At 59.2% G+C, this 57671-nt stretch carries 48 protein-coding genes and 1 riboswitch (1 of these 49 running past the window's edge); of the genes, 11 read left to right on the top strand and 37 right to left on the bottom strand.

Features of this window, described 5'->3' with window-relative positions:
* The 6 genes from uca to QLG07_RS15270 all read right to left on the bottom strand — a co-directional run.
* A protein-coding gene (gene uca, locus QLG07_RS15295) for an urea carboxylase (protein ID WP_282469579.1) crosses the window boundary here: on the bottom strand, positions 1-2286 show its 5' portion. The gene continues 1326 nt to the left of window position 1, outside the view; the window shows 2286 of its 3612 coding nt (coding positions 1-2286); the start codon lies at positions 2284-2286; the stop codon falls past the left edge of the window.
* A gap of 89 nt (positions 2287-2375) precedes the next feature.
* Positions 2376-3011, bottom strand: a complete 636-nt coding sequence (locus tag QLG07_RS15290; RefSeq protein ID WP_048917978.1) for an urea amidolyase associated protein UAAP2 — start codon at positions 3009-3011, stop codon at positions 2376-2378.
* A complete protein-coding gene (locus tag QLG07_RS15285) occupies positions 3011-3730 on the bottom strand; it encodes an urea amidolyase associated protein UAAP1 (protein ID WP_282469578.1) in 720 nt (239 codons plus the stop codon). The genes QLG07_RS15290 and QLG07_RS15285 overlap by 1 nt, the downstream gene beginning before the upstream one ends.
* Positions 3714-4532: an ABC transporter ATP-binding protein gene (locus tag QLG07_RS15280; protein WP_282469577.1), complete on the bottom strand. Its 819-nt coding sequence runs from the start codon at positions 4530-4532 to the stop codon at positions 3714-3716. Before QLG07_RS15280 ends, QLG07_RS15285 begins: the two co-directional genes overlap by 17 nt.
* Positions 4529-5344 (bottom strand): ABC transporter permease subunit, encoded by an 816-nt coding sequence (locus tag QLG07_RS15275; RefSeq protein ID WP_099753843.1) that lies wholly within the window; start codon positions 5342-5344, stop codon positions 4529-4531. The genes QLG07_RS15280 and QLG07_RS15275 overlap by 4 nt, the downstream gene beginning before the upstream one ends.
* A 23-nt stretch (positions 5345-5367) precedes the next feature.
* Positions 5368-6426, bottom strand: a complete 1059-nt coding sequence (locus QLG07_RS15270) for a putative urea ABC transporter substrate-binding protein (RefSeq protein ID WP_282469576.1) — start codon at positions 6424-6426, stop codon at positions 5368-5370.
* A gap of 53 nt (positions 6427-6479) precedes the next feature.
* Positions 6480-6579: riboswitch (guanidine-I (ykkC/yxkD leader) on the bottom strand.
* 360 nt (positions 6580-6939) lie between these two features.
* Between QLG07_RS15270 and QLG07_RS15265 the strand changes: the two genes are divergently transcribed.
* The 5 genes from QLG07_RS15265 to QLG07_RS15245 all read left to right on the top strand — a co-directional run bounded on the left by QLG07_RS15265 (position 6940) and on the right by QLG07_RS15245 (position 12946).
* Positions 6940-8220, top strand: a complete 1281-nt coding sequence (locus QLG07_RS15265) for an MFS transporter (RefSeq protein ID WP_282469575.1) — start codon at positions 6940-6942, stop codon at positions 8218-8220.
* Between the two features lie 161 nt (positions 8221-8381).
* Positions 8382-9629 (top strand): MFS transporter, encoded by a 1248-nt coding sequence (locus tag QLG07_RS15260; protein ID WP_282469574.1) that lies wholly within the window; start codon positions 8382-8384, stop codon positions 9627-9629.
* A 25-nt stretch (positions 9630-9654) separates the two neighbouring features.
* Positions 9655-10725, top strand: a complete 1071-nt coding sequence (locus tag QLG07_RS15255; RefSeq protein ID WP_282469573.1) for a sugar phosphate isomerase/epimerase — start codon at positions 9655-9657, stop codon at positions 10723-10725.
* Entirely contained in the window at positions 10718-11869 is a 1152-nt protein-coding gene (locus tag QLG07_RS15250; protein WP_282469572.1) for a Gfo/Idh/MocA family oxidoreductase, read from the top strand. The genes QLG07_RS15255 and QLG07_RS15250 overlap by 8 nt, the downstream gene beginning before the upstream one ends.
* A 99-nt stretch (positions 11870-11968) precedes the next feature.
* Entirely contained in the window at positions 11969-12946 is a 978-nt protein-coding gene (locus tag QLG07_RS15245; protein ID WP_282469571.1) for a LacI family DNA-binding transcriptional regulator, read from the top strand.
* Positions 12947-12985: 39 nt separating this feature from the next.
* Here QLG07_RS15245 and QLG07_RS15240 read toward each other — a convergent pair whose 3' ends face one another.
* The 10 genes from QLG07_RS15240 to QLG07_RS15195 form a co-directional block, all read right to left on the bottom strand.
* Entirely contained in the window at positions 12986-13846 is an 861-nt protein-coding gene (locus QLG07_RS15240) for a sugar phosphate isomerase/epimerase (RefSeq protein ID WP_187498450.1), read from the bottom strand.
* Between the two features lie 369 nt (positions 13847-14215).
* The gene (locus tag QLG07_RS15235) at positions 14216-15403 is read right to left on the bottom strand and encodes a PLP-dependent aminotransferase family protein (RefSeq protein WP_282469570.1); all 1188 of its coding nucleotides are present in this window, start codon (positions 15401-15403) and stop codon (positions 14216-14218) included.
* Positions 15404-15501: 98 nt separating this feature from the next.
* Positions 15502-16809, bottom strand: a complete 1308-nt coding sequence (locus QLG07_RS15230) for a cytosine permease (protein ID WP_062818537.1) — start codon at positions 16807-16809, stop codon at positions 15502-15504.
* 9 nt (positions 16810-16818) lie between these two features.
* Complete coding sequence (locus tag QLG07_RS15225; protein ID WP_282469569.1) at positions 16819-18264, bottom strand: amidase family protein; 1446 nt, start codon at positions 18262-18264, stop codon at positions 16819-16821.
* Positions 18265-18661: 397 nt separating this feature from the next.
* The gene (locus QLG07_RS15220; protein ID WP_282469568.1) at positions 18662-19891 is read right to left on the bottom strand and encodes an MFS transporter; all 1230 of its coding nucleotides are present in this window, start codon (positions 19889-19891) and stop codon (positions 18662-18664) included.
* A 111-nt stretch (positions 19892-20002) separates the two neighbouring features.
* Positions 20003-21319, bottom strand: coding sequence for a sorbosone dehydrogenase family protein (locus QLG07_RS15215; protein ID WP_048917988.1), 1317 nt, complete (start codon positions 21317-21319; stop codon positions 20003-20005).
* A 10-nt stretch (positions 21320-21329) separates the two neighbouring features.
* Positions 21330-21758, bottom strand: coding sequence for a DUF2231 domain-containing protein (locus QLG07_RS15210; RefSeq protein ID WP_282469567.1), 429 nt, complete (start codon positions 21756-21758; stop codon positions 21330-21332).
* Between the two features lie 103 nt (positions 21759-21861).
* Complete coding sequence (locus tag QLG07_RS15205; RefSeq protein ID WP_099753837.1) at positions 21862-23181, bottom strand: CitMHS family transporter; 1320 nt, start codon at positions 23179-23181, stop codon at positions 21862-21864.
* Positions 23182-23517: 336 nt separating this feature from the next.
* Positions 23518-25377: a methyl-accepting chemotaxis protein gene (locus QLG07_RS15200; protein ID WP_282469629.1), complete on the bottom strand. Its 1860-nt coding sequence runs from the start codon at positions 25375-25377 to the stop codon at positions 23518-23520.
* 430 nt (positions 25378-25807) lie between these two features.
* Positions 25808-26383, bottom strand: a complete 576-nt coding sequence (locus QLG07_RS15195; RefSeq protein WP_048917997.1) for a flavin reductase family protein — start codon at positions 26381-26383, stop codon at positions 25808-25810.
* Positions 26384-26449: 66 nt separating this feature from the next.
* On the opposite strand from QLG07_RS15195, the gene QLG07_RS15190 reads away from it, so the two are divergent.
* A complete protein-coding gene (locus QLG07_RS15190) occupies positions 26450-26626 on the top strand; it encodes a hypothetical protein (RefSeq protein WP_166643178.1) in 177 nt (58 codons plus the stop codon).
* On the opposite strand, the gene QLG07_RS15185 is transcribed toward QLG07_RS15190, so the two are convergent.
* Entirely contained in the window at positions 26623-27261 is a 639-nt protein-coding gene (locus tag QLG07_RS15185; protein ID WP_191149444.1) for a cysteine hydrolase family protein, read from the bottom strand. The genes QLG07_RS15190 and QLG07_RS15185 overlap by 4 nt on opposite strands.
* A 65-nt stretch (positions 27262-27326) precedes the next feature.
* Positions 27327-28025: a cysteine hydrolase family protein gene (locus QLG07_RS15180; RefSeq protein WP_048917999.1), complete on the bottom strand. Its 699-nt coding sequence runs from the start codon at positions 28023-28025 to the stop codon at positions 27327-27329.
* A gap of 148 nt (positions 28026-28173) precedes the next feature.
* Here QLG07_RS15180 and QLG07_RS15175 point away from each other — a divergent pair, with 148 nt between their 5' ends.
* Positions 28174-29130, top strand: coding sequence for a helix-turn-helix domain-containing protein (locus QLG07_RS15175; protein WP_282469566.1), 957 nt, complete (start codon positions 28174-28176; stop codon positions 29128-29130).
* On the opposite strand, the gene QLG07_RS15170 is transcribed toward QLG07_RS15175, so the two are convergent.
* Positions 29127-30116 (bottom strand): aldo/keto reductase, encoded by a 990-nt coding sequence (locus QLG07_RS15170; RefSeq protein ID WP_187499502.1) that lies wholly within the window; start codon positions 30114-30116, stop codon positions 29127-29129. The two genes, QLG07_RS15175 and QLG07_RS15170, sit on opposite strands and share 4 nt — an antisense overlap.
* Before the next feature lie 243 nt (positions 30117-30359).
* Between QLG07_RS15170 and QLG07_RS15165 the strand changes: the two genes are divergently transcribed.
* Positions 30360-30752, top strand: coding sequence for a cupin domain-containing protein (locus QLG07_RS15165; protein WP_282469628.1), 393 nt, complete (start codon positions 30360-30362; stop codon positions 30750-30752).
* Between the two features lie 50 nt (positions 30753-30802).
* On the opposite strand, the gene QLG07_RS15160 is transcribed toward QLG07_RS15165, so the two are convergent.
* From QLG07_RS15160 to QLG07_RS15150, 3 genes are read right to left on the bottom strand one after another with little or no spacing between them, the layout of a single operon-like run.
* Positions 30803-33928, bottom strand: coding sequence for an efflux RND transporter permease subunit (locus tag QLG07_RS15160; protein WP_282469565.1), 3126 nt, complete (start codon positions 33926-33928; stop codon positions 30803-30805).
* A gap of 18 nt (positions 33929-33946) precedes the next feature.
* Positions 33947-35116: an efflux RND transporter periplasmic adaptor subunit gene (locus tag QLG07_RS15155; RefSeq protein ID WP_282469564.1), complete on the bottom strand. Its 1170-nt coding sequence runs from the start codon at positions 35114-35116 to the stop codon at positions 33947-33949.
* A 37-nt stretch (positions 35117-35153) separates the two neighbouring features.
* On the bottom strand, positions 35154-35492 hold the full coding sequence (locus QLG07_RS15150) for a helix-turn-helix domain-containing protein (protein WP_187499008.1): 339 nt from the start codon (positions 35490-35492) through the stop codon (positions 35154-35156).
* Positions 35493-35785: 293 nt separating this feature from the next.
* Here QLG07_RS15150 and QLG07_RS15145 point away from each other — a divergent pair, with 293 nt between their 5' ends.
* Complete coding sequence (locus QLG07_RS15145; RefSeq protein ID WP_187499009.1) at positions 35786-36685, top strand: LysR family transcriptional regulator; 900 nt, start codon at positions 35786-35788, stop codon at positions 36683-36685.
* A 323-nt stretch (positions 36686-37008) separates the two neighbouring features.
* Here QLG07_RS15145 and yghX read toward each other — a convergent pair whose 3' ends face one another.
* From yghX to QLG07_RS15120, 5 genes are all read right to left on the bottom strand, one after another.
* Positions 37009-37896: a YghX family hydrolase gene (gene yghX / locus QLG07_RS15140; protein WP_048918002.1), complete on the bottom strand. Its 888-nt coding sequence runs from the start codon at positions 37894-37896 to the stop codon at positions 37009-37011.
* Positions 37897-38016: 120 nt separating this feature from the next.
* Positions 38017-38961, bottom strand: coding sequence for an aliphatic sulfonate ABC transporter substrate-binding protein (locus tag QLG07_RS15135; protein WP_282469563.1), 945 nt, complete (start codon positions 38959-38961; stop codon positions 38017-38019).
* Positions 38958-39821 carry an ABC transporter substrate-binding protein gene (locus QLG07_RS15130; protein ID WP_282469562.1) on the bottom strand — a complete coding sequence of 288 codons (864 nt, stop codon included), beginning with the start codon at positions 39819-39821 and terminating at the stop codon, positions 38958-38960. The genes QLG07_RS15135 and QLG07_RS15130 overlap by 4 nt, the downstream gene beginning before the upstream one ends.
* Positions 39821-40966 (bottom strand): LLM class flavin-dependent oxidoreductase, encoded by a 1146-nt coding sequence (locus tag QLG07_RS15125; protein ID WP_282469561.1) that lies wholly within the window; start codon positions 40964-40966, stop codon positions 39821-39823. Before QLG07_RS15125 ends, QLG07_RS15130 begins: the two co-directional genes overlap by 1 nt.
* 156 nt (positions 40967-41122) lie before the next feature.
* Entirely contained in the window at positions 41123-41785 is a 663-nt protein-coding gene (locus QLG07_RS15120) for a DUF3313 domain-containing protein (protein WP_282469627.1), read from the bottom strand.
* A 105-nt stretch (positions 41786-41890) separates the two neighbouring features.
* Between QLG07_RS15120 and QLG07_RS15115 the strand changes: the two genes are divergently transcribed.
* Both QLG07_RS15115 and QLG07_RS15110 read left to right on the top strand, forming a co-directional pair.
* On the top strand, positions 41891-42505 hold the full coding sequence (locus tag QLG07_RS15115; protein ID WP_048918005.1) for a TetR/AcrR family transcriptional regulator: 615 nt from the start codon (positions 41891-41893) through the stop codon (positions 42503-42505).
* Between the two features lie 28 nt (positions 42506-42533).
* Positions 42534-42830 (top strand): SelT/SelW/SelH family protein, encoded by a 297-nt coding sequence (locus tag QLG07_RS15110; RefSeq protein WP_048918006.1) that lies wholly within the window; start codon positions 42534-42536, stop codon positions 42828-42830.
* Between the two features lie 290 nt (positions 42831-43120).
* On the opposite strand, the gene QLG07_RS15105 is transcribed toward QLG07_RS15110, so the two are convergent.
* From QLG07_RS15105 to QLG07_RS15060, 10 genes are all read right to left on the bottom strand, one after another.
* Positions 43121-44413, bottom strand: coding sequence for an MFS transporter (locus QLG07_RS15105; protein WP_048918007.1), 1293 nt, complete (start codon positions 44411-44413; stop codon positions 43121-43123).
* 270 nt (positions 44414-44683) lie between these two features.
* The gene (gene dgoD / locus QLG07_RS15100) at positions 44684-45832 is read right to left on the bottom strand and encodes a galactonate dehydratase (protein ID WP_048918008.1); all 1149 of its coding nucleotides are present in this window, start codon (positions 45830-45832) and stop codon (positions 44684-44686) included.
* Positions 45829-46446 (bottom strand): 2-dehydro-3-deoxy-6-phosphogalactonate aldolase, encoded by a 618-nt coding sequence (locus tag QLG07_RS15095; RefSeq protein ID WP_048918009.1) that lies wholly within the window; start codon positions 46444-46446, stop codon positions 45829-45831. Before QLG07_RS15095 ends, dgoD begins: the two co-directional genes overlap by 4 nt.
* Positions 46430-47311: a 2-dehydro-3-deoxygalactonokinase gene (locus tag QLG07_RS15090; protein ID WP_282469560.1), complete on the bottom strand. Its 882-nt coding sequence runs from the start codon at positions 47309-47311 to the stop codon at positions 46430-46432. The genes QLG07_RS15095 and QLG07_RS15090 overlap by 17 nt, the downstream gene beginning before the upstream one ends.
* Entirely contained in the window at positions 47308-48006 is a 699-nt protein-coding gene (locus QLG07_RS15085) for a FadR/GntR family transcriptional regulator (protein WP_048918011.1), read from the bottom strand. The genes QLG07_RS15090 and QLG07_RS15085 overlap by 4 nt, the downstream gene beginning before the upstream one ends.
* A 167-nt stretch (positions 48007-48173) precedes the next feature.
* Positions 48174-50567, bottom strand: coding sequence for a TonB-dependent receptor (locus QLG07_RS15080; protein ID WP_282469559.1), 2394 nt, complete (start codon positions 50565-50567; stop codon positions 48174-48176).
* A gap of 257 nt (positions 50568-50824) precedes the next feature.
* On the bottom strand, positions 50825-51304 hold the full coding sequence (locus QLG07_RS15075; protein ID WP_048916063.1) for a GNAT family N-acetyltransferase: 480 nt from the start codon (positions 51302-51304) through the stop codon (positions 50825-50827).
* Between the two features lie 72 nt (positions 51305-51376).
* Positions 51377-54607, bottom strand: coding sequence for a helicase-related protein (locus tag QLG07_RS15070; protein WP_282469558.1), 3231 nt, complete (start codon positions 54605-54607; stop codon positions 51377-51379).
* Positions 54604-56445 (bottom strand): phospholipase D family protein, encoded by a 1842-nt coding sequence (locus tag QLG07_RS15065; RefSeq protein WP_282469557.1) that lies wholly within the window; start codon positions 56443-56445, stop codon positions 54604-54606. The genes QLG07_RS15070 and QLG07_RS15065 overlap by 4 nt, the downstream gene beginning before the upstream one ends.
* The coding region (locus QLG07_RS15060) for a DUF6361 family protein (RefSeq protein ID WP_282469556.1) at positions 56442-57671 on the bottom strand (1230 nt) is incomplete at its 5' end. The genes QLG07_RS15060 and QLG07_RS15065, both read right to left, overlap by 4 nt.

Raw genomic sequence — 57671 nt, 5'->3', positions numbered from 1 at the left:
TGCGGCCAGCTGGCGGGCGGTCGCCACGTCCACCGCGACAAACTTCAGGCGATCGCCCGCTTTCAGCTGCCCGACCTGCCAGAGATCGGCCTCAATCACCGTCACCGGGCAGACAAATCCGCCAAGGCTCGGGCCGTCGCGCCCGAGGATCACCGGCATATCCCCGGTGAAATCCACCGCGCCGACCGCATACGGGTTATCGTGGATATTCGAGGGGTGCAGCCCGGCCTCGCCGCCGCTGTCGCGCACCCACTGCGGTTTTGGCCCAATCAGCCGCACCCCGGTGCGGCTGGAGTTGAAATGCACCTGCCACTCGGTGGCGAAAAACGTCTCAATGTAGCCGGCAGTGAAATACTCTGGCGCAGCGTGCGGGCCGTAGATAACCCGCAGCTCGCGCAGCGCTGGCAGATCGCTGCACAGCGCGTCAGGCAGTGCCTCCCCGGCGCGGGCATCGCGCAGTTCGCTCAGATGCAGCACGTCACCCGTACGCAGCGCGCGCCCCGCATGGCCGCCGAACTGCCCGAGGGTAAAGGTGCTTTTACTGCCGAGGTACTCCGGCACGGCGATCCCGCCGCGCAGGCAGAGATAGCTGCGCACGCCGCGGCCAGCGATGGTGCCGAAAGTTAAGGTGCTGCCCGCCGCGATCGCGAAGGTCTGATTCATCGCCAGCGGCTGGCCGTCAAGCGTGAGCGGGATCGCCGCCCCCGTCACCACCGCCACGCTGGCCGTATTGAAGCGCAGCGTCGGGCCGCTCATGGTGATCTCCAGCGCGGCCGCCGTCGGGTCGTTATCCAGCAGGCGGTTGCCCAGGCGTAAAGCGCGGTCGTCCATCGGGCCGGACGGCGGCACGCCCACCGCCCAGTAGCCAAGGCGGCCCGGGAAGTCCTGCACGGTGGTTTGCGTTCCGGCGCTCAGCACCTCAACGGTGGTGGCGCGGTAGTGCAGCTGCTCAAGGCAGCGCGTCCACGGCGAGCCGCTGGTGAACGGCTGCGACGCGAGGATCTGCTGCAGGTACTGGCGGTTAGTCTCAACGCCGTACAGGCGGGTTTCTCCCAGAGCCTGGCTGAGCGCTGCTGTCGCCTGTTCGCGGCTGGCGGCAAAGGCAATAACCTTCGCCAGCAGCGGGTCGAAGAATGGCGGGATCTCACAGCCGGACTCTACCCAGCGGTCAATGCGCAGACGTTTGCCGTCGGCGGGTGGGAAAAACACCTCGGTCAGCAGACCGGGCGACGGTTGAAACTGGCGGCCAGGGTCTTCGGCGTAAACGCGCGCCTGAATCGCATGGCCCTGCGGTGACAGTGTCACGCCAAGCTCTGACAGCGGCGGCAAATCCCCCGCCGCAAGGGCGATCATCCAGCGCACCAGATCCACGCCCCATACCTGTTCGGTGACGCCGTGCTCTACCTGAAGACGGGTATTAACCTCGAGGAAGTAAAACTGTTCGGCGGCGCTGTCGTAGACAAACTCAACGGTTCCGGCGCTGCGGTAGCTGACCGCCTTCGCCAGTTTGATGGCGGCGGCACAAAGCGCATCGGCCATGCCCTCTGGCAGATTGGCTGCCGGCGTCTCTTCAATCACCTTCTGGTTGCGGCGCTGCACCGAGCAGTCGCGCACGCCGAGCGCAATTACCTCGCCCTGGCCGTCACCAAAAATCTGCACCTCAAGGTGGCGGGCGCGCTCGATATACTTCTCGATAAACACGCCCGCATCACTGAAGTTGTTCTGCCCGAGGCGCTTAACCGCTTCAAACGCTTCGCTCAGTTCAGCAGCGCTGTAGCAGACGCGCATGCCGATGCCGCCCCCGCCTGCGGTGCTTTTCAGCATCACCGGATAGCCGACCTGTTCGGCGGCCATCAGCGCAGCGCCAACACTCTCCAGCAGCTCCGTTCCCTCCAGCAGCGGTACCTGATGCTGTTTCGCCAGCGCACGCGCGGTGTGCTTCAGGCCGAAGAGGCGCAGCTGCTGCGGCGTCGGGCCGATAAAGGCGATCCCGGCGGATTCACAGGCTTCGGCGAAGGCGGCGTTTTCGGAGAGAAAACCGTAGCCGGGATGGATAGCGTCTGCCGCGCTGGCGCGTGCCGCCGCAAGGATCTTCTCCACCACCAGATAAGTGTTGGCCGCCGGGCCATCGCCAAGGCTGACCGCTTCATCGGCCTCGCGGATGTGCAGGCTGCTGGCATCGGCTTCGGCAAACACCGCCACGCCGCTGACGTTCATTTCGCGCAGCGAGCGCAGGATCCGGCACGCAATCGCGCCACGGTTAGCAATCAGCAATTTTTTAAACATAGGTCAGACTCACACCAGGGCGGGCCGTCCCGCCAGTCTTCAGGCCGCCCGGGGTCGTCCCCGGGGGAAATCTCAGGATTTTCGGCGGCTCAGTTCCACACCAGCACTTCGGCGGCGGTCGGGTTCCAGCCGTTACACGGGTTGTTAAGCTGCGGACAGTTGGAGATCAGCACAATCACGTCGCATTCGGCGCGCAGCTCAACATATTTCCCGGCGGCAGAGATACCGTCTGCAAAGGTCAGCCCGCCCTCCGGCGTCACCGGCACGTTCATAAAGAAGTTGATGTTGGCGGCGATGTCACGCTTGTGCAGGCGGCCATCGTGGATGCAGGCGCAGAGGAAGTTATCGCGGCAGCTGTGCATGTAGCGCTTATCGGCGTGATAGCGCACGGTATTGCTCTCCTGGGCGCAGGCACCGCCAAGCGTGTCGTGTCGCCCGCAGGTGTCGGCAACAATGGTCAGCAGCGGGTTGCCAAGGTTGGAGTAAAGCACGCTGCCGCTGGTCAGGTAGGCGTTATTCTGGCGGCGCAGCGTGCGCTGGGCGTCATAGCGCTCGCGCGGGTTGGCAGCGCTGTAAAACAGCGTATCAACGGCCTGATTGCCCTCCAGATCGTGCAGGCGCACGGTCTGCCCCTTCTTCACTTCAAACAGATAGGGTTCACCCGCCGGAATGGTGTGGCGCAATACGGCATCGCTGGCCTGCTTAGCGCTGGTAATTAAAGTCATCAGACGGCTCCTGTCACGTTAAAGCGTTCAATATTCTGCAAGGCGCGCAGGTTCTCCGGGCGCGAGGTTTTACAGCCTTCCAGCATCTGTTCATCGTGGGCATCTCGCAGCGCCAGCTGCACCGGGCGCGGCGCATAGTGCGGGTTAGGGTCCATCGGATGCTGCAGCGCGGTGAGCACCACCAGCGTGTTCATCGGGGCGTACAGCTCAACCACGCTGCCCGGCGCGGAGTGGTTCTGATGAAACTGGAAGCTGCCCGCTTCATCAACGCTCACTTTACTGAACAGGTTAAGCACCATCAGCAGGTCTTCCAGCCGCAGGTCCCACTTGCCCAGCTCGACCAGCAGATTATCGCTGCCGTTGCGGTAGAAGCCGTTGCGCAGCTCCTGATAGCGGCCGTCGCCGTATTTCTCTGCCACTTCTGCCGCATTCAGCACGCCGCCAAAGCTGTCGTGCCAGCCGCAGGTATCGGTCACCATGGCCGCCAGCACGCGCCCCATATCTGAGTAGAGGCAGTGCCCGGCGGTCAGTCTGGCGGTGTGCTGCCCTTTCAGCGTATCCGGCAGGTTCAGGCGTTCACTTTTCTCATCGGCATTCAGCAGCATCAGGCTGACGTTGGCGCCGCCTTCAAGATCGGTAAGGCGCAGTAGCTGGCCCTTTTTTATCACCAGTGAGGTGTGGCCGCCGCCGGGTAAGGTCTCTTCATAGAGGTGCGTCATGGGAAATCTCCTGAGTGGATGGGTGGCCGAAAGCCGTTGGGTGCATCAGCACTTCAGCGGGCTGACGGCGCTGCCGCAGTCGGGTTTCGTTCAGCGGCAGGTCATAAGTAATGCGTGCGCCCCAGGCGTTGGGTTCGTGCGGGTCAATGCGCACTTTGTCGAACACCAGCAGGCGCGTGCCGAGGTTAAAGCCCTCCGACAGGTCATGCGTCACCATAAACACCGTCAGCGCGGTTTCCTGCCACAGCTCCAGCAGCAGGCTGTGCATATCCTTACGGATGCCGGGATCGAGTGCGCCAAAAGGCTCATCGAGCAGCAGAATGCGCGGCTGCATGATGAACGCCTGGGCGATCGCCAGCCGCTGCTGCATGCCGCCGGAGAGCTGCGCCGGATATTTCTTTAACGCCTGCCCCAGCCCCACGCGCTCCAGCATCGCGGCCGCCTGCTGGCGCGCCGCCTGTTTACGCCTGCCGAACAGCCGGCCACAGAAGCGCGCAGCGGGCAGTTCCAGCCCGATGGCAACGTTATCCAGCACGTTAAGGTGTGGAAAGACCGAATAGCGCTGAAACACCACGCCGCGGCTGGCGTCCGGTTCCGCAGGCAGGGATTCGCCCTGTAGCGTGATGCTGCCGCGGCTTGGCTTCTCCTGGCCCAGCAGCAGGCGCAGGAAGGTTGATTTACCGCAGCCGGAGGCACCGACCATGGTGCAGAACTCCCCTTCGTTGATGCTCAGGTTGAGGTTCTCCAGCACCACGTGGTTGCCATACTCCTGCCAGATGTTGTTAATGTTGATAAAGCTCATGATTTCTCTCCCTGGGCCCACGGGAAGCACCAGCGGTTAAGGCGGCGCAGGCCAAGGTCCATCAGCCAGGCCAGCAGCGTGATCCAAAACACATAAGGCAGGATCACATCCATCGCCATATAGCGGCGCACGAGGAAAATGCGGTAGCCCAGCCCGGCAGTCGAGGAGATCGCCTCCGCGGAGATCAGGAACAGCCACGCGGAACCCAGCAGCAGGCGCAGCGAGGTCAGCAGCCGGGTCAGCAGCTGTGGCAGCACCACGCGCAGCACCACCGTCCAGCTATTGGCCCCCAGCGTCTGCGCTTTAATCAGGATCTCCTGCGGGATCTCCCGCGCCCGCTGTTCAAGGTCGCGCGCCAGCATCGGCGTAATGCCAATGACGATCAGCATGATTTTCGACAGCTCATCGAGTCCGAAGACGATAAACAGCACCGGCAGGATAGCCAGCGGGGGCACCATCGACAGCACGGTCATAAACGACGACAGCGGCGAGCGCCACATTGGAAACACCCCGGCGGCAATGCCGAAGGCCAGTCCGAGCAGCGAGGCGATGCCCAGCCCCAGCAGCAGGCGGCCAAGACTGACGGCGGTATCCATCCACAGCAGATAGTCGCCGCTGCGCTTGTCCGGGGTGAACGCCATGCGCTGCACCGCGTCGATCATCTGCCCGAGTCCTGGCAGCAGTTTGTCGTGCGGGTTGGCATCCAGCCGCACGGCGGAGCCGATGAAATAGGCGGCGATCGCCAGAATAAACGGCAGCAGCACCAGCATCAGATGCATGCCTCTGTCGGGATGACGATTCATTTGCCGCATGGCGTTGGCTCCTCTGTGTGGGGTTATAGCTTGCCGTCGGCGGCCATCTTCAGAAAGCTGTCGTCAAAGCGCAGTTTGACGTTGCTGCTGTCGCCCTGGGTGACGTTGCCGGGGAAGCGCATGCCGATAAAGTCAGCACTCTGCGCGCCGTCGCCAAGCAGCCCTTTCTCAAATGAGAAGCGGGCCACGCGCTGCATGGTTTTCGCCAGTTCGGCATCGCTAATAAATTTCAGGCTGTCGGCGGGGGTGTAAAACAGGTGGGTGGTTTTCAGCTGCGCCTGGTAGCCTTTCAGATCAGTGCCGGAAGCGGCTGCCATTGCATTCAGGGCATCGCTATCACCCGCTTTCATTTTGCTCATCATCTCGTACCAGGCCCCGGTCAGGGCTTTGCCAAGCGCCGGGTTATCCTTCAGCACGTCACTGTTAACTACCATCATATCGATCAGCTCGCCCGGCACCTGCGAGGACTCAAATACTTCCGTGGTATCCGGCGTGGCTTTGATAGCGTAGAGCTGAGGGTTCCAGGCCACGGCCGCCTGCACGCTGCGGGTGGCAAACGCCGAGACGATATCAGCATCAGAGGTGTTTACCACCGTGACATCTTTCTCGGCCAGGCCCGCTTTCTCCAGCCCGCGCACCAGCAGATAGTGTGATACCGACAGTTCCGGCAGGTAGACCTTCATCCCTTTCAGATCGTTGAGGGTCTTGCCCTTGCCTTTCAGCACGATGCCGTCATTGCCCTCAGAGTAGCTACCGAGGATCAGCGCGGTACTGTCAACGCCCCCGGCGGCAGGAATGGTCAGCGCATCCATGTTGGTCATGGTGCAGCCATCAAACTGCCCGGCGGTGTACTGGTTAATGGATTCGATATAGTCGTTAAGCTGGGTGACGTGGATTTTAATGCCATATTTAGCCGCCCACTTGTCGATGATGCCGGAGGTGGCGATCTGGCCCCACGGCATCCAGCCGGCGTAAATGGTCCAGCAGACGTTGAACTCTTTTTTGGCGGCAGCCTGTGAGGGAATGCTGGCCAGCGCGGTGACGCTGAGAAGGCAAATGCTGAGGATGTGGGAAAGTTTCATTGTAACCTCGGTTTTTGACGGAAAAGGGGCAGCGCGACACCTGTGGTGTTGCTGTCTCCCGGGCTTTTCTCCCGCCGTGTAACCCCAACCGAGGTCGCCAGCTCTCGGACCAGTCATCCACCTGCGTGGACCGGAACCCTAGCCTGCTATTGTGTTCAGTTATCTGTGTAACGCTGCTGCTGCCATTAACTGAGCAAGAGTTGTGCCAGCTTTAAAAGTCCCGGTAATCAGTGAATTTGCGTTTTCGCAGGTTATACGCGTTCCGCATTGGGGCATCATTTTCTGGCAGGCTGCATCAGCGCGGTGCGGGCGTCAGGGACGGGCATGCCCGTCCACTACGAAAAATGAGCGCGGTGCAGGCTTCAGGGACGGGCATGCCCGTCCCCTACGAAAAATGAGCGCGGTGCAGGCGTCAGGACGGGCATGCCCGTCCCCTACCAAAACTCGCTTGCCCGACGGGAAGCGGGTAACTACCCTTGATGTACTCTGTTTTCCCGGAAGGTAAAAATAACAATGACAAAGCCTGAGCAGTTAAGAAAGAAAGCGCTGGTGGCGGGCGCGGTGGGTAACTTTATTGAGTGGTATGAGTTTGCCGTGTACGGCTTTCTGGCCACGGTGATTGCGCAGAACTTCTTTACGCTTCAGGGCGAATCGGCGATGACGGGTATCATCCTGACCTGGGCTTCTTTTGCCGTTGCCTTCTTCTTCCGTCCGCTCGGGGCGATTATCTTTGGCCGCATCGGCGACAGAATCGGCCGCAAGCCGACGCTGGTTGCGGTGTTGATCCTGATGACGCTGGCGACCACCGCGATCGGTTTCGTGCCGGTTTATGCCTCGATTGGCGTCGCCGCCCCGCTGCTGCTGACCCTGTTACGCATCCTTCAGGGGCTGTTCGCCGGCGGCGAGTACGGCGGCGCCGTCTCCCTGATGACGGAGTTTGCCCCTAAGGGCAAGCGCGGGCTGTATGGCGCGTGGCAATCCCTGACCGTGGCGTTTGGCCTGCTGGCGGGTGCGGCGGTGGTCGCCACGCTCTCTGCCGTAATGAGCCCGGAGTCACTGCATGCCTGGGGCTGGCGCATCCCCTTTATCAGCGCGCTGCCGATGGGGCTGGTCGCACTCTGGCTGCGTATGCAGCTGGAAGAGACGCCGACCTTTAGCAATACGCAGCGTGCAGCCAACCCACCCACGGCAGCGCGCAGCGGGCTGGTGCTGAGCGTCATTCTGCTGGGTATCGGCCGCGTTATGGTGTGGTCGGCGGCGGGTTATACCTACCTGGTGGTGATGCCCACCTACCTGCAGTCGGTGCTGCATACCGGGCTGAATCAGGCGCTGGTTATCGCGGTGCTGTCGAATATCGGCTTCGCCCTCACCATCCTGCCTGCCGGCATACTCAGCGACCGCATCGGCCGCAAACCGGTGATGATTGCGGCCAGCGTGCTGCTGCTGGTGTGCGCGTGGCCGCTACTGAAGGTATTGCAGATGCCGGATATTGGCCTGCTGGTGAAATGCCTGATCGTGCTGTTTGCCGGGGCGATGGTCGGCATGCTTGCCGGTCCCGGGCCTGCCATGCTGGCGGAAATGTTCCCCACCCACGTACGCTATACCGGGCTGGGGCTGGCTTACTCCCTCTCCAATGCGCTGTTTTCCGGCTGTGCAGGCCTGATTATCAGCGGGCTGATTAAGCAGACCGGCAACAACGATATCCCGGCTTACTATGTGATTGTGACTGCGGCCATCAGCATTCTGGCGCTGATGAGCCTGCGGCGCGACGATCATCTGCGTTCGCTGGAGTAATACTTCCCTTAAGCGGGCGGCCTTCTGCAAGGTCGCCCCGCTGCTGATTGATTGTGACTCATCTCCCACTTCACGCTAAGATGCAGGAAAATGGAAAAGTAATCGATTACATTCCCTGTGACATTAAACTGTAATCGATTACTTTATGAAGGGGTCTGACGATGGTTTCTTCCGTTGAGAGTACAACTGATGCGGCGACAAAGCATGTGATGCTGGTGCCGCGCCTGGCGCTGATGATGTTCCTGCAGTTCTTTATCTGGGGTACCTGGTCAGTGACGCTGGGGCTGGTGATGACGCAGCACAACCTTGGGACAATTATCGGCGATGCGTTCTCCGCCGGGCCGATTGCCTCGATCCTTTCGCCTTTCGTGCTGGGTATGATTGTCGACCGCTTCTTCCCGTCGCAGAAAGTCGCCGCGCTGCTGCATCTGCTGGGTGCCGGGATTTTATGGTTTGTGCCGCAGGCGCTGCTGAGTGAGAACGGCTCACAGCTGATCGTACTGCTGTTCGCCTATACGCTGTGCTATATGCCCACGCTGGCGCTGACCAATAACATCGCCTTTCATAGCCTGAGCAACAGCGAGAAGAGTTTCCCGCTGGTGCGCGTATTTGGCACTATCGGCTGGATCGTCGCCGGGATCTGCATCGGCGTCAGCGGCATTGCAGCAAGCACTGCGATCTTCCCGCTGGCGGCGATCTGCTCGCTGGTGCTGGCCGCCTACAGCCTGACGCTGCCGCATACCCCTGCCCCGGCCAAAGGCCAGCCTTTCCGCGTGCGTGACCTGTTCTGTGCCGACGCCTTTAGCCTGCTGAAGCAGAGCCACTTCCTGATCTTCGCCGTCTGCGCCACCCTGATTTCGATACCGCTCGGCACCTATTACGCTTTCACCGCCTCGTTCCTCGCCGACGTTGGCATCCAGGACGTCAGCAGCGCGATGTCGTTCGGTCAGATGTCGGAAATCTTCTTTATGCTGATTATCCCGCTGCTGTTTCGTCGCCTGGGCGTCAAGTACATGCTGCTGATCGGCATGCTGGCGTGGTTCGTGCGCTATATGCTGTTTGCTTACGGCGTCAGCGAAGATGCACGCACGCTGCTCTATATCGGCATTCTGCTGCACGGCGTGTGCTACGACTTCTTCTTTGTTATCGGCTTTATCTATACCGACCGCGTGGCGGGTGCTCAGGTCAAAGGTCAGGCGCAGAGCCTGATTGTGATGTTTACCTACGGCATCGGCATGCTGCTAGGCTCGCAGATTTCCGGCGCGCTCTACAACAGACTGTTCAGCGCCGACGGCACGCATACGCTGGAGAACTGGACCACCTTCTGGACTATCCCTGCCGTTGCCGCGCTGGTGATTGCGGTGATTTTCCTGTTCTCGTTCAAATATAAAGATGAATCACAGCAGTAATTTATTAATCCTTCAGGAGAGTGCAATGAAAACATTAAAAGGCCCGGGTTTGTTTCTGTCGCAGTTTATCGGGCAGGAAGCGCCATTTAATACGCTTGATAACCTGGCAGAATGGGCAGCCGGATTAGGTTTCAAGGCGTTGCAGATCCCCTGTAACCACCCGCATATTTTCGATGTGGCGCAGGCCGCGACCAGCCAGGCCTACTGTGACGAAATCCGTCAACGGCTGGCGGCGCACGGGCTGACGATCAGCGAGCTTTCCACTCACCTGGAAGGCCAGCTGATCGCCGTCCACCCGGCGTACGACCAGGCGTTTAACGATTTTGCGCCGCCGTCGGTGCGCCATGACAGCACGGCGCGCCAGCAGTGGGCAACCGGGGTGCTGATGCAGGCAGCGCAGGCCTCGGCCCGGCTCGGGCTGAGCGCCCATGCCACCTTCTCCGGCGCGCTGGCGTGGCCCTACTTCTACCCGTGGCCGCCGCGCAAGGCGGAGCTGATCGATACGGCCTTCAGCGAGCTGGCGGCGCGCTGGAAACCGATCCTCGACTGCTTCGATCGCTACGGCGTCGACGTCTGCTATGAGCTGCACCCGTCGGAGGATCTGCACGACGGCATCAGCTTCGAGCGCTTCCTCGCGGCGGTCGATCATCACCCCCGCTGCAATATTCTGTTCGACCCCAGCCATATGCTGCTGCAGCAGATGGACTATCTGGCGTTTATCGATATTTATCACGCACGAATTAAAGCGTTTCACGTTAAGGATGCCGAATTTCACCGCTCCGGCCGCAGCGGTGTGTATGGCGGTTACCAGACGTGGATCGAGCGTGCCGGGCGCTTCCGCTCACCCGGCGACGGCCAGATCGATTTCAACGGCATTTTCAGCAAGCTGGCGCAGTATGACTACGACGGCTGGGCGGTGCTGGAGTGGGAGTGCTGCCTGAAAGATGCCGCCAGCGGCGCCCGCGAAGGTGCGCAGTTTATCGCCCGCAACATTATTCCGGTCGCCGACCGCGCGTTTGACGATTTCGCCGCCACCGGCGAGGAGAGCAGCACCCTCCGCGCCATGCTGGGTCTTGGGGAGAAACGCGATGATTAAGGTTGGCATTATCGGCTCCGGCTTTATCGGCCCTGCACATCTGGAAGCGATTCGCCGCCTCGGTTTCGTCGAAGTGGTGGCGCTGTGCGACAGCTCACAGCAGGCCGCAGAAGAGAAGGCGCGCCAGTATCACGTCCCCCATGCCTACAGCGATGTGGCCAGCCTGCTGGCGCATCCGGGGCTGGAGGTGGTGCATAACTGCACGCCGAACCATCTGCATGCGGCGATCAACAAGCAGATCCTGCTGGCGGGCAAGCACGTGTTTTCCGAGAAGCCGCTGTGCATGACGGCGGCAGAAGCCCGTGAACTGCTGGCGCTGGCGCAGCAGGCCGGTGTGGTGCATGCGGTCAGCTTTGTTTACCGCCAGTTTGCCATGGTGCAGCAGGCCGCCAGCATGATTCGCCAGCAGCAGGCCGGGCGAATTTTTGCCGTCCACGGCGGCTATTTGCAGGACTGGATGCTGTACGACACCGACTTTAACTGGCGCATTGATCCGCAACAGGGCGGCGTGTCGCGCACCGTGGCGGATATCGGTTCTCACTGGTGCGACACCCTGCAATTTGTCACCGGGCGGCGCATCAGCGCGGTACTGGCGGATTTCTCGATAGTGCATGCGCAGCGCAAGACCAGCCGGGGTGCGCAGAACACCTTCTCCGCCGGGGAAGGCGTGGCGGAGTATGATGCGATCCCGGTGCAGACCGAAGATTTCGCCTCGGTGCTGCTGCGCTTCGATGACGGCAGTAAAGGCAGCATGACGGTATCGCAGGTCAGCGCCGGGCGTAAAAATCGCCTGTCGTTTGAGATTAATGCCAGCAAAATGTCGCTCGGCTGGGATCAGGAAGTCCCGCAGCAGCTGTGGATTGGCCGTCGCGACGGACCGAACCAGCAGCTCTCCGACGATCCTGGCCTGCTGAACCCTGAAGTTGCCGGCTCGGCTCACTTTCCCGGCGGCCATATCGAGGGCTGGCCGGACGCCTTTAAAAATATGATGCACAATTTCTACCTTTTTATCGCGGCAGGCAAAAAGCCGGGAGTCGATGCGGCGAACTTTGCCACCTTCCACGAGGGGGCCAACATCATGCAGATTGTGGAGGCGATGGTGCAAAGCCACCAGCAGCAGCGCTGGATTAACGTGACACTGTAACATGAGGCGGCCACTAAGATGGCCGCCAGCACGTTGGATTCTGCCGCTTAACGAACTGTGTTACCCTGTTTTCACTACAACTGCAGGGATAGTCACCGGATGTCGATCCAGAAAATTGCGCGCCTTGCCGGGGTATCGGTCGCCACCGTTTCCCGCGTGCTGAACAACCTCGGTTCCGTAAAGCCGGAAAACCGCGAACGCGTGCTGAACGCAATCAAAGAGAGTAACTACCAGCCCAACCTGCTCGCCCGCCAGCTGCGCACCGCGCGTAGCAATATGCTGCTGGTGATGGTGTCGAATATCGCCAATCCGTTCTGCGCCGACGTAGTGAAAGGCATTGAAGCCGAGGCGGAGAAAAATGGCTACCGCATCCTGCTGTGCAACTCCGGTTCCGATATCCAGCGCTCACGTTCCAGCCTGGCGCTGCTCTCCGGCAAAATGGTTGACGGCGTCATCACCATGGATGCCCTCTCCGCGCTGGCCGAGCTGAAAACCCTGATTGGCGATGCGCCGTGGGTGCAGTGCGCCGAATATGACGAAGCCTCAAGCGTTTCAACCGTGGGTATTGATGACCGCGAGGCCTCGCGCTTTGTTGCCGGACAGTTTGCCACGGCGGGCCGCCAGCGTATGGCGATGATCAACCACGACCTCACCTATAAATACGCTAAACAGCGCGAGCAGGGTTTTTGCGATCTGCTGAGCGAGCGCGGCATGCCAGTGCAGGTTGAGTACGCCAGCGAGCTGAGCTATCAGGGCGGCATTGACGCCATGAACTGCCTGCTGGCGCAGTCGCCGCGCCCGGACGCGGTGTTTGCCGTATCGGATACGCTGGCCGCGGGTGCGATCCGCGCGCTGAGCGAAGCCGGCGTGAAGGTGCCGGAAGAGGTGGCGGTGATTGGCTTTGACGGCAGCGAGCTGGGCCAGATGACCTCGCCACAGCTTTCGACCATCGAGCAGCCCTCGCGGGCAATTGGTCGCGAAGCGGTGACGCTGCTACTGAAGCGCATCAATGACGCCAGCAGTCCGGCCGAGAAAACCGTGCTGCAGTGGAAGTTTGTGGCGCGTACGTCGTCGTGATCGCCAGCGGGTCGGGGAATGCCCGACCCGCTGGCAGGTTTATTTTTCCAACGGGCTTAACTGCCCAACAAGATACTTATTTGCTGCCACAATAATCGACTGTGGATCTTTCGGCAGATCGTGCTCGACAATAAACCAGCGGGTATTGGCCTTCACTGCCGCAGGCAGCACCTCGTTCCACGCCAGCAATCCGCTGCCCGCCGGCGCAAAATTCATCTCATCGTTACGCACACCGATACCCGCATTATCCTTGGCGTGAATGGCATAGACGCGGCCGTGATATTTGTTCAGTAGCCGAGCCGGGTCCTGTCCGCCGCGCTGTACCCATGCCACGTCCAGCTCCATTTTCAGGTTCTGTGGCGCGCTGTTATCAAACAGGATCTCCAACGCAGTTTTACCTTTAAAGGTCTTCATTTCAAAATCGTGATTGTGATAGGCCAACTCCATGCCCTGCTTGCGCACCTGCTCGCCGATACTGTTCAGCTCGTGCGCCAGCTTTCTCCACCCTTCTCCACTGTTCGGGCGGTCCGGCAATTGCAGATACGGCATCACCAGCACCTTATTTCCAACCGCCTTATTAAAGGCGACGACCGCCGCCAGATTGCTGCGCAGATCGGCCAGCTGGACGTGATCCGAGGTGACGCTGAGCTGATATTTTTTCAGCAATGCTTTCAACTGCGTGGCGCTGACCTCCTGCGTCCCCACCAGCTCAACCGCACTGAAGCCGCTGTTACGCGCGACGGCAAACTGCTGCTCCAGAGTGCCAACGTTTCTCAGGGTGTACATCTGCAGTGCAAGGTGTGCTTTCGCCGTGGCTTGATCCGCCTGTGCACTACCGACGGCGCTCAGCGACAGTACGCTGAACAACAGTGATGAAGTGACTGCTTTTACCAGTGCCATTAGGGTTCCTTATCGAATTGTCAGAGATAACGAGAATTGCGAAAATTCAGCATGTAATCGATTACTTTTTAAATTAAACGAAATGTAATCGATTACTCATGCTAGCGACCGTTATACACATCGAGCAAGTAACCGGCACTATAAGGAGGAAGTTAATGGTGTTTTTTTGAATCGGATCACACTGCAGTTTGAGGATTGGGACGTCTCGTGGCAGGGATGCCGCGTATCGAGGCCCGCAGGGAGCCTCTATCGCCTTTACGGCGTGAGCAGGTTTAGCTCAGGCCGTTTACCAAACATTTAGAGATGGCAGCCATTTCAGGGGATCCCTCAACGGGCGCCTGCTATAAAAACCCCCCTCTCCGGTAGCGGTTAAAGATGCTGTTTCAGCACCTTTCCGAGGGTCGCAATCCCTTTAACTATGTTCTCGTCGCTGTGCGTCGAGTAGCTGAAGCGGGCGAAGTTATGGCGCTGCAGCGTGGGGAAGAAACTCCCGCCCGGCACATAGGCGACTTTCGCCTCGGGTATCGCATGGTGCAGCATAAACTGCGCGGCATCGATCCCTTGCGGGAACTCCAGCCAGGTAAACAGGCCACCGTCGGGGTTGGTGAAGCTGATGGACTGCGGAAAGTGCGCCTTGATCGCCGCCAGCATGGTCTCTTTCTTACGCAGATAGCGTGATTTGATGGTCTGGATATGCTGGTCGATGTCATGACGCTCCAGATACAGCGACACCGCCGCCATATTCAGCGTGCTGCACTGCGTGTCGGCGGCCAGCTTCAGCAGGCCGAGCTTCTCGGTGATCTCTTTCGATGCCACCGACCAGCCCAGGCGCAGGCCCGGTGCCAGAATTTTCGAGAAGCTGCCGAAATAGATTACCCGCCCTTCCGTATCCATACTTTTCAGCGTGGCGACTTTCTCGCCCTGATAGCGCACTTCACGGTACGGCGAATCCTCAAGGATAATAAAGTCGTACTGATTAGCGAGCGCGATCAGATGGCGGCGACGCGCCAGCGACAGCGTGATACCGGTCGGATTATGGAAATCCGGTACGGTATAAATGAATTTGATACGCTTACCGGCCTGCAGCTCGGCTTCCAGCACCTCCGTCATCATGCCCTGTTCGTCCATCGGCACGGCCAGATACTCAGGCTGGCAAGTGTTGAAGGCCAGCAGCGCACCCAGGAAGGTCGGCGCTTCGGTGGCAACGATATCGCCCGGGTTCAGCAGCAGGCGCGCCGCCAGGTCCAGCCCCTGCTGGCTCCCCTGTAAAATCAGCACATTGTCGTCGCTGCAGGCAATACCTTCGCGCGCCATGCGGGCGGCGATCTGCTCGCGCAGCTTAGGCATACCGGTCGAGTGAGTGTACTGCAGGGAAGCTTCACCCGGGCCGGAGAGCAGCTCGGCGTAGATATCCTGCAACGCCTGCGCCGGAAACAGGCTGGAGTCCGGGTAACCACCGCCAAAGGAAATAATGGAAGGGTCGGCCCCTAACTGTAATAACTGTCTGATTGCTGAAGGCTTGACCAGCTCCATTCTGTCGGCGTAACGCGTGCTCATTAAGTATTCCCTGCGATGTTTTTTATTGGAAATCCACGTTATGAGAGTGAGTAAGTTATGTCAATAAAGGGCCGGGCAAAAAAACTCGGCCCCTGCCGCTATGCCTGGATGACGACCTTTTTATCCGCCGTGCGCGCCATTCCGATCTTCATCAACACCAGATAGCCGACCGCACCCGCCACCAGCCCGATCGTCGCTTCGCCAAACTGCGGAAACCAGATATGCGCAGCCACCGCACACAGGCTGCCGAACGCCCAGCCGGCAAAGGCGCTGCCGCGAATACGCTGAGTTTTACGCTGGCCGCTGAGGCGCGACATAAAGATCAGGTCAACAATCATCACCGCACCAAATGGCGGCACCACCACGCCGAGCAGACTGAGCCACTCCAGGAAGTAGTGCCACACTCCGGCCAGCGCCAGCGCACCGCCCGCCGCACCGAGGATCAGGGTCCAGATGCGCATTTTGCTGCTGAAGATATGGCTAAAGGCCACCGCGCCGTTGTACAGGCAGTGGGTACACACCGAGCCAAGGTTGATAAAGACAAACAGGCAGGCCACGGTACTGAGCAGCACGCCGTGCCCCATCAGCAGCGGCAGGAAGTTGCCGCCGTTGTTGAGCGGATCCACCGCTGCGCCCAGCGCCACAATCACCACGCCGAACAGGTAGGAGATGCCATTGGCCAGTGGAAACGCGGAGAACGCGGCAAATACGGCGGATCTGCCGTTTTTCGACCAGCGGGTAAAGTCTGCCGTCATGGTGCCGGAGTCGGCAAAACCGGCCACAACCATCGTCACGGCGGTACCCAGCGTCATGCCGCCCGCTACGCTGGCGCTGCCTTTAAACTCAGTGACAGTGCTGAAGTCATGATTTTCTGACACCAGCCACAGCGCCACCAGCCCGAGCACCACATACAGCGGCGCAGCGATGATGCCCAGCACTGACAGCGCGCGCACGCCGAGGAAGGTGATGGCGGTATAAAGCACCATGGCAAACGCCGTTACTGCCAGCGCATTCCAGCCAAAGGTCTGGTTGATCACCAGCCCGGTTAGCCCGGTCTGGAAGGCGTACCAGCCGATCACCACGATGGAGAGAAACCCGGACACCAGAATATAGCCCTGGGTACCGAAAGTCCGTTTTGCCTGCAGCGCAAAGTTCATTCCGCTATTGCCGGCAAACCAGCTCAGCGCACCGACATAGGCAAACAGCACCAGGTTGCCGAGCAGGATAGCGATAATTGCCGGCCAGAAACCGAGGTGCCAGGTAATGATGCCGCCGAACAGCGCGTTGGTGAGGATCATCGGGAAGCCAAACCACACCGCCGAGACGGAGCGCGTAGAGTGACGATGGCTGAGCGGAACCGGCTGGTGCTCAAATTCCTGATGCAGACTGTCTGATGATTTTTTCACGGGTGTTCCTCAGCGTTCAGGCGCGAACCGCGCAGGTTGGTGGTGTTTCCACGGCTGGAGACGTTCAAACGCGGCACTGGCGGCCAGCACGCGGGCATCGTCGAGATGGCGGCCAACGATCTGCAGCCCGACCGGCAGCCCTTCGGCAGTAAATCCGCACGGCACCGAGGCAGCAGGCTGGCCGCTGAAGTTGAACGGGAAGCAGAATGACAGCCAGTGATCGCTGCTCACCCGGCGGCCGTTAATCTCTTCCGGCCCCTGCATTCCCAGCGGGAATGGCGGTGCGGCCAGCGTGGGGGTAATCAGCAGGTCGTAGCCCTGCATAAAGCGCCACAGCGTATTCACCAGCCTCTTGCGCGCCGTCAGGGCATCGGTAAATTCGGCGGCCTGCCACGGTCGTTGCAGCATGGCAACCAGATGCGCGGCCATCTGCCCGCCGAATTCAGGCAGCTGCGCGCGCATGCCGCTCAGGTCGGTTTCCAGCGCGACTATGGCGCGAAATGACTCAACCTGGTCGCCAAATGGCGGGTCGACGAGCTCCACCGTGCAGCCGAGGTCATCGGCAAAGCGCTGGGCGGCGCGGCTGACCAGCGCTCTTACCTGCGGGTCGAGCGCCACAAAACCAAAATCGGCGCTGAAGGCTACGCGTAGCCCGCGCACTGGCTGGCGTAACGAACCGAGCCACTCCACGTCGCTGCAGGGAATCGAGTGGCGATCGCGCATATCCGGTCCCGCCATCACCGACATCATCAGCGCCGCATCGCGCACGCTGCGCGTCATCGGGCCAATATGCTCCAGCGACTCCCAGCTTGAGACCCCGGGATAGCGATCGTCGCGGCAGCCGGGCCACAGCGGCACGCGCCCCATCGACGGTTTAAAACCGTAAATCCCGCAGTGCGCCGCCGGGATACGTACCGACCCGCCGCCGTCGCTGCCGAGCGCCAGCGGGCACAGTCTTGCAGCCAGCGCCGCCCCGGACCCGGCGCTGGAGCCGCCGGGCGTCTTGCTGAGATCCCACGGATTGCGCGGCGTGGGAAACAGCAGGTTGTCCCCCACGCCGCTGTAGCCGAACTCCGGCGCGGTGGTTTTCCCCAGCATCACCGCACCGGCGGCCATCAGGCGCTCAACGCAGATATCATCTTCATCCGGCACGAAATCGCGATAGATAGCCGAGCCGGAAGTGGTTTTTACCCCGGCGGTAGAGATCAGGTCTTTTACCGCCAGCGGCACCCCGGCCAGCGGCGGCAGCGTCTCACCGCGCGCCCGCCGGGCATCTACCGCCGCGGCCTGCGCCAGTGCCCGCTGCGGCGCGGGGGTACAAAACGCGTGAATCTGCCCGTCGCGGCTCTCCATGCGGTCAAGCGCGGCGCGGGTAATCTCCAGCGCCGAGACTTCGCCGTGGCGAATATGCGCCGCCAGATTGGTCGCATCGCCATCCAGTAAATCGTCAAACATATTTCACCCTACCCTGATTGCTAGCACTGGGGCTATCACTGCATAAAGCGGGCCAGATATGAGTAGATCAGGGAAATCGTTGCTGAAGAGGCGCCGGGATAGGATGCGTGATACAAATCGGAAACCCCTGCGCGTGGATCAGAACAGGAGATGCACAAAAATAAGGCGGGATTGCACTATAAAAGCGGTCGACCATTAAGGCCGATCTGATGTAGGGGGCGACCGCTTTTTGGGTCGACCCGCGGTATAGAATAAACCAAAAGGCCGACCGGAAAAGAGGGTCGGCCACTACGCCGATCTGATGTAAAGGTCGACCCGCGGTATAAATCCACCACAAGGCTGACCGGAAAGAGGGTCGCCCACTACGGTAGGGGTCGGGCATGCCCGACCCGAAGGCTTACGAATTCTCCAGCTTCTGCCGCCGCCTCAAATGCGGGAACAGCGTCATCCACACCGCGACCACCACCAGGGTGCCGACGCCACCGAGCACCGCAGCAGGCACCGCGCCCATCATTGCCGCCAGCAGACCGGATTCAAACTCCCCGAGCTGGTTTGAGGTATTAATAAAGATACTGTTGACCGCATTGACGCGTCCGCGCATATCATCCGGGGTGTCGAGCTGCACCAGCGCCCCGCGGATCACCATGCTGACCATATCAAAACCGCCGAGCGCGGCCAGCGCCAGCAGCGAGAGCCACAGCTGGCTGGAGAGCGCAAACACCAGCGTAGCAACGCTGAATCCGGCTACGGAACCAAACATAATCATGCCGACATTCTTCTCCAGCTTGTTACGGCTGAGCCAGACGCCCACCAGCAGCGCGCCAACCGACGGTGCGCCGCGCAGCATCCCCAGCCCCCACGGCCCGGTATGCAGAATATCTTTGGCAAAAATTGGCAGCAGCGCAGTGGCGCCGCCCAGCAGCACGGCAAACAGGTCGAGCGAGATCACGCCCAGCACGTCGCGGCGCTCGCGGATGAACTTCACCCCGGCAAACAGCGTTTTGATATTGGCGGGCAGACGCGGCTGCGCGGCGCGGATAAAGCGGATGCGGCTGACCATAATAATCGACAGCAGGTAAAACGCCGCGGCCACCGTATACACCACCTCTGGTCCGGCAACATACAGCAGCCCGCCGAGAGTCGGGCCGAGGATCACCGCGCTTTGCCCGCTCACCGCCCCCGCTGCCGTGGCGCGCGCCAGCATCGCAGGCGGCACCAGCGAGGGCAGCATCGACTGCATTGCCGGGCCTTCAATCGCCTTCGCCACCGAGATAAGAAACACCAGCCCCCACAGCGCGTGCTGATTCGACCAGTGATAAAAGGTCAGCAGCACCAGCGCCAGCAGCGCGCCCCACTCCATCACCTGCCCGCACAGCACAATACGACGGCGATCGTACTGGTCGGCCATATGCCCGGCCGGCAGCGCCAGCAGCACCGACGGCAGAAACTGCATCAGGCCAATCATCCCCAGCGCCATTGCACTGTGGGTGATAGCGTAGATCTGCCAGCTGACCGCCACGGAGAACATCTGAAAACCGAAGGAAGAGAAGGTGCGCGCCAGCCAGAAAGCGACAAAGGCGCGTTGATGCAGCAGCGAACCATCCGCTGCTGGTGCAGGTGAACTCATAGCGATTCCGAATCTTATTGTCAGGTTTTGTAATGTTGACAATAAAATAGCGCAATCAGCGCGGTGCGGCGATGAGAATAATCACCAGCGCACTCGCCCTGACTGCACGCTTTACTGCGCGGCGGTGACGCGCCAGACGGTGTCTCCGGCATCGTCGGCGATCAGCAGCGCCCCCTGCTGGTCCATCGCCAGCCCAACCGGCAGGCCGTGCACCTGCTTATGATCGTCGCTGAGGAACCCCGTCACCACCGGCTGCGGCAGGCCAACCGGCTTGCCGTTCTCAAAGGCGACGTACGCCACGCGATAGCCGTTGAGCGGGTCGCGGTCCCAGCTTCCGTGTTCGCTGATAAACGCCCCGCCGTGATACTGCGCGGGCAGACTGTTGCCGGTATAGAACCACAGGCCAAGCGGCGCAACGTGCGAGCTGAGCGCATAATCCGGCTTCACGGCTTTCGCTACCAGATCCGGGCGCGGCGGCTGTGCACGCTTGTCAACATGCTGACCAAAATAGCTGTATGGCCAGCCGTAGAACGCCCCTTCATTCACCGAGGTCAGATAATCTGGCACCAGGTCTGCGCCAATTTCATCGCGCTCGTTGACCACCGCCCACAATTTTCCGGTTTGTGGCTCCCACTGTAATCCGGTCGGATTGCGCAGCCCGCTGGCATAAATACGGCTGGCGCCGCTGGCCGCATCCACTTCCAGCACTGCCGCCCGCCGATACTCGGCCCCGATGCCGTTTTCGGTGATATTACTGTTAGAACCCACGCCGACATAAAGCTTGCTGCCGTCCGGGCTGGCGAGCAGCGATTTGGTCCAGTGGTGATTGATCGGGCCGCCCGGCAGCTCGGTCAGCTCGGTTCCCGGCGCCTCAATGCGCGTCTGCCCGCTCTGATACGGATACTTCATCAGGCTGTCGGCGTTCGCCACATACAGCGTATTACCGACCAGCTGCACGCCAAACGGCGAGTGCAGCCCCTCAAGGAAAACATGCTTCTCCCAGGTTTTACCGTCGCCGCTGCTGTTACGCAGCAGGGTAATACGGTTGCCGCCTGCTCCCCCCTTACCGGAAGACTGCTGCACAATGCCCATAATCAGCTGCTTCGGTCGGCTGGTGGGTTTCGCCGGGCCGTTAGCCTCCACCACCAGAATGTCGTTATTCGGCAGCACGTACAGCTGGCGCGGATGCTGCAGACCGCTGGCAATTTTGGCAATTTGCAGCCCCTGTGCCACCTGCGGCTTCTCATCGCCCTTCCAGCCGACGCCCTGCGGCACGCGCATCGGCGGCATCAGGAAGTTCTGCGCCTCCGGCAGCACCGGATCGGCGCCCACCTGCTGATTCGGGTCCATGGTTGAAGCGCCATCGCATCCGGCGAGCATCAGCGCTGCCGACAGCGCCAGCAGAGGGAAAACGTGTTGATTTTTCATCTTTTTCTCCTCAGTGTCGCGCGCGCAGGCGCAGAGCAAGCTGAACATTGCCAATCAGCAGCAGCAGGACGGTCAGGGTCGAGAGGACCGCCCCAAGCGGCACCACCGCGTAGCCGTCACGGCTGTGAATAAAGGCATTGAAGATCGCCAGCACCACCGCCAGCAGGTTAAGCCAGAAGTCAGTGCGGTAAGCCCCCGCACGCAGCGGTGCCCGCCCGACCCAGACTTGAAATAAATTAATCAGTCGCGGAACCACGGCAATCAGCAGGCCAAAGACGATCAGCCAGCTGGCGCCCTGGGTCCAGAACTGTTCAAAGCTGTAAACGTAGATGATGTCGAAGATCCAGGCCGCAACGAAACAGCCGAGTGGAATGGGATTCAGCAGCTGATACAGCGCCAGTGCCAGCGTTGACTGCCGTAAGGTGCCAGTTTCGGACATAACAAACCCTCCAGAGAAATAATGCGGGCGGCAAAACCATCCGCCGCCCGCGACACTGCAAAGTTTAGTTAGTGTTATGAATATTTGTAACTTTTGTTAAAGATCACCCCGCCTGATGGAAGAACGGGAACGCACCGGTGATCAGTCCGCCGACCATCAGCATCAGGCTGACCAGGATCCCCCACTTAATCGCAAAGCGCTGGTGGTCACCAATATCCACCTTCGCCAGCCCTACCAGCAGGTAGACTGACGGCACCAGCGGGCTGAGCAGATGGAACGGCTGGCCGACAATCGATGCGCGTGCAATTTCCTCAGCGGAGATGCCATAGCTGGCTGCCGTCTGCGCGATCACCGGCAGGATGCCGAAATAGAAAGCATCGTTCGACATAAAGAAGGTAAACGGCAGGCTGACCAGCGCGGTAAACACCGCCAGATAAGGGCCGAAGCTGTGCGGGATCACCGCCAGCAGGCTCTTCGCCATCGCATCGACCATTCCGGTGCCGGAGAGGATGCCGGTAAATATCCCGGCGGCGAAAATCAGCGAGGTTACCGCCAGCACGTTACCCGCATGGGCGCTGATGCGCGCTTTCTGCTGCTCCAGCGTCGGGTAGTTGAGCATCACCGCCACGGCGAAGGCCAGCATAAACAGGATCTGAATCGGCAGCAGGCCCACCACCAGCAGTACCAGCAGCACCGTGGTAAGGATCAGGTTGGGCCAGAACATTTTCGGGCGGCGGTTGGCGGCGCACTCTTCGGCATCCCCCAGCCCCAGCTCAATATTTTCCAGATGATGGTCGCTGATTTTCATTACCCCGAGGCGTTTACGCTCCTGCAGGCCAAACAGCACCGCCATGCCGACCAGCGTCACGCAGGCGATAAACATCGCAGGTAGCATCGGGATGAAGATGTCCAGCGCATCAATGCGCAGCGCCGCCGCGGCACGGGCGGTAGGGCCGCCCCACGGTGAGAGGTTCATAATACCGCTGGCGAGGTTGACCAGGCAGGTCATCGCCAGCACGTTCATTCCCAGCTTGCGGTACAGCGGTAAAAACGCCGCGATGGCGATCATATAGGTTGTCGAGCTGTCGCCGTCCAGTGAGACCAGCAGCGTCAGGATAGCCGTGCCGACCAGCACCTTCAGCGGATCCCCGCGCACCAGCCTGAGAATAAAGCGCACCAGCGGGTCGAACAGCCCGGCATCAATCATCAGGCCAAAGTAGAGAATGGAAAAGGTCAGCATCACGCCGGTGGGTGCCAGCGTCTTCACCCCATCGAGCATCATGGCGCCCAGGCCATGGTAAAAACCGCCTGCCAGCGCAAACAGGGTCGGGATCAGGATCAGTGCAATCAGTGCCGACATGCGCTTGGTCATGATCAGGTACATGAAACAGACAACCATCGAAAAACCCAATATGGTCAGCAAGGTAACTCCCCTCTTTAAGCGGTATGAAAGGTGATAAATTGGTCACGTAGTGATAAAAAAACTGATGAAACAATTAGCGCGCTCATGATTAACCTATTGTTTTACATGACGAGCGCTATTTCCTGATAATAATTAGTAACCAAATTTCTTCATTTTTTTAACAAAAAAGAGTGAGGGCGATCGCCTTTCCACACTGTGTAAATGGATAAGTGTGAGGGCGATCAACTGCTGCAGGGTTATCGGTAACAGGAAATGTGGAGGGGACAGTCCGGTTTAACCTGGCACTGTCAGTAAAGTTCAGGGCCGCAGCCAGCGGCCGCCGCCCTGCCCGTGCGTTTACCGGCTTTGCACCAGCTTTTGCAATACTTTGAGCTGTGCAACCGCTTCCTGCATTGCATCAATCCCGGAAGTCATTTCGTTAAGCTTATCGAGGTTATCACTAATGCTCTTACGCTCGCTGGCCGTCTGGCTGCTCATTGCCGCGATGGCGTTGGCGGCATCGATGCTCTGCTCGGCCATCTGTTTCGCACGCTCGACGGTAGTCTCCGCCACTTTACGGATATGCAGAATGGTACTCACCGAGTCGGTAATGCTGCGTGAGGTGGCATCTGCCTGCTCTTTCGAGGAGTGCGCCAGGCGGCGCACTTCGCTGGCGACCACGGCAAAACCTCGCCCTGCCTCCCCGGCGCGTGCCGCTTCCACCGCGGCATTCAGCGCCAGAATATTGGTTTGAAACGCAATATTACTGATGCCGCTATTGATAGTGGTAATCCCGGCGGAGAGGGTTTCCAACTGGTCAAGGCCGCTGCTGAGCTGATGCTGCGCCTGCTGGCTGTGCAGCGCGGCATCGCTGATCGAACGGATATTGCTTTCTGCCGCGGTCAGCGCTTCGCTCTGGCTGCGCGTGGCGTTTTCCAGCGCCGGCAGCGATTTCATCAGCGGGTCGAGCTGCTGCTGATAGTCCACCACCTGATTCACAATTTTGCTTTGCAGCGCGTTCAGCGCCTCCCAGCGGCGCAAGGCGCGCTGCGCATAGTGGCTGGCATAACCGGCATACTGTACCGGGAAGTTACGCATCGCATCCGATGGACGATGGAAAAATGCCAGCGCCGACAGCGTCTGATTGATCGGCACACCAAGGATTTCGCCAAAGCTGGAAAAGCCCGCCGCCGGGATGCCGGTGAAGAAGTGGGACTGCGGCAGGCGCGCCAGGTTACCGGCCCGGCGCAGTACGCAGTCATTCAGCAGCAGCGCCGCTGGCTCGCCATACTGCGCGGTAAACTTCTGCCAGTCTTCGCGCGTGGCCGCAGCAAAGTCGGTCTCCTGCAGCAGATGCAGGCGATCGCCAAACTCCAGATCGCAGAAGAACTGAATGCGGTCCGGCAAAATTTTGGCGATGGAACGAATGAAGAACTCCTCTTCGACTTTTACCGCAAAGGTCAGCCCCTGCAGGCTTTGTTGCAGGTTAGCCGGCGTGCAATTTAACTGCGCGCACAGCGCCTCGATAACGTTGTGCTGGCGCCCCTGGGCATCAAACAGCGAGGTGACGGTGCGTGCCACCGGGTCCGCTTCCGCGACCAGCCAGCTGTGCGCTGTCGGGACAAAGTTCTGGCTTTTAAAAGGCGCAAAGGATTTACCGGCGGCCATCTGGCAGAAGACGATCACCGCCTTGCCCTGCAAAATACGCCCGCCGTTGGCGATCCAGGTGCCGTCAAAATCCAGCGTGCCGCCTGCGGACCCGCCAATCGCCAGACACGGGAAGCGACCGGAGGCATACCACGCCTGCATCAGGAATCCTTCGGATGCTGACAGGCCATCACAGAAGATCAGCGCAAAGGTCCGTTCTGCCGAGAGTGGCATTTTTAGCGCCAGATGCTCAAGCTCGCGCTGAATAGCGCTGACACGCTGCGAGGCACCCGAAGTATCCTGTACGTGCAGATCAACCTCATGCACTTCGTGTGCGGCAATCAGACTCTCCGGCAGCCAAAGCCAGCTTCCCTGCTGCCCGTCACCGTCACAGTAGGTGCTCTGCCCCCGCCCGCTGCACAGTGCGCCATTGGAGGAGAGCGTCAGCACGCTGCGCCGCGCCGCGTTCAGCTTCTGCCACGGCGGACTGACACGGCTGAAATCGGCATGCGGCGGCACAAAACTTAGCAGCAGACCGGCGCTGTTGCGGCTCAGTCCTAGCTCGTTCATGCCTGCAGGAGGGTGGCTGGCGTTAAAAACACCGGCACGAGGTACGCTGCCGCGCGTTTTCAGCCGCGCGGCAGTGTTCCAGAAAGAAGTGTGACTCATTTATTGCCTACTTATTGACTAAGCGCCCGGTGCCGTCTGGGTTGAAATCTGGCACCTGCTGGTGAAAAAAAGAGATGCGCTTCCGTGTGTCGTTAGGTTTTACGCTGGGGGTTATCGGCAACGAGGGGGGAAGTATTAGGAGCAATGCGTGCGGTGCGCCAACAGAGGGTTAACGGGCGAGGCAATCCTCGCCCGCGCGGCGGTCGGGCCATTTTCCTGCTAGTGTTATGGCGAGGCATGCCTCGCCACTACGGGATTGCGGATGCAGGCGCAGCAGCAGGAGGTTGCCGTAGGGGTCAGGCCTGCCTGACCCGCAATTCCCCGCGCTGATTCAACCTTCCAGCACGTTCAACGACTCGCCCGTGGCATAGAACTGCCCGCCTGCCACGTAGTGCAGGCTGCGCAGTGCGGGGTCGGCCTGGTCAAAATGCCAGTGACCTTCGCTGAATACCCGGCTGTCGGCCCATGCGCCCACCACTTCAGCGATAAACAGATCATAAGTGTTCTGGATATGAGGTTCGGGGATCAGCCGGCAGGCCAGCCACGCGGAACAGCCGCGTACAAACGGCAGGTCGTAGCCGTCGAAGCTGAACAGCTCCACGCCACAGTTGGCCAGCTTATCGGGTTCGTTAAACAGGCTGCGCGTGCCAACCGCATGGGTAAGATTGATCTGTGCAACGGTGGGAACCTGAATCACAAACAGCCCGCTCTCCTCTACCAGCTGCCGGGTTTTGGCGATTTTGTCGATCACTACCGTCAGCTTTGACGGCGAGAAATCCAGCCCGCAGGCCCAGGCCGCTGCCATCACATCTTCCGTGCCGCCTGCGCGCGCTGAAACAAGGATGGTCGGGCCGTGATTAATCAGGCGGTAGGCCTTTTCCAGTTCAACCGGGACAATATTGTTCATTGATTTCCACCCTGATGGATTTTTTGCATTACGATCATATCAAGGGTATCTCATCGGGGAATCATCATGCCACTGCTAATCCTGGTACTGCTCAGCGCGCTTCTGCCGCTGCGGGTCGCGACTGCCGACAGCAGCGGCTGCCAGCAACAGTGCTATATCGAAAACAGCCGCTGCGACCGTGACAGTCGCAGCGGCTGTAGCAGTACACTTCAGCGCTGTCTGCAGGCCTGCGCCCACCGTTAACGGCTGACGGGCAGATCAAGCACCTGCTGGGTGGTTTTGATCTCGGCGAACACGTCTGCGACGGCGGCCAGGGCAGCACGCTGCAGATCCTTGCTGTCGACAACGTTGTTATCCCAGGTCGCCAGGCTGCGCGTGGCGGTAGCATCTTGCGGGATAATGACCTCATAGCCCAGCGGCACGGCGTCACGCGCGGTAGATGAGACGCACATGTGGGTCATCAGGCCGCATACGATCAGCGTTTTAATTCCTTTCGCTTTCAGCTGCGCATCCAGATCGGTGCCGACGAACGAACTTGGGGTCGGTTTGGTAATCGTGATATCGCCCTCAACCGGCAGCAACTCCGGGTGAAACTCAGACAAAAAGTGGTCTTTAGCAAACAGTGGGCCGTCCGCCGGGCCTTCGTGGCGAACGAAAAATACCGGCATCGCGTGGGCATGGGCGAAATCAACCAGCTTGCGCGACTGCTTTAAGACTTTCATGCCGTCGGCGATCGGCATTTTGCCGTCAAAATATTCATTCTGGATATCGATAACGATCAGCGCAGTCTCGTTGGCCGTCAGTTGGTTAATAGCCGTGGCGCCGCTCATGGTGCGGATGCTGGGTGCCTGGCTTGCAGTAGCAGATAATGTGGTCATGTTATTTTCCTGTAAGCGTGTTCAATTAGTGGCCTGTCTGATTATAGACAGGCTCACAAATGGGATTAGTTAATTACCCGCATATCGAGAACCTGCTGGGTGGTTTTGATCTCGGCGAATACGTCCGCAACGCCTGCCAGCGCGGCACGCTGCAGATCCTTGCTGTCGACGACGCTATTATCCCAGGTCGCCAGGCTACGAGTGGCAGTTGCATCTTCCGGAATAATTACCTGATAGCCTAATGGCACAGCGTCACGGGCGGTGGAAGAGACACACATATGGGTCATCAGTCCGGTGACAATCAGATCTTTGATGCCCAGTTTTTTCAGCTGCGCATCAAGGTCGGTGCCAACAAATGAGCTGGGAGTGGCTTTGGTGATCACAATGTCACCTTTGCCCGGCTGCAGGTCTTTATGGAACTCTGCAAAGTGGCTGCCTTTGGCAAACAGCGGGCCGTCCGCCGGGCCTTCATGACGCACGAAGATCACCGGCATCCCTTTTTTATGCGCAAAATCGACCAGTTTGCGTGACTGCTTCAGAGCTTTCATGCCGTCGGGGATCGGCATTTTACCGTCAAAGTATTCGTTCTGAATGTCGATAACCACCAGCGCGGTCTGTTTGGCAGTCAGCTGATTGATGGATGTCGCGCCGCTCATGGTACGGATAGTCGGAGCCTTGCTGGCGTTTACGGTGTCAGCGGCAACAGCAGCGCCGGAAGCCATCATGGCTAATACCAGGGCAGCGGAGGTGAATAATGTTTTCATGTTATTTCCTTTCTCTCATTTTCAGGTTAGTTTGCTTTTCACTCATCAAGTGATGGCGGCAAGTATCCTCCTGAAACGGCATGTTGAAGAGAGGCGCGGATACCCAAAAACGATCGTTTTGGGCCAGGTTGATTACAGGAGAAGGTTCATGGCGATTAACATAGGGATTGTGGTGTTTGACGACATCATTCCTTTCCATCTCTCCGTGCCCTGCGCGGTATTTGAGAAGGCGCTACAGCCGGATAGCACCCCTGTTTTTCAGCTAACCGTGTGCGCCACCACGCCGGGCGTGCTGCGCACCAATGCTGGGTTTTCCATTGTTGCGGAGCGGGGATTAGACGCGCTGGATTCAGCGGATATTGTGGTGGTGCCCAGCTGGAGTAATCCGGACGAGCTCCCCCCTGAAGTCCTGCTGGCGGCGCTGCGCAAGGCACATCAGCGTGGAGCTACCGTCGTCGGGCTGTGCCTCGGGGCCTTTGTGCTGGCGGCAGCGGGCCTGCTGAATGGCCGTCGCGCCACCACGCACTGGCGCTGGATGGATGACTTTCTCAGCCGCTATCCGCAGGTCGATATTGACCGGGACGTACTCTATATCGATGAAGAGGATATTGTCACTTCGGCGGGCACCGCAGCCAGCATCGACTGCTGCCTGCACCTGGTGCGTAAACATTGTGGGGCGGATAGCGCTAACAGCGTGGCGCGCCTGCTGGTAGTCCCCCCCCACCGTCAGGGTGGGCAGGCGCAGTACGTTGAGCAGCCGGTGTATAACACCAAAGGCGGGGATAACTTTTTATCGTCACTCAGCTGGGCAACCGAGAACCTGCAGCAGCCATTAACGCTGGATATGCTGGCCGACCACGCCTGCATGAGCCGCCGCAGCTTTACCCGCCGTTTTCAGCAGACCAGCGGCACCAGCTTTAATGTCTGGCTGCTGAATCAGCGGCTGGCGGTAGCGCAGCGTTTTCTGGAAAAAACCGACCAGCCGATTGAGCTGGTGGCGCAGCACAGCGGATTTCCATCCGCCATTGCTCTGCGCCGCCATTTTAAAGCGCAGTTTAATACCTCCCCGGCCCGCTACCGCAGCGAGTTCCGCGGACGGGTTTAGTTGCCAACGCGCTTCATCAGATCGGCGGGGTAACGATCTCCGGTGACTTCGATCTCAGCCAGCGCGCTGTTGATCGCCGCCAGATCGGCGGGATCGAGCGTCACTTTTGCCGCATTGAGGTTCTCCTCCAGCCGCTGCAGTTTAGTCGTGCCGGGGATGGGTACAATCCACGGCTGCTGCGCCAGCAGCCACGCCAGCGCAATCTGTGCCGGAGTAACGCCCTTCTCAGTGGCAATCTGCCCCAGCCTGTCGACCAGTTTCTGATTGGCTTTACGTGCTTCGGCAGCAAAACGCGGCACCTTATTACGGAAGTCATCGCTGGCAAAGGTGGTGCTGTCGTTGATCGCCCCGGTGAGGAAGCCTTTACCCAGCGGACTGAACGGCACAAAGCCGATACCCAGCTCGGCCAGCAGCGGCAGGATCTCTTTCTCCGGCTGGCGCCACCACATTGAGTATTCACTTTGCAGCGCAGTCACCGGCTGCACCGCGTGCGCACGGCGGATGGTCTGTGCCCCGGCTTCGGACAGGCCAAAATGTTTTACTTTCCCTTCGGCGATCAGCTGCTTAACCGTACCGGCCACCTCTTCAATCGGCACGTTAGGGTCGGTGCGGTGCTGATACAGCAGGTCGATGCATTCAATATTGAGACGCTTTAGCGATCCTTCCACCGCCTGGCGGATATGCTGCGGCTGGCTGTTGAGTACCTGGCTGTTATCCGGCTGGGGCAGATCAAAGCCGAACTTGGTGGCGATCGTTACCTGGTCACGCATCGGGGCCAGCGCCTCGCCGAGCAGCGTTTCATTGGTGAACGGGCCGTACACTTCGGCAGTATCAAAGAAGGTGACGCCCTGCTCCACCGCCGAACGGATCAGCTTTATAGCCTGCTGCTTATCGGTCGCCGGGCCATAGCCAAAACTCAGGCCCATACAGCCTAAGCCGAGTGCTGAAACCTCCAGTCCGCTGTTACCGAGTTGTCGCTTTTGCATGTGGTTCTCCTGATATGAACGAGTCCTGATGGTAGTCACGCCCGCGCCAGCACACTATAGTGCTCAGGCGCATGCGCTTATCAACTCCACTCATCAATCACTCCAGATTGAGGCGGCAGCTGGCAGGAATGCACCGTATTAATGAGTTAAACTCACCACTTCTATGCCTCAGGCGTACTCAATCCGCAGCGCGCAATCGCCTATGATTAACGGGTGTTCAACATCTCAGGAATTCATTTGATGATCGAAATTACTAAAAAAGGCAGCAAACCGATGGTTGACGGCCCGGCTGACTATTTCACCGGCGCGGTGAAAATTGATGCGCCTGCCACCACTGAACCGGCGCGTCTGAGCGGCGCAACCGTGGCCTTTACCCCGGGCGCACGCACCGCATGGCACACCCATCCACTGGGGCAGACGCTGCTGGTGACGGCGGGCCAGGGTTGGGTGCAGGAGTGGGGTAAAGAAGCACAGGCGATCTCTGCTGGCGACAACGTGTGGATCCGTCCCGGGGTAAAACACTGGCACGGCGCCAGCGCCGACAGCGCGATGACCCATATCGCCATCGCCGAAGCTGAAGATGGCAAAGTGGTAGACTGGCTGGAACATGTCAGCGACGAGCAGTATCAGGGCTAATATTTCACTCTGGCGGGCCAACCTAAAAAGAAGGTCGGCCCGACTACGTATCACTCCTCTTCTTCAACCTTCTTCGCCGGGAAACGCCTGCGCACCACCACAAAGAACACCGGCACAAAGTAGATAGCCAACAGTGTTGCCGCCACCATTCCACCAATCACCCCAGTACCCACCGCATTCTGCGCGCCGGACCCCGCACCGGTACTGATTGCTAGCGGCAGCACGCCGAGAATAAACGCCAGCGAGGTCATCAGGATTGGGCGCAGACGCATGCGTACCGCATCCAGCGTCGCTTCAATCAGCCCTTTCCCTTCCTGTTCGATCTGGTCTTTAGCGAACTCGACAATCAGAATGGCGTTTTTCGCCGACAGCCCGATAGTGGTCAGCAGCCCGACCACAAAGTAGACATCGTTGCTCAGCCCGCGCAGCGTGGTGGCGAGCAGCGCCCCGAGCACACCGAGCGGCACTACCAGCATCACCGAGAACGGGATCGACCAGCTCTCATACAGCGCCGCCAGGCACAGGAATACCACCACCAGCGAGATGGCGTACAGCATTGGCGCCTGCTGCCCGGTCATCCGCTCCTGGTATGACATGCCGGTCCAGTCAAAGCCGATGCCGGTGGGTAGCTGCGAGGCCAGCTGTTCCATCATTGCCATTGCTTCCCCCGAGCTTTTTCCCGGCGCAGGCTGGCCGAGGATCTCGACCGCAGACAGGCCGTTGTAACGTTCCAGCCGTGGTGAACCATAGACCCAGCTGGCGCTGGAAAAGCTGGAGAACGGCACCATTTTTCCGTTGCTGGCGCGCACGAACCATTTATCCAGGTCGCCCGGCATCATGCGATACGGCGCATCGCTCATCACGTAGACTTTCTTCACGCGGCCGCTGTCGATAAAGTCATTCACGTAGCTGCCGCCCCAGGCGGTGCTGAGCGTGGTGTTGATATCCGCCAGCGGAACGCCGAGCGCGGTCGCTTTCTCCTGATCGATGATCACTTTGTACTGCGGGCTGTCGTCGATGCCATTAGGCCTCACTGCCGTCAGCATATCCGGATGCTGGCGCACCAGATCCAGCAGCTGATCGCGCGCAGCGGTCAGCTTTTCATGGCCGAGGTTGCCCTGATCGATCAGCTCAAAATCAAAACCGGTGGCGTTACCCAGCGCGATAATTGGCGGCAGGTTAAAGGCCACCACCTGCGCGTCGATAATGCCCGAAAACGCCTTAGTGGCTCTCGCGACCAGCGCATCAACCTTGTTCTCCGCCCCCTCACGCTCGCTCCAGTCCTTCAGGCCAACAAAAGCAATCCCGACATTCTGCCCGCGCCCGGCAAAGCCGAAGCCGTTGACGGTCAGCACGTTAGCCACGTTTTTCTTTTCATCGTTCAGGTAGTAGTCATTAATGCGGTCCAGCACCTGCTGAGTGCGCTGTTGCGTCGCGCCCGGCGGCAGGATCGCCTGGGTGGCGAACACGCCCTGATCCTCATTCGGCAGGAACGAGGTCGGCAGGCGCAGAAACAGCAACGCCATGCCCGCCACCAGCAGCGCGTAGATCAGCAGATATCGCCCGGAACGGTTCAGCAGGCGTGACACCGAATCGCTGTAATGGTCGGTACTGCGCGCAAACAGGCGATTAAACCAGGCGAAGAAGCCACGATGCGCCACGTGCCCGCCTTTCGGCAGCGGCTTCAGCAGCGTAGCGCACAGCGCCGGAGTGAGGATCAACGCCACCAGCACTGACAACACCATCGCCGAGACAATAGTGATAGAGAACTGGCGGTAGATAACCCCGGTCGATCCACCAAAGAACGCCATCGGCACAAACACCGCCGAAAGCACCATGGCGATCCCCACCAGCGCCCCTTGGATCTGCCCCATTGATTTACGCGTGGCGGCTTTTGGTGAAAGACCCTCTTCCGCCATGACGCGCTCGACGTTCTCTACCACAACGATGGCGTCATCGACCAGCAGGCCAATCGCCAGCACCATGCCGAACATCGTCAGGGTGTTTATTGAATAACCACAGGCGCTGAGGATGCCGAAGGTGCCCAGCAATACCACCGGCACAGCGATGGTCGGAATCAGTGTGGCGCGCAGGCTCTGCAGGAACAGGTACATCACCAGGAAGACCAGCACGATCGCTTCAAACAGCGTTTTCACCACTTCGCTTATCGAGATAGTGATAAACGGCGTGGTGTCATACGGATAGACCACGCGCATCCCAGCTGGGAAATAGGGTTTCATCTCGGCCAGTTTGGCGCGGATAATATTGGCAGTATCAAGCGCGTTGGCTCCGGTAGCCAGCTGGATACCCAGCGCTGACGCCGGTTTACCGTTGATCTTCACCACAAACTGATAGTTTTCGCCGCCGCGCTCAATGCGCGCCACGTCGTGCAGTCTGACCTGCGAACCGTCGCTGTTCACTTTCAGCAAAATGTTGCCGAACTCTTCCGGCGAGGTCAGGCGCGTCTGCGCAATAATCGAGGCGTTTAACTGCTGCCCCGGCATTGGCGGCGCTCCGCCCAGTTGCCCGGCGGCCACCTGGGCATTCTGGGTCTCAATCATGCCGATCACGTCAACCGGCGTCAGCTGCACGTTGTTCAGCTTGTTTGGGTCGAGCCAGATGCGCATCGCGTACTGCGAACCAAACAGCGTGGTGTCGCCCACCCCATCAAGACGGCTTAGCGGATCTTTGATGTTTGAACCCACGTAATCGGAGATATCCTCCTGCGACATCCGGCCGTTATCGTCAACGAAGCCAGCCACCAGGAAGAAGGTGCTTGAGGATTTACGCACCGTGATTCCCTGCTGCTGGACCTCCTGCGGTAGCAGCGGCGTGGCGAGCTGCAGCTTGTTCTGCACCTGAACCTGGGCAATATCGGCATCGGTACCACTTTTAAACGACAGCGTCAGTTGCAGAGTGCCGGATGAGTCGCTGGTTGAGGACATATACATCAGGCCGTCCAGGCCGTTCATATTTTGCTCAATCACCTGAGTAACACTGTTCTGCAAGGTTGTGGCATCAGCCCCCGGGTAATTGACGCGGATCTGGATGGCGGTAGGGGCAACGTCAGGATACTGCGCAACCGGCAGGTTGATGACGGCAATCGCGCCCGCCAGCATCACCACAATGGCAATCACCCAGGCGAAGATCGGCCGGTCAATAAAAAATCTGGACATCAGTGAGCTTTCCTGGAATTAAGATGTAACGGGAGAAGGGCTGGCGGGCGCTTTGCTATCGCCAGTCGTTTCGCTGGGTTTGACCCTAATACCCGGCTGTGCGCGCTGCAGACCGGAAACGATCACTTTTTCACCCGCCTGCAAACCAGAGCGGATCAGCCAGCGGTCTCCGACGGCCTGGTCGGCTATCACATTGCGCAACGAGACCTTGTTATCGGCACCGACCACCAGCGTGGTGGCATCCCCACGCGGGTTACGGCTGATGGCCTGCTGAGGCACCAGCAGGGCAGTCGGATTGACGCCCTCCTCCAGCCGCGCCCGGACAAACATCCCCGGCAACAGCTGATGCTGTGGATTGGGGATGATAGCGCGCAGCGTGATGGAGCCGGTGGTCTGGTCGACGGTGACGTCCGAAAACTCCAGCGTACCGGGTTGTGCATAGGTTTCTCCGTTTGCCAGCAGCAGCGTAACGCGAGCCTTGCCGTTGACCTGCTGCAGCCTGCCAGACGCCAGCTCTTCTTTTAGCCGCATAAAGTCGCCACCTGACTGGGTAACGTCGACATAGATCGGGTCGAGTTGCTGAATAGTCGCCAGTGCATCGCTTTGCCCGTCGGAAACCAGCGCGCCTTCGGTGAACGATGAGCGACCAATACGCCCATCAATCGGTGCCTTTACCGTGCTGTACGCCAGATTTATCCGCGCGCTTTGCACTCTGGCCTGCGCTGCCTGCAGCGCCGCCTGCGTTTGCTGAGCGCTGGCGCGCGCCTGGTCATAATCCTGCTCGCTGATATAACGCGTGCCTAGCAGGGGCTGATAGCGGCGCAGCGTAGTCGCGGCAATGCTGGCCTGCGCTGCGGCCTGCGCCAGGGCACCTTTGGCACTGCCTAATGCCGCAAGATAAGGAGCTGGATCGATGCGGTACAGCGCCTCCCCTGCTTTAACCTCTGCGCCCTCAGTAAACAGGCGGCGCTGGATGATTCCCGATACCTGCGGGCGAACTTGCGCGATGCGAAATGCCAACGTGCGCCCAGGCAGGTCACGCGTGACGTTGAGGGCTTCCGTCTTCAGCGTGATGACGTTGACTTCAGGCGTGCTAGTGACCGCCGAGGCGGGGGGTGAATTGTCGCAGCCGCTCAACAGCAGCGCGCACAGCGCCGCCATCGGGGTCAGTGCCCAACGTGGTTTCATTATTGTTTCTCTCCAGAGACGATTGGGAAGGTGTGTCTTATCGGTTTAAATTATTCATGCGGCGAAAAGTCGCAGGCGGGACCCGGTATTTGCGGGCGAAACTGCGGGTGAATGACTGCTGTGAGTCGTAACCATATTTCAGTGAAATAGCGATCACCGTATCGTTACCATCCAGCAGATCATTCGCGGCCAGTTCCATTTTGCGGTCGCGAATATAGTCGCCCATACTTTTATCCATGATGCGATGAAACATCCGTTGCAAATGCCATTTGGAATACCCTGCTCTTTCAGCCACTTCGTCGATCTTCAATGGCCGGTCGATATTGCCCTCAATCCATTCAACCAGGGTATTAACGATCTCGTGCTGTCGGTCCATAGGCGTCTCCGAAATCCCGCCGTTCAGCGGTAGGGAAGATAAGATTTGCAGAGTTAATCCAGCTCAAGGATAAAGAGTATCAACGAAAGTTACCCTTGATTAGCCCGCCGATAATGCATATCGTTATGAGATTCATTCATTAATCACGCCGTTTGAGTGGATAAATACCACAGTTGACGCCGCCTTATGGCCGTACTATTGAATTCTACGCATAAGTGATGCATCAGGTATGCCACAGAGCCAGGCATGCCTGCCCCTACCAAACCAGAAAAGTGATTACCTGTGAGGCCAGCGTGTTAAAAGACAATTTCAACGATCTCATCTCTCTGATGGTGGTAGCGCGGGAACGCAGCTTTACCAAGGCTGCGGCCAAGCTTGGCGTTTCACAGTCGGCACTCAGCCACTCAATCCGTGCGCTGGAGGAGCGGCTGGCGCTGCGCTTGTTAACCCGTACCACGCGCAGTGTGGCCCCGACCGAAGCGGGCGAACAGCTGATCAACGCTATCGGCCCGCGCCTGACGGAAATTGAATCCGAGCTGATCGCCATTACCGAAATGCGTGATAAACCGGCCGGCAATATTCGCCTCACCGCCGGGGAACATGCGGTGAAATCGGCGATCTGGCCGTCACTGAAGCCGTTTATCAAACAGTACCCGGACGTCAAAGTGGAGATTATTGTCGACAATACGCTGACCGATATCGTGAGCGGGCGCTTTGACGCTGGAGTCAGGCTGGGGGAATCCGTGGCGAAGGATATGATTGCGGTGCGCATCGGCCCGGACTGGAGCATGGCGGTGGTCGGCTCGCCGGACTATTTCGCCCGCCACGGTCGGCCGCAGGTTCCACAGGATCTGCAGCAGCACAGCTGTATTAATATGCGCCTGCCGACTATGGGCGGTTTATATGCCTGGGAGTTTAAAAAAGGCGATCGGGAGATACGCGTGCGCGTGGAGGGCCAGCTGATATTTAATAACCTGGAGCCGCGTATTGAAGCAGCGGTTGAGGGGATGGGGCTGGCGTTCGTACCGGAAGACAGGGTCAGCGAACAGATCGCCCGTGGGGAGCTGGAGCGCGTGCTCACCGACTGGAGCGAACCGTTTCCCGGTTATTACCTCTATTACCCGAGCCGCAAACAGCACACCTCGGCGTTTGCCCGCATGATTGATGCGTTGCGTTATCCCCCTCTGCCCTGACGGGCCGACCGAAAAAGAGGGTCGGCCCCTACGGGGAACGGTGGCCGAAGCTGGCGCAGGGGACGACCCGCATCAACACCCAGGGCCGACCGAAAAAGAGGGTCGGCCCCTATAGGAACGGTGGTCGAAGCTGGCGCAGGGGTCGACCCGCATCAACACCCAGGGCCGACCGGAAAAGAGGGTCGGCCCCCACAGGAACGGTGGCCGAAGCTGGCGTAGGGGTCGACCGCCCTTCTGGTCGACCCGCACCAACACCCAGGGCCGACCGAAAAAGAGGGTCGGCCCCTACAGGAACGGTGGTCGAAGCTGGCGACCCGCAAACCTTAAACCAGGTACTTATTAAACCACGCCAGGGTTCTTTCCCACGCCAGATCAGCGGCGGCTTTGTCATAACGCGGAGTTGAGTCGTTATGGAAGCCGTGGTTGACCCCTTTGTACACGTAGCCCTCGTAAATCTTGTGATGCTCTTTCAGCGCCGCTTCGTAAGGCGGCCAGCCTTCGGTGATGCGCGTATCCAGCTCGGCATAGTGCAGCAGCAGCGGCGCTTTAATCTTCGCCACGTCTTCCGTTTTAGGCTGACGGCCATAAAACGGCACGGCCGCCGCCAGCTCGGGATAGGCGACAGCTGCAGCATTGGCCACCCCGCCGCCGTAGCAGAAGCCGGTAATGCCCACTTTGCCGGTGCCGGGTTGATGCTGCATCAGAAATTCAATCGCGGCGAAAAAGTCGTTCATCAACTTAGTCGGGTCGATCTGCTGCTGCAGCTCGCGCCCCTTCTCGTCATTACCGGGATAGCCGCCGACCGAACTTAACCCGTCCGGGGCCAGCGCGATAAATCCGGCCTTGGCCACGCGGCGCGCCACATCTTCGATATACGGATTCAGGCCACGGTTTTCATGCACCACCACCACGCCCGGCACCTTGCCACTGGCGTTGGCCGGGCGCACCAGGTAGCCTTTTACGCTGCCGTGCCCCTGCGGTGACGGATAGTGAATATATTCCGCGAGAATGTCAGGATCGGTGAACTCCACCTGCTGAGCATAAGCATAATTGGGCGTCAGCAATGTGCCGAGCGCGGCGGCCGACAGACCACCAACGACAAATTTCGCCGCGATATCAAGAAATTCGCGCTTGCTGATTTTGCCATGGACGTAGAAATCGAAATACTCGAGTAGTTCAGGGGGGAAATCTTTTGCCGTCATACGTGTCATGCGCCAGGCTCCGTTCGGTTCAAAAGAAGCCTGAATAATGACCTGTAACTGCCGATTTTGTAAACACCTTATGCACCGGCGCGTAGGGGCGAGGCAGGCCTCGCCCCTACAACTGGCTCGCTATAATTCGACGGAATGCGCGTTGATATCCGGAATGGCTTTGATCAGTCCCTGCTGCAGATACCACTCGGCAACGTGCTGAATATGCTGGCGCTGCGCTGCGCCGACCGGGGAGAGCGGCACGGTATTCACTGCGCCCAGCTGGTCGCCCAGCCCGTCCCCGAGGCGCCCCATCTGCTGCGCCCAGATTTTCCCGGCCTCATGCGGGTGCTGCTTCGCCCAGGCATTCTGCTGCTTCATCACCTCCCAGAATATCTTCACCACTTCCGGGTGCTGCTGATAAAACGAGGTGGTGACAAAATAGCCCACCGCATTTTCCGAGCCAAGCTGTTTGCCGTTGGTCAGCAGGCGGCCATCGTAGCTCTGGCGCGCCAGCGACAGGAACGGGTCCCATACGGCCCACGCATCAACATGGCCGCCGACAAAGGCGCTGCCGCTGTCGGTCGGCGTCAGGTACTCTTTCTGCACGTCGCTCTCTTTCATCCCGGCGCTTTGCAGCGCGCGCGACAGCAGATACTCCCCGGTGCCGCCCTTATTCACCGCCACCTTTTTCCCGCGCAGGTCGGCCAGCGTTTTCAGCGGCGACTCTTTACGGACCACAATACCTTCGCCATCGGGCGACATCGCCTGATAGCCGAAGAACACCAGCGGCAGCCCGGCAGCGATGGCGGTGACAAACGCGGTTGAGCTGCCGGTGGTGATATCGATCGACCCGGCGTTCATCGCTTCATAGGCGGGCGCGGCTGAGGAGAACGTCCCCGACCACTGCAATTTAACGTTATGCGCGGCCAGCGCCTTTTCCAGGCTGCCGTTTTCCCGCGCCAGCGCCAGGTCGGTCGGCGCACGTAAAAAGCCAATCCGCAGCGTGACCGGGTCGGCAGCCTGAGCCGCCAGCGTGATACCTAACGCCGCGGCAACCAGCACGCGCAGCACTCCGTTCTTCATGCCTGTACTCCGTATTCTGCCGCAACGCCAATCGTCAACGGCTGGGTGATAAATCCGGCGGCCAGCAGATCGTCGGCCTGCTGCTGCTGCTCCGCCAGCAGGGCTGGTGCAACGCGCTGAATGCCCCACGGGCGGGCGCGAAGGGTTGCCAGCCAGTGGCTTTCGCTCAGCGCACCCGGCAGATGCTGATGCAGCAGTCTGGCCGCCTGCAGGCTGTTTTCAGCAATCCAGCGGTCATTATCGCTGAGCACTTCCAGCAGCTGCGTTGCCTGCTGCGGATGCTGGCTGAGCCAGCTGGCGCGGCACCAGAATAGCGAACGATTGCGGATCACCTCGCCGACCTGAGCGAGACAGCGCACCTTTTTAGCATCCCGGGCGGCAGTTAGCCAGGGATCGATAGCGGCCCACAGATCCACCCGCCCTTCGCGCAGCGCACGCGCGGCATCGCTGCCGTTGAGGTCCACCAGCGTGACGTCACCCAGCGTCAGCTGCTGCCGGAGCAGCAGGCGGGCGAGAAAATGGTCGGTAAACGAGCCTTTCATACAGGCAATGCGCGCGCCGCGCAGGTCGCGCACGCTTTGCCTGGCGCCCTCCTTCATCGCCAGCAGCGCACAGTTGGCGGCACGATCGGGAGAGGCGGCGAGATAGGCCACATCCAGACCGTTACCCTGGGCGTAGATCGGCGGCGTTGAGCCGGTCCCCGCCACGTCCAGCCGCCGGTCGGTCAGCATCGCCGCGCTGTCGCCGCCGTGCAGATAGTCCACCCAGCGCACGCCGCTTATCGCCGCTTCCAGCACGCCGCGCTGGCGCAGAATAAACAGCGAGAGGTTATTGGGATGGCTGCCGATACGTAAGCTCATCAGCGCTCCTCCGTCTGGCTAATCGGGCGGTCCCACAGATTGCTCCAGGTAAAGGTATTGCCCGCGTCGTCCGCCGCTGCCGTGACCGCATTGTCGTCCAGCTGCAGGCGCGGCAGCACCAGCTCGCTGAAGCGCTCGGCCTCCTCCAGCAGCGGGAAGCCGGAGAGAATAAACACCTCGACGCCAGCCTGCTGATAAGCTTTCAGCGTGCGTTCCACCGTTTGCGGGCTGCCGACAATCGCCGTGCCCGGCCCCGGACGCACCAGACCGATGCCCGCCCACAGCCCGGGATAGATCTCCAGCTCGCGCGGGTCGTCGGGGCGGGCGTCATTGTGCAGCGCGCTCATGCGTGCCTGGCCGACGGAGTCCGACCCCGCCGCCAGCGCCCGGCGGGCAGCGATCGCCTGCTCATCCATCGACTGATACAGCTCGTCTACCGCCTGCCATGCGGCCTCGTCGCTGTCGCGCACGATGACATACAGGCGAATGCCAAAGCGTAGCGTGCGCTGGTAGGCTGCCGCCCGCTGCTTCACCGCCGCGATTTTCTCTGCGGCCTGCGGCGGGGTTTCTCCCCAGGAGAGATAGGTATCAATATGCTTAGCCGCGACGTCCTGCGCCGCTTCAGATGAGCCGCCAAACCACAGTGCCGGAGGCGGATAGCCGCCGTTGCCCAACGCCAGCTTCGCCTTGTCGATATCAAGATGGTCGCCATGGAAATCCACCGACTGCCCGGCCAGCAGCGGTTTCAGCACGGTAAGAAACTCATCGCTCAGCGCATAACGCTGGTCGTGTTCCAGGTGCATACCGTAGGCGCCAAGGGTATTTTTATCACCGCTCACCACGTTCAGCAGCACCCTCCCTTTCGAGAACTGGTTAAAGGTGACCGCCATTTTCGCCAGCAGCGTCGGGGAGATCAGCCCTGGCTGGATGGCTATCAGAAACTTCATGCGCTCGGTGGCAGAGATCAGCGATGCACCGATAATCCACGGATCGTGCGCCCCCGTCGCCAGCAGCGCACCGTGAAAACCCAGACGGTCAATACCGCGCGCCACCCGCTGGAACCAGGCATAATCGATGTTATAGCTGCCGGCGGCGTTCCACGGCTGAGGGCCATCAGGGGCGGTGAGATACCAGTAAATTTCCATTGCGGCTAACCTTTGCTGTGTCAGAGTTAAACCACAGCAATATCAAAGCTGTATCGTAAGGACAAAGAAGAAATCGGGGAAAGGTGTGCAGGAATGAGCATTTGGAAAACTGGCGGCTCTGTGGCCGCCTTGTCTTTTCCTGGTGTGGGCGCGGGGTTATTTCAACATCGCCAGCAGCTGGTCTGCCCCCTTATCAATGCCGGTTTTTGCCGCAGAGAGTGAACCAAAACTTGCCCCGACGTTCATCGCGTTCGGATACTGCTTAGTGACGTACGCCGCCAGCAGCTGCTGATTATCCGCCTGATAAATCTCCACCGCGTAGCTGGCGGACCCGTTCATCAGCCCTTCGCGGCCGCGTACGGCCTGGACGATATTGTAAGGCCCGCCCGCCAGATCAAACTTGGTGAAGGTGCCCAGCACCGGCGTAGTCGTTTCGGCTCCGGTCAGCGTCAGCCGGATGCGTATTGCCCGCGGCGAAGGCTGCTGCGTAAAGCTAAAGCGCCCTTTCAGTGCCTGCTGCACCCTTTGCTGCAAGTAGCTGGCCAGCTCCTGACGGTCGGCAGTGTCCATATCGCCAAACTGGTTGTCGGCCCCCTGATAAACGATGACAGGATCGATCGTCACCTCGGTATATTTGCTCCAGTCGACCTGACGCGCGGTGCGCCAGGGCTGGCGATAAGCATCATCGCCGCTGTTAGCCTGCAGTTGTTCAGCGGAAGCTAGCCCCGCATAGCGCGACGGCTGGGTGCCTGCACAGCCGGCTAACGCCAGTGAGAGCAGAATCAGTGTGGTGCGGAATCCCCGGTGCTGGTTAATCATCATTAAACCTCATAAATGTACCGTACTGTACGGTTTATTTATGCCCTGGCAGGATTTTTTTGTCAATAAAATGTACACTCGGGTTTATTTTTCGCGGGAGGTGCGATGAAAGTCAAAACGGAAGCCCGCCGTGAGGCGATTGTGGAGGCCGCCGCTCAGCTGTTCCAGGAGATGGGGTATGAACGCGCCTCAATGAATGAGCTGGCGAAGCGGCTGGGTGGCTCGAAAACCACGCTGTATAACTATTTCCCCTCGAAAGAGGAGCTGTTTAGCGCGGTGATCCGCACCTATGCGACGCAGCACCTGACCGACGCCGCCTGTGCGCTGGATACCTCCGTCAGCAAAGGCCTGTCGCTGACCGAGAAGCTGCAGCTGTTCGGTGAGCAGATGCTGCAAGTGATGACCACCAACAACACCGCGCTGGCGGTATACCGCATGGTGGTGGCTGAAGCCGGTCATTCGGAGATGGGGATGCTGTTTTACGAATCAGGGCCGCGTGAAAGCATCGAACGGCTGGCGCGACTGTTCTCCAGCGCGATGGACAGCGGCGTGCTGCGCATGGGCGACCCGCAGATCCGTGCGCTGCAGTTCCTCGCCCTGCTGACTGCAGAAATTGAGATCCGCATTTACCAGCGCAACGCGCCGCCGCTAAGCGTGAAGCGGGTCAGCGAGATGACCGCCTGCGCGGTAAGAATGTTTATGGCTGGCGCAGGAAAGTAGTGCCGCCCCTAATGTGAGGAGATGAATAATGAAGACTCTGCCTGCTGTCACTATCACCTACTGCTCCCAGTGCAACTGGATGCTGCGCGCCAGCTGGATGGCGCAGGAGCTGCTGCACACCTTTAGCACCGACCTTGGCTCGGTTACGCTGATACCCGGCACCGGAGGTGTTTACCAGATTGCGATCCACGACCAGATAATCTGGGACCGCAAAACTGATAACGGTTTCCCCGATGCCGCCGAGATCAAACGCCGCCTGCGCGCCGTCTGCTTCCCTGAGCGCGACCTTGGCCATATTGACCAGCACGTGAAACCGGCCGAATAACACCACAGCGGGTCAGGCATGCCTGACCCCTACCTGAACCCGGATGCTGCTACCGTGGGGGGCGGGCACGCCCGACCCGTTGTTTTCCGTGATGCTGCAACCGTACGGGTCGGGCACGCCCGACCCGTTGTTTCCATTATGCTGCTATCGACAGGCGTCAGGCATCCCCGACCCGTTGTTTTCCGTGATGCTGCTATCGACAGGCGTCAGGCATCCCCGACCCGTTATTTTCCGTGATGCTGCAACCGTAGGGGTCGGGCACGCCCGACCCGTAGTTTACCGTATCTCAATTAACCGACGCGCTTCACGTCACCGACCAGCAGGATGTAGGACAGCGCACCAATCAGCGCCACCACCGAGATATAGATCAGCGCCGGGGAGAAGCCATAATCCTGCGCCAGATAGCCCACCACCAGCGGCACGGTGATGCCACCCAGCCCGCCAATAAAGTTGAATACCCCACCGGTTAAACCAATCAGACGCACCGGCGCCAGCGAAGAGACCAGCGACCAGGTGATTGAAGCAAAGCCGTTGCCGAAGAACGCCACCGCCATCAGTACCATGATCCAAACCGGATCGTTGGTGTAGTTGGCGCCCATAATGCAGGTGGAGATCAGCAGCCCGCAGATGATCGGCGTTTTACGCGCAAAGCCCAGCGAGCGGCCGCTGCGCACCAGACGGTCGGCGACAATGCCGGAGAGGATCACCCCGAAAAAGGCAGCGAGGAACGGCACGGTCGTCATAAAACCAGCGGTAAGTGCCGCAATATGTTTCTCCTGGGTCAAATAGTTAGGGAACCAGGTGAGGAAAAACCACAGCGTCGAGGTCACGGCAAACTGCCCGAGGTAAACGCCGCACAGCTTGCGGTGGAACACCAGCTTCCAGTCAGCCGCCGTCATTTTAACGCGGTTTTTCTTCTCTGAGGGGGCATCGCCGTCGATCATCGCCCCGCCGTCGCGAATGTACTCCAGCTCGGCCTGGTTGATACCCTGGCTTTTGCGCGGAGCCTGGTAGACTTTGATCCAGACAAATGACCAGATAATGCCGATGCCGCCGGTAATGATAAACACCCAGTGCCAGCTCAGTATCTCCTGGATCCAGATCAGCAGCGGCGTCAGAAATGCCAGGCCGACAAACTGCCCGGAAGTGTAAAAACCCACGGCCGAAGCACGCTCCTGCTCCGGGAACCAGCTGGTCACCAGGCGATTATTGGTCGGGAAGGCCGGCGCTTCAAAGATACCGGTAATCGCGCGCAGGCCAATCAGCGACATTAATCCGCTGGCAAAGCCTTGCAGCAGCGTCGCCACCGACCAGCCGAAGATGGCGATGAAATAGGTCAGGCGCGAACCGACGCGGTCAAGGAACCAGCCGCCGGGGATCTGGCATAGGGTATACAGCCATGCAAAGGCCGAGAAGACGTAGCCCATCTGCGCTTTGCTGATGCCAAACTCTTCCTGAATATGTGCCGAGGCCACCGCCAGGTTGGCGCGGTCGACATAGCAAATCACCACGGTAATAAAAATCATCAGCAGGGTTAAATAGCGCCGACGCGTAGGCCTGGTATTAACGTCAGAGATGTCCATAATAGGGCTCCGTAGGGTTTCAGGGCGAGATTTACCCGCCCGGTGAGAGGTTTATCTTTCTAATAATTTGATAAAAACATTTGCCGGATAAATGGAACGGTACACTTTGCCACTAATATCGTTAATGGCTGTGCATTCTTAATTAATATCCAAAATAATTCGAGCAGCAGGAAGGCGGCAAGCCCGTGAGCCTCCAGCAGCATAGTAAGCTATGTGACTGCGGTGAGCGGGTGAAGCCAACGCATCTGCGGCTCGAAGAATGAAGGATATTTACCATTCCGCCACGGAACCATCCGCGAAACGCCATAATGGATTACGCCAGTCCGGGGCATTTTTACTGCGCTCAATCACCAGCTCTTCGTTTATTTCTACGCCGAGGCCGGGTTTATTTAACGGATAGAAATGACCGCCATCCATTTTAAAGTCGTCTTTATTAATCACGTAGTCGAGAAGTTCGGCGCCCTTATTATAATGGATGCCCATACTCTGCTCCTGGAATACCGCATTGCGCGAGACAAAATCGACGTGCAGGCAGGCTGCCAGCGCAATCGGTCCCAGCGGGCAGTGCGGCGCCAGCGCCACATCGTAAGATTCAGCCATCGCGGCAATTTTATAGCACTCGGTAATGCCGCCCGCGTGGGAGAGATCGGGTTGCAGAATAGCGAGACCGCCCGCTTCCAGCACGCGTTTAAACTCGAAGCGCGAGAACATGCGCTCACCGGCGGCAATCGGAATATGGGTTTGTGCCGCCAGTTTCGGATAGTACTCCGCCTGCTCTGCCAGCACCGGTTCTTCGATAAACAGCGGACGATACGGCTCCAGCTCTTTGATCAGCACTTTCGCCATTGGCGCACTGACGCGGCCGTGGAAGTCGAGACCGAACTCAATCTCACTGCCAAACGCTTCACGGATCTGCGCCACGGTATTAACGGCGGTATCGATCTTACGCGAGTTATCGATAATGCCCATCTCTTCACAGCCGTTCAGCTTAAAGGTGTCGAAGCCGATGGTGCGCAGCTTTTTGATCCCTGCGATGGCATCTGCCGGGCGGTCGCCGCCGACCCAGCTGTAGGCTTTGATGCTGTCGCGCACCAGCCCGCCCAGCAGCTGATAGACCGGGACGCCGAGCACTTTGCCCTTAATATCCCACAGCGCCTGGTCGATACCCGCAATGGCGCTCATCAGGGTTGGGCCACCGCGATAGAAACCGCCGCGATACATGACCTGCCAGAGATCGTTGATGCGCGCCGGATCCTGGCCGATCAGATAGTGTGACATCTCGTGCACCGCCGCTTCCACGCTGCGTGCGCCCCCTTCTATTACTGGCTCGCCCCAACCGAATACGCCTTCGTCAGTTTCAATTTTGAGGAACATCCAGCGCGGCGGTAGGCGGTAAGTCGTCAGTTTGGTAATTTTCATCGTAACGCGTCCTTATAAGCGTGAATAAATGCCTGAGCCTGTTCAACGGTGCGCGCCAGCGGCTGCCCGGCGCGATAGAGATCGCTGCCCAGCCCGGCGCCAATGCAGCCCGCCGCCATAAAATCTTTTAAGTTTTCCGGGGTCACGCCGCCGACGGCAAACACCGGAACGTCGGCAGGCAGCACCGCCTTAAGGGCTTTGATATAGTCAGGGCCAAAGGCGGAAGATGGGAAAATTTTCAGGGTTTGCGCACCGGCTTCCAGCGCGGTAAACGCTTCGGTCGCGGTCGCGCACCCGGCGGCCACCACCATCCCGCAATCGACCGCACGGCGGATCACCGCGGCGTTGGTATTTGGCGTCACCACCAGCTGGCTTTTGATCTGCGCCAGCTGCTCAACCTGCTCCACTTTCAGTACCGTTCCAGCACCGATCAGGGCTTTATCGCCGAAGTTCTGCACGGCTTCGCTAATGCTGACCGCCCACTCCGGGGAGTTAAGCGGGATCTCGATGGCGTCGAACCCTGCGGCGATCAGCGCGGCAATATGCTCCTGCGCTTCCTGCGGACGGATGCCGCGTAAAATGGCGATTAACGGTAATTTAGTCTGCCAGCTCATTGGCTATGCTCCTTATCCCATGCTGGAAGGCGCTATCGCCCGCCAGCGTTTGTGTATTGAGGCCGACAAAACGCAGCGCCTGCTGATAGCGCTGCGCCAGCGCCTCCCCGGCTATAATCGTCACCGGACGCCCGGCCTTCACCGCGTACTGCCCGGCCATCAGCGCCGCTTCGTGGCCAATTAACAGGCCGGAGAGAAAATCGCTAATCGTCGCCCGGTCACGCACCCCCAGCACGTGTGCCGCACGCACTTCAAACAGCCGGGAGAGAATGGAGCGGTCGCTGCTGCCTATCGCCAGCCCGTCGCGAAAAGCGGCGCGATCCTCACGCTGCTCAGGCAGCCCCGCCCCCACCAGCGACTGCGTTAACAGCAGGTGGTGCAGCTCACCGGTCATGACGGTACGAAAATCGATAATTTTGTCCGCTTCGGCCTGCACCCACTTGGCATGGGTGCCGGGCATCACGTAAACGTCCGCCGGGGCGAGCTGAAGTGCGCCCAGCAGCTGCGTCTCTTCACCGCGCATGACATTGGCGTTATCCTCCCGCTGCACGCTCAGCCCGGGCACCACCCAGGCACGGTTATCGACGCGGGTCAGGCGAGCGGCAATGTCGCTCAAGCGCACCGGGCAACTAAGGTACGGCACCGGCTGCCAGCCCGCGTTGCTGCCGACCATCCCGGCCATGACCACCGGCACGTCATCCACCGGCCAGCCGGCGGTCACTTCAGCAAACACCTCGGCGCAGCGGCGACCGTTAAGGCGCGTGACGCCCGCCTCTGAGCGGCGCTGTTCAACACATGCGCCCTGCTGATAGTGCCAGGCGCGTAAATTGGTGGATCCCCAGTCGATGGCGATATAGCTGTTCACATTATCTCCTTAAGGCGCCCCGTTGAGCTGGCAATCATGGTTTTCGCCGCCTGCTCAGCGGCATCGGCATCCTGATGGCGAATGGCATCCAGCAGAGCTTTATGCTCCTCCAGCGTACGCGGCATATTGGCTTCGTCCGGCATAAAGGTGCGGTCAAACACCGCTTTTTGCAGCTCGCCAATCGCAACGTTAAGCTGTTGCAGCACCGGGTTATGCACCGAGGCCATCACCGCTTCGTGGTAGCGAATATCCGCCTGGTTAAAGGCATCGCGGTCGCGGCGGTTCGCCACCATCTCGTTCCAGGCCATCTCGATATTCGCCAGATCGCTGGAGGTGGCGCGCTCCGCCGACCAGCGCGCAATTTGCGGCTCTACCAGCACGCGCACTTCGTTCATGGCGGCGATCAGGCGCGGGTCGTCATCATGCGCCAGCGACCAGCGCAGCACGTCGCTGTCGAGATAGTTCCACTGGTTGCGCAGGGTGACGAACGCGCCGCGATAGCGCTTCATCTCCATCAGGCGTTTCGCCATCAGCGAGCGAAACACCTCGCGAATAATATTGCGCGAGGTGGTAAAGCGTTCGCACAGCTCGGCTTCGGCAGGCAGCGCGCCGCCGGGAACATATTTGCCCGAAACGATCTCCTCGCCCAAGGTCAGGATGATGCGTTCGGTTTTACTTAGCTGTTCTTGCGTCATGATTTTCCATTCGGTGAGCTGCAGGTCAGCGGCGGCAGTGGATGAGCGGATTGTAGTACTAATGGATAAAGTTGTACTACAATCCAGATCACAAAACAGACAATTGCTCTGGCAGGCACAAAAAAGGCCGGGCAAGCCCGACCTTATGGTTAATCCTGAGCCTTACATCAGAAATCGACGTTCACACCCAGCTGGAAATTACGCCCCGGCATGACGGCCAGTGAGCGGTCGTTGATATCCATCGGGGTCTCCCCGGTCAGGTCGCGGCTGCTGAGGTAGTCCCAGTATTTGCGATCGGTCAGGTTATAGATGCCGCCGCTCAACCTGACGTTCTTCGTCACCTTCACCCACGCGGAGAGATCCACCATGCCGTAGCCCGGCACGCGCTGGTACTCGGAAGTGGCATCGGTCAGCGCCGAGCCACTGTTGTTGAAGCTGTTGCGATTGGTGTTTTCCGCCTGCTTGCCCTTCACAAAGGTTGCGGTGACATTGGCACCAAAGCGCTGTGCCGGGTCGTCCCAGCCCACGCCGACCACGGCTTTCATCGGTGCCACGCTGTCGAGGTCAACATACTTGTCGCCCGCATAGCTGGACTTCGACTGCCCTTTGCTGTACCCCAGCGCGAAGGTGCTGTTCAGACCATTAACCGCTTCAAACCAGGTGCCGTAGTTAATTTTGCTACTGATGTTGCCGCCCCAGATGTAGGCTTTATCGCGGTTTTCCGCCTGATAAGTGGTGGCGATATTCGACGGCACGTTGGCGAATTTCTCCGGGTTGGTGGCGCGGCTGTAGCGGGTATAGGCAATAAAGTTTTTATAGCTGTTATAGAACATCGCGCCGCTGAAGGTGACCCCTGGCGTGGCTTCGCCCTTTACGCCCCACTCAACGTTGTTGCTGGTTTCGGTATCGAGATCGGTGTTGCCGATCAGCGCGTACTGGCGGCCGGCCAGATAGTTGGAGCCGAGGTTCCACGAGCCGTACAGCTGGCTGGCATTCGGGAACTGCGCCCCGCGCTTGTACTGCACATAGGTCATCAGCTTTGGCGTGATGTCGTAGTTGAAGCTGATGGACGGCAGCACCTGCGTGTCGCTGTTGGTTTTACCGTACAGCGCTTCGGCATCGGCCCCGGTCAGCACGTCGGTGCCGGCGGCGAGGTTATCGAGGTTCTGCGGTTTGGTTTCCTGATGTGCCACGCGCACGCCGGGCACTACCGCAAAGCCGTGACCGTCGAGATCGAACTGAATGGTGTCCTGCACGAAACCACCCAGAACCACGGTGCGGCTGTCGCCCTGGGGTTTGGTGATCTTATTGAACGAGGTCTGCGCCGGGGACTGGCTGAATGGACGCTCCGCATCGGCCAGACGGGCATTGACCCCGGCGAGCAGATCGTGACGGCCAATGCTTTTCGCCAGCTGGGCTTCGTAGCCCACCGTTTCAACGTTGTAGTCAGAATAGACGCGCTGCATGGATGACGCATCCAGCGGCATCAGGGTGTTGTCGTGCGCTTCGGTTTTCTGGTAGTAGACCTTGTTGCTCAGGCTGTCGATCCACGCGTTTGCCGGCGTCCACTCATCTTTCAGGCTGATGCCCCAGCGGCGGGTATTGCTCTGCTGATTGGCATCGCCCAGTACCGCTGTGCCGGCGGTGTTCCAGCTGTCGTAACGGGTGTGGTTCACCTTGTTGTAGAGATCGAAGGTAGCTATCAGCTTGTGCTCGTCGCTGGGCTGCCAGATGCCGGAGGCGAGAAACGCATCGGAGTGCCAGTTAGCCGGGTAAGCATCCCGCTCGCCGCTGTTGTTGCGCGTCTCCTGCCCGTCGCGGCGGCTGTAAGCCACCAGCCCGCGCAGGGTTTCATCGCCCATCGCCGCGGTAATGCCGTTGTGCCAGCTGCGGTTGGAGGAGTCGTAATCGCTCTGGTAGCCAAAGTAGGTCGGTTTTGACGGCGCCAGGTAGTCATCGGCAGATTTTGGCAGGAAGGAGACGGAGCCACCGAGCGCGTTATTGCTGCGCGCCGTAGAGGTTGCGCCGACTTCGATGTCGACCTGGCCGTAAAGATAAGGATCTACGTAGTCGCGACCGATACCGAAGGTATTTACCCCGGCACGGCTGGCGTAGCTGCGCCCGGTCGCGTCTGGCTGCGGGATGCCGTCAACGTCCATCGCGATGCGGTTACCTTCCAGACCACGGATGTTGTAGCCGGTGTAGCCGCTGCGGTCGAAGCCGCTTTTACCGCTGGTGGATCCACCGCTGCTGCCGACCGCACCGATCAGCGTTTCATAACGCATGATGGTGCCAAAGTCGTTGCCGCCGCGCTGCTGCATCTCCGCCGCGCTGAGCGTGATTTTGCTGCCGGCGACGTTTTTCACCGCCGGCGACAACACGGTCATCACCGCATCATCTTTCGGCCTGGCGGCATCGGACGGTTTCTGGCCGCTGGCGTTCTGTGCTGTTTGTGCGGTCTCGTCACCCTGCTCCGCAGCGCTGCTGACGGTGGCGGTGAGTAAAGTTCCCATGACGAGCGATGTCTGCAGTAGCCCCTGGCGGGACGAAAATTTGAGCATGATAAATACCTGATTTAATTATTGGTATTTGCTCAACAGTGCTTTCCGGTGAAACAGGTTAATGGCCCCGAAAATGCGATGCGCGGGGCAAGTCGTTCTTTTATAATTTGCGACATCATATACAGACGATAATAATTATCAATACACTAATTGAATAATTTACATTAACCTGCGGAACTTTCTGCTAAAGCCGCCCTCGTGGCATAAAAAAACCGCTGTTCCTTGCGGCGCAGCGGCTTAGACGTGACTCAGTCCTCTCAGGATTCAGCGAAATCCGTCAGCACCTTGCCTTCCATGCGGTAGCGCACCCACTCATCCTGCGGAACCGCGCCGAGGCTTTTGTAGAAGTCGATGGCAGGCTGGTTCCAGTCGAGCACGCTCCACTCCAGGCGACCGCAGTTGCGCGCGACTGCCAGCTGGGCGATATGGCGCAGCAGGGTTTTACCGGCTTTATGGCCGCGAAAACGCGGGGAGACGTAGAGATCTTCAAGATAAATACCGTTTTTGCCCAGCCAGGTAGAGTAGCTGGTAAAGAACACCGCGTAGCCCGCCGCCTCACCGTCGATTTCGCAGATTAGCGCTTCTGATTTGCTCTCCGCAGCGAACAGCGACTCTTCGATGTCCTGCTGGCTGGCGACCACTTCATGTAGCGCTTTCTCATATTCGGCCAGCTCGGCGATCATCGCGAGGATCAGTTTAGCGTCCGGGCGTTCGGCGCGGCGGATAACGATATTCATTGTATTTCTCTGAGGTTAGGGCGTGGATAACGCTTAGCATAACCGCTAAGCGCGGGTGAATGAAGGGAAAGCTTATGCCGCAGACTCATCGCGCAGCTGCCCGAGTTGGTACGGTGCCAGGCCGATAGCAAGGCGTTCCAACACTAGCCGCTCTTCCGCCTCGGTTAACTGGCATTTCAGCAGAATGTCTAACAGTTCCTCCTGCTGGGGTTGCCCAAACGTCAAACGATACAGAGCCAGTATTCTGAGATAGCGATCCCGGCGCTCAACGTCCCGGCTCATCGGCATGGCCGGAAATAGTCGTTCAATACACGTCTCACCAAAGGGATAGAACCAGTAAGGTGCCAGGTCGTTCAATCCCTGCTGCTTCGCTACCTGCTCTGCCTGCGAAAACAGCCAATGCCAGGGGTCACAGCCGGCTGGCGCAGATCCGTTAATATGCTCAGCAATTCTCTTGCGGATGGTAAACGATTTATAGCGGTTAACCCGCCCTTCGCGCTGTTCAATATCGATAGGGTTAGAGGGTAAATTCCAGTGGATGACGCGATGACAGTACCAGTGAAAATCAAGCCCTTCCTGACCTACTGAGGTTGAACTGAGTACGAATGGCCGGAACGGTGAATTGAAGGCGTCCCGCACGCTGATGGTACGCTGAACCTTCTCATCACTGGAAATTTTCTCGGACAGCGCCAGCGCGTAATGGCAGTGCATTCTCTTGCTGTCAGGCTTGCCGCCAGGGTAAAAATTAACGTCCAGGTGAGATAAATTCACGGTGGCGGCATCGCTCAGCATCCTGCTGACAACATCACTTTCATCGCTGATAAATGCCTGCTCAGCGCTCCCTTCATTTTGCTGAAGGAGATGCAGGTATTCATCCAGCATCGCCTGTAAATTCCCTTCAGCACAGTAGGTTAAAACCCGCAGCAGCCAGGGCTGCTTTTTCTCAGTTGTCGCATTCAACACCTTACTGGCATAGGAGTGATTGAACATGCCCATCAGACCTTCGGCGATGATCAGCGTTGGCTTAAGCAGTGCCAAATCAGCCGCATCAGGACGCAAATGCTTTAGCGAACGCAAAGCACAGGTTGCCGGGCTTGCCAGCCCGATAAGCGCCAGGTATCTGGCAAGATCGTCCGGCATCACTCCGGGTTTTCTCTTGCCTTCAAGCAGCAACCTGACGCGCTGCAGCGATGCCTGCCGCCCTTCTGCGTCTGCCTCGCCTGCTGCTTTATCCAGCCAGGCCTCGATCCAATCACCAAAGCCCAGATGGCGATCGATGAGTAATGGAGCCAGAATGTACCAGTCAAGACCGCTGCCCGAAGGGGTTTCCAGATGGGAAAAATTATCCAGCATTGCGTCGATGGCCGGCAAACGTGCGTTAAGCATAGCGTCCAGTGAGTCAGCCGTGGTAAACGGGGTCAGCTGGTCGGGATAACGTGCCGGATAGAGCAGCCCCCAACCGGTCAGTGAAGATTTCGCCTCCAGACGCAGCGGGGAAACGTGGGTTTTCTCGCTCCAGTAATCGGGCTTTTTCTTCACTTTCAACAGTAAGCGCCGCTCGGCCTCATAGCTCCATAGCGCACTGAGCATTCGCGGCACGACGGACCAGGCAGAAAACAGCAGGGTCTTGCTGAACCCTTCGCAGCCCTGCCAGCTGCCGCTGAACGGATACCATGGCCGTGCAGGCGGCACCCACAACAACCGCTCGCCACCGCCGGCAAACACCACCGGCGTGACGGCGCGTAACAGCGCATGGGGAGCATCGTCCGCCATACTCAACCGGTAGCGGTTCAGGCCTGATTGATCCAGCCAGGCATGCTGTGCCGCTTTCAGCGCGGATCTCACCGCTTTAGGCTGGCGTTTGTCCTTCAGATTTTGGTAAAAGCTGTAGCCGTGTGCAAAAGAGAGCAGCCACGGGGATGACTTGCTCAGTTCGAGCAGCGGCGTGCGCAGGGCTGAATTATCGCCATAACTCTCTTTTAGCGCTTCCGCGACGGTGACCATTTCACGCCAGGCCTGTACTTCTTCACGGCTCATACAGGAGAGCGTGTCCACAGCTGACGTATGGTATAACCGTTTAAAATCCGGGATAAGCTGGTTTCGTTCCGTGCGGCATATCACCTGACGCAGCAGGTTTTCAACGCGCTGGCGTGGGCTACTGTCAAGAAGGTTCACCTCCAGCCGACGCTGGCCAAAGTTTAATAGCTGCTGGTGTAGCGCCACGCGTGCCTGATGATAGTCCTGCACCAGCGTCATGCGCTCACCCTGTAAAAAAGTCAGCAGCCGGGTCAGCGCCGCTAAATGCGTATCATCATTGTTCTGTTCATCAATAGTGGTCATCGCCTTAAACGGTGTGGCTGACAGCAGCAGGATGCAGGCATCGTTTTTCTGACGAAATACCTCGCTGGCGATCAGCGAGCTTTCGCTCTCCTCATTGACGCCCAGCAGATCGTCGAAACGCTGAAACTCATCAAGAATAAACAGGTCGGCCTGCAGGCTGGCGGCACAGCTTTGTGCCAGCATCCGGCGACAGTGAATGCGCAACAGCCGCTGCTGAAGGGTGGAAATCGCGCCTTTTTTTGCCAGGGCGCAGCGGCTAATCACCGCCATCCAGCTCTCATCTTCGCTGCTCAGGCGCTCGTCATCACAATTCGCGTCCAGGCGCTGGAGAAATTCGGCTAAGACCACAGGCTGCGCTGTGCGTAACTGCGCTACCCTCTCCATTTCGTACTGCCAGTTATCACTGCTGATACTCTCACCCTGGAAAAGCTTCGCCAGCGAAGAGGTAATCCAGGGCTCCGCCGCGCGAGGGTGCTGCGACAGCAGGTTAACCATAATCGCCCGTTCGGTCGCATTGCCATGGCCGTTGGTCAGCGTGAAAGAAACCGCAGGGGTCAGCGTGCAGATCTCCAGCAGCTTGCCTGCCTGGGCCTGCTGCGTCAGCGGCATGGCCACCTCCAGCAGCCGACGATAGCTGGGCTGTTGCAGATAGCGGTTGCGGTCGGCTGCGCTATTGAATACGCGCAGCTTTTTAATATTGCTGTCGGCCAGCGCAAGGTTCGAGCAGATATAAGTGACGCGCAGCGGGTCGGTTCTGCCGCTGCTGAGGTGACGTTGTAACAGCTTAACGATCACCCCTTCCGCCACTCGCGTTTTCCCCAGCCCCACTTCATCAGCCACCAGCACCCGCTTACTGTGGCTGACCTGCTCAAATCTACCGATGACGCTATCGACGGTGGCCCGTTGGAAATCACACAATTTTTCCAGGGAGTCATTTAGCAGCGTGGTAACCGGGGCGTTCATAATTTGCTCCTTGCAGGCGAAAAGTATTGCCACATCGCGACAAATTCCGGGGAAATGATGGCTGGCTGGTCGGCAAACTGCTGCACCAGCCGATCGACCTGTAGCAACAACTCAGGCTGGCGAGCTGCGGCATCTAACAGCTTTTCATACAGCGGCTCTCCGCTGCTGAACAGGGATGATTCACCCTCTGCCGGTGCAACATGCCTGTCCCGATCTGCCGCGCTCAGGCTGGACTGATGCCGGGTATCCAGCAGGCAGGAGAGATAGTGAATGAACTTTTTTTCATCACCGATCAGCTGGCTCATCAGCGCATTCTCACGCGCCGCCAACAGCTCTGCACCGTCGTCCAGCGCCACCTGCACCAGCCTTGTGGTTTTGCGCCATGGGCTGCCATCAGAGTATGAAGCGTAAACAGTGAGGACAAATAGCGTGGAGATCTCCAGCAGCGAAATACCGTGCCAGCTAAGCTGAGGCTGCCATAATTGCGCCCCCCCCTGGGCCAACGACACCTCCACCTTAAACTGCGCGCCAATTTTCACCGTCGGTAGCTGCAGCTGTAATGCGTAGCCAGTGGGGCCGGAGGTGACGCTCAGCTTCCAGCTTTCCCTGGTCAGATTCCAGCAAAGCCTGCGCAGCGCCTGTTCCAGCCCGGCGTCATCGCACTCTTCCTGCCAGGGTGACATCTGATGTTCGGTAAATAATCCGCCTTCCAGCAGCTGGGGAAGCAGATTATCCATCCCAATCGCCCGGCTGCTGCCGTTTAGCTGCAGCATAAACTCACTGTTACGTGGGTGCTGTTGACCATCACCCAGCGCGGCATTGGTGGCGTTCGCCGAGCCAAGGTGCCAGCGGCTGCTTTTACCACGCTGCACGACGACCAGCTTGGCATGCAGGTTGAGAGGCTGACCGTCTGCGCTACTGCCTTCCCGTTCCTGACGCTCCAGCGCACCGATGGCCGCCTCACTGAGCGAGTAGCACTGCCAGCCTTGCAGTTTCTCCGCACCGATAGCATCAAGTTCGCGCGCATTGGAGAACAGATAACGCTCTCCGTCAGGGCAGCTTGCCGCCAGATTATCCAGCGCAGCAATATTGTTGCGTCCGCTGCGGATAAAGGGGGACATCACCAGCAGGCGATCGTAAGGTCCAGATAATGCTACCGGGCTTGCTGTCATGCCATGCGCAGGCAGGGTTGGCATGAAAGCCAGTGAAGAGAAGTCCGCAGGCGTACGCCACTGCACTTTAGCCAGCTCGCGCAACAGCTGCTGTTGGTCAGGTAATGGCGCGAAGGTCAGCAGGCCAGCAACAAAGTCGCGCAGAGGCCGGTTTTCCGCGATCTGTGCGCCGCCAACCACCTCGCCTTCCAGCTTTACGGCCAGATCCATGCTGCTATCGAGGGTCAGGTTACGCGACATCACCAGCAGGCGAAATCGTACCGGCTGACGCGGCTGATCGCTGATGAAACGCAGTAGCCAGATCTTCGGGTGGAAGGAGCAAAATGCACCCTGTTTTCCCTCATCCTGCTGGGGTATGACGGGCACCAGACAGCTTTCCAGCAGGCTGAAGGCTGGGTTCCAGCGCTCTGGCACGTGAATGTTACCCTGCTGATAGAATACCCGCAGCCTTGTCCTGACCCGGCTGAGCGCAGCGATAACGTCGAAGATGGCCTGCTCTTTGAGATCTTCTGACAGCTCGCCGCCGTTACACAGCGCCACCGGCACCGCCAGCAGCGCCTTGAGGTCGAGTGAGTAAGTGGTGGCGATAGCCGCGTCCAGCTGATATCCCGGCGGAGGAGAGAGCTGCTCGCCGTAGTCCAGTCGCTGTTGCCGTGGCGAAATCATCGCAGTGCTCCCGTGATATCGCGGATAAACCGCTGCGCGACGGGCCAGCGATACTCAAGCCTGCGGTTTCCCACCCACTGTTCTGGCGCCGGGAAATGCAGCAGGCAGCGCGGCCCTTTGTTTTTCATCGCCTGCTGAGAAACCAGTGTATCCAGCTGCCGATCCTCTGCTCCGGCGGCCATTAATTCACACCACTGCGTGATGAAATGGCGGGTAGTCTGATTAATCCCCGTGGGCAGGCAGCCCAGCCAGCGCTCTGACGGGTTGTTCTGAAACAGGTTAAGCCCGGCAACCTGTTCACGCCACGTGGTAAAATCCTGATGCCAGCCGCAATCAGGATCATCTTGTAGCAGCAGGTTATAGCGCAGATGCGCCCCTTCCAGCGCCACGCTGAAGGCTTCTGCCTGCGTCAGTAAATAACGGCAGTGCTCAGACAAAGCCGGTTGCGCCGTGAGATAGCCCACCAGCGTGCTGAAGTTCTGGCACTTCTGCGCGTCGCTTTCCAGCCGTAGCTGAAATATCTGGGTCATGACGCTGTCGGGATGGCGGCCGTGGAGGAATTTATTGCGCAGAAACTCGGCTTCCTGCGGTTGCAGGGTGATGGTGGCCTTTTCCGCCCAGTCGGCATCGGGTATACCGTTACGCTGAATACGCTGACGCAAAGAGGGTTGTCTGTCGTCCTCATCGTCATAACCTGCGCTTCCCGATTTTGCCCCATGCGCGTCCAGCTCGCGGTAGAAACGCGCCAGCGAAGCGCTGGTATTGATAATGCCGAGCTGACGCAGCGCGTTCCAGTAAACGGAAGACGGCCGACGGGCAACACCGCTGTCGAGGTTGGCACTGCCGATTATTCCCGTGATGTGCAGCCCCTGCTTCTGGCTGTTAGCCACCAGCGCTTGCGCCAGCTGGTTTTCTCTCTCCTGTAACCACGGCTCAGCCGGTGGGCAGCGCCATGAACTTTCCCGCAGGTCGAGATACTCATGCAGCAAACGCGGCAGGGTCACAAGGTATTTGGCGCGGGTCTGGATGGTCGAGAAACCGGGAAACAACAGATTAGCGAAACCGTCGCGAACCTGGCCTATGCCCAGTTCATCGAGCGTACCCGGTTCATTCAGTGAATCAATGACGCTGTTAATGCGATCGCGCTCGGCGCTGGAGAAATCGATCCAGCGAACGGTAGCACGCCTGCTGCGTGAGCTCGTCTGCTGCGCAGCCGAAGTCCTTTC

Source organism: Erwinia sp. V90_4 (genome assembly GCF_029967685.1).
Classification (GTDB): domain Bacteria; phylum Pseudomonadota; class Gammaproteobacteria; order Enterobacterales; family Enterobacteriaceae; genus Erwinia; species Erwinia aphidicola.
Note: the sequence above shows the minus strand (reverse complement) of the source record. Positions and strands in the feature narration are given on the sequence as shown.

Bases quoted from the DNA above. Each gene is read 5' to 3' on its own strand.
- QLG07_RS15240 (WP_187498450.1), bottom strand. From the start codon at position 13,846: ATGGCACTGGTAAAAGCAGTCACTTCATCACTGTTGTTCAGCGTACTG.
- QLG07_RS15190 (WP_166643178.1), top strand. From the start codon at position 26,450: ATGCCACTGCTAATCCTGGTACTGCTCAGCGCGCTTCTGCCGCTGCGG.
- QLG07_RS15250 (WP_282469572.1), top strand. From the start codon at position 10,718: ATGATTAAGGTTGGCATTATCGGCTCCGGCTTTATCGGCCCTGCACAT.
- QLG07_RS15130 (WP_282469562.1), bottom strand. From the start codon at position 39,821: ATGAGCTTACGTATCGGCAGCCATCCCAATAACCTCTCGCTGTTTATT.
- QLG07_RS15235 (WP_282469570.1), bottom strand. From the start codon at position 15,403: ATGAGCACGCGTTACGCCGACAGAATGGAGCTGGTCAAGCCTTCAGCA.
- QLG07_RS15285 (WP_282469578.1), bottom strand. From the start codon at position 3,730: ATGACGCACCTCTATGAAGAGACCTTACCCGGCGGCGGCCACACCTCA.
- QLG07_RS15105 (WP_048918007.1), bottom strand. From the start codon at position 44,413: ATGGACATCTCTGACGTTAATACCAGGCCTACGCGTCGGCGCTATTTA.
- QLG07_RS15180 (WP_048917999.1), bottom strand. From the start codon at position 28,025: ATGAAAACATTATTCACCTCCGCTGCCCTGGTATTAGCCATGATGGCT.
- QLG07_RS15070 (WP_282469558.1), bottom strand. From the start codon at position 54,607: ATGAACGCCCCGGTTACCACGCTGCTAAATGACTCCCTGGAAAAATTG.
- QLG07_RS15200 (WP_282469629.1), bottom strand. From the start codon at position 25,377: ATGAACGAGCTAGGACTGAGCCGCAACAGCGCCGGTCTGCTGCTAAGT.
- QLG07_RS15120 (WP_282469627.1), bottom strand. From the start codon at position 41,785: ATGATTAACCAGCACCGGGGATTCCGCACCACACTGATTCTGCTCTCA.
- QLG07_RS15175 (WP_282469566.1), top strand. From the start codon at position 28,174: ATGGCGATTAACATAGGGATTGTGGTGTTTGACGACATCATTCCTTTC.
- QLG07_RS15220 (WP_282469568.1), bottom strand. From the start codon at position 19,891: ATGAGTTCACCTGCACCAGCAGCGGATGGTTCGCTGCTGCATCAACGC.
- QLG07_RS15245 (WP_282469571.1), top strand. From the start codon at position 11,969: ATGTCGATCCAGAAAATTGCGCGCCTTGCCGGGGTATCGGTCGCCACC.
- QLG07_RS15160 (WP_282469565.1), bottom strand. From the start codon at position 33,928: ATGTCCAGATTTTTTATTGACCGGCCGATCTTCGCCTGGGTGATTGCC.
- QLG07_RS15080 (WP_282469559.1), bottom strand. From the start codon at position 50,567: ATGCTCAAATTTTCGTCCCGCCAGGGGCTACTGCAGACATCGCTCGTC.
- QLG07_RS15185 (WP_191149444.1), bottom strand. From the start codon at position 27,261: ATGACCACATTATCTGCTACTGCAAGCCAGGCACCCAGCATCCGCACC.
- QLG07_RS15110 (WP_048918006.1), top strand. From the start codon at position 42,534: ATGAAGACTCTGCCTGCTGTCACTATCACCTACTGCTCCCAGTGCAAC.
- QLG07_RS15075 (WP_048916063.1), bottom strand. From the start codon at position 51,304: ATGAATATCGTTATCCGCCGCGCCGAACGCCCGGACGCTAAACTGATC.
- QLG07_RS15265 (WP_282469575.1), top strand. From the start codon at position 6,940: ATGACAAAGCCTGAGCAGTTAAGAAAGAAAGCGCTGGTGGCGGGCGCG.
- QLG07_RS15215 (WP_048917988.1), bottom strand. From the start codon at position 21,319: ATGAAAAATCAACACGTTTTCCCTCTGCTGGCGCTGTCGGCAGCGCTG.
- dgoD (WP_048918008.1), bottom strand. From the start codon at position 45,832: ATGAAAATTACCAAACTGACGACTTACCGCCTACCGCCGCGCTGGATG.
- QLG07_RS15195 (WP_048917997.1), bottom strand. From the start codon at position 26,383: ATGAACAATATTGTCCCGGTTGAACTGGAAAAGGCCTACCGCCTGATT.
- QLG07_RS15255 (WP_282469573.1), top strand. From the start codon at position 9,655: ATGAAAACATTAAAAGGCCCGGGTTTGTTTCTGTCGCAGTTTATCGGG.
- QLG07_RS15260 (WP_282469574.1), top strand. From the start codon at position 8,382: ATGGTTTCTTCCGTTGAGAGTACAACTGATGCGGCGACAAAGCATGTG.
- QLG07_RS15085 (WP_048918011.1), bottom strand. From the start codon at position 48,006: ATGACGCAAGAACAGCTAAGTAAAACCGAACGCATCATCCTGACCTTG.
- QLG07_RS15095 (WP_048918009.1), bottom strand. From the start codon at position 46,446: ATGAGCTGGCAGACTAAATTACCGTTAATCGCCATTTTACGCGGCATC.
- QLG07_RS15210 (WP_282469567.1), bottom strand. From the start codon at position 21,758: ATGTCCGAAACTGGCACCTTACGGCAGTCAACGCTGGCACTGGCGCTG.
- QLG07_RS15115 (WP_048918005.1), top strand. From the start codon at position 41,891: ATGAAAGTCAAAACGGAAGCCCGCCGTGAGGCGATTGTGGAGGCCGCC.
- QLG07_RS15065 (WP_282469557.1), bottom strand. From the start codon at position 56,445: ATGATTTCGCCACGGCAACAGCGACTGGACTACGGCGAGCAGCTCTCT.
- QLG07_RS15150 (WP_187499008.1), bottom strand. From the start codon at position 35,492: ATGGACCGACAGCACGAGATCGTTAATACCCTGGTTGAATGGATTGAG.
- QLG07_RS15125 (WP_282469561.1), bottom strand. From the start codon at position 40,966: ATGGAAATTTACTGGTATCTCACCGCCCCTGATGGCCCTCAGCCGTGG.
- QLG07_RS15170 (WP_187499502.1), bottom strand. From the start codon at position 30,116: ATGCAAAAGCGACAACTCGGTAACAGCGGACTGGAGGTTTCAGCACTC.
- QLG07_RS15290 (WP_048917978.1), bottom strand. From the start codon at position 3,011: ATGACTTTAATTACCAGCGCTAAGCAGGCCAGCGATGCCGTATTGCGC.
- QLG07_RS15270 (WP_282469576.1), bottom strand. From the start codon at position 6,426: ATGAAACTTTCCCACATCCTCAGCATTTGCCTTCTCAGCGTCACCGCG.
- QLG07_RS15155 (WP_282469564.1), bottom strand. From the start codon at position 35,116: ATGAAACCACGTTGGGCACTGACCCCGATGGCGGCGCTGTGCGCGCTG.
- QLG07_RS15275 (WP_099753843.1), bottom strand. From the start codon at position 5,344: ATGCGGCAAATGAATCGTCATCCCGACAGAGGCATGCATCTGATGCTG.
- yghX (WP_048918002.1), bottom strand. From the start codon at position 37,896: ATGACACGTATGACGGCAAAAGATTTCCCCCCTGAACTACTCGAGTAT.
- QLG07_RS15280 (WP_282469577.1), bottom strand. From the start codon at position 4,532: ATGAGCTTTATCAACATTAACAACATCTGGCAGGAGTATGGCAACCAC.
- QLG07_RS15225 (WP_282469569.1), bottom strand. From the start codon at position 18,264: ATGTTTGACGATTTACTGGATGGCGATGCGACCAATCTGGCGGCGCAT.
- QLG07_RS15135 (WP_282469563.1), bottom strand. From the start codon at position 38,961: ATGAAGAACGGAGTGCTGCGCGTGCTGGTTGCCGCGGCGTTAGGTATC.